Genomic DNA, 54,823 nt, shown 5'->3' with positions numbered 1-54,823 from the left:
TCGACTCCTCGATCCAGAACGTCCGCTATCACCTCGAGAACCTCGAGGACGCCGGACTCGTCGCGGTCGTCGACACCTGGTACTCCTCGCGGGGCAACGAGATGAGCGTCTACGCGACCACGGACGGGCCACTGATCGTCACCAGTGACAAGTCGCGGGCAGCAAAGCTCAAAGAGGCACTCTCGCGATTTATCGGCGGCATTGGCGCACTCGCGGGCGGCAGCTTGCTGGTGCAGTACGCGCTCACGCGCTGGCTCGGACCGACCGGCTCGACCGGCGGCGAGTCACGGCCCGAGGAACCGGCCGGTAACGGCACAGCGCCGGCGGAAACGACCGGGACGGGCGGCGCTGACAACGGCTCGAGCGGCGGGGGCGATATCGGCATCGCCACCGTCAACGAAAGCGATCAGGCCAGCAACGGCGACGCCGCGTCAGATATGGCGGCCGATACCGGGAACGAGGCCGTCCAGAACGCAAGCGATGGCGCTACCGACGCGGCGGATGTGGTGGTCGGGGCCGTGCCGCCCGGACTGCTCTTCTTTCTGGGTGGGCTCGTCGTCTTGCTCGCGGTCGTCCTCTACTGGTACTGGTACCGGCCGACCTACTGATACTGCCGGACAAACGACGTGACGCCGGTCCGACGTCGTGGCCGTCCCTACAGGTGACGGCCGCACGCATGCGACCGGCGTCGCCGTGACTGCTGCCCAGTAGTCTGAGAAGTGCGGTCTTCGAGGTCAACAGCTATTTGCCCCCCACGAACGAAATCATATATAAACCGGTCTCTGGACGCGATTCCCGCGTCACCGCCCCTCCCGGGGACAGATCTCCAATGGAAGACACGTCGAAATATCTCATCCACGCGGACGTCACGGCTGACGGGGTCGTCGAGCGCAGCGACGTCGTCGGCGCGATCTTCGGCCAGACCGAAGGCCTGCTTGGCGACGAACTCGACCTCCGCGATCTCCGGCAGTCCGGCAAAGTCGGCCGTATCGATGTCGAAATCGCAAGCACTCAAGGCCAGTCTCACGGCCAGGTGACGATCGCAACCAGCCTCGACAAAGTCGAAACCGCCACGCTCGCCGCCTCCCTCGAGACGATCACCCGCGTCGGTCCCTGCCGGGCCGACCTCGAGGTCCGTGAGATCGAGGACGTGCGCGCGGCGAAACGCAAGGAAGTCGTCGCCCGCGCGAAGGACCTCCTCCGGACAGGCTTCGACGACTCGATCATGTCCTCCGACGAGATCTTGGCGGAGGTCCGCCAACACGTTCGCGTCGAGGACATCACCGAGTACGAGGGCTTGCCCGCCGGCCCACGGGTCACCGATAGCGATGCCATCATCGTCGTCGAGGGCCGAGCCGACGTTCTCACGCTGCTGAAGTACGGCATCAAAAACGGTATCGCGGTCGAGGGGACCAGCGTCCCCGACGCGGTTGCCGAACTCACTCGCCACCGCACGGTCACGGCCTTCCTCGACGGCGACCGCGGCGGCGACCTCATCCTCGAGGAACTCGCCCAGGTCGGCGACATCGATTACGTCGCGTTCGCTCCCGCCGACAGCTCCGTCGAGGAACTCGATCACCACGAAGTGTTTGCTGCCCTCCGGAACAAGGTCCCCTACGAGACAGTCGCGGAACTCAACGAACCCCGCGAAGCCGTCGCCGCCACCGACGGCAGTACGACGCCGGCACCGCTGCCGTCCGACGACGCGACCACGTCACCGACGCCACCGACGGAACCCGACCGGACGGAGAGTTGTGACTCGACCGCCGAACCTGACGTAGCCATCGACGAGGACGACGCCGAGGCGACGGCGACGAGCCAGCCACAGCCGGACGCGCCCGACACCGAGACCGGCGCCCAGTCCACCGATGCGACCGCTGTCGACCCCGAGACCGACCACGCCCCCGAGACAGTCTACGGGCACGCGACCGAGGTCGTTCGGGCAACCACCGATCGCGTCCGGTTTCTCGATGTCGACACCGAGCCGATCGACGAAGCCGACGCGAGCGACGCCTACGGAGCGCTCGAGGCGCTCGAGCCGGTGCCGACGACGGTCGTCCTCGATGGGATCCTCGACCAGCGACTGCTCGACCTGGCGGCCGACCGCGGCGTCGACCGGATCATCGCTCGCTCGCTCGGGCAGTTCACTAAACGACCGACCGACGTGCGGATCCACGCGATCGACGACGTTGCCGAGCAGCACCCGGACGGGGAATGACAGCAGGGTTCACCGTTCGCCTGGTCCGAGCGGTTCATATGCTGTCGGTCCTGAGCGACCGATAATGACGCCCCCAGTATCTGCCGCACTCGCACTCCTCGGTGCCTGGGTCTGGATGATGTTCTGGGCGACAACAACCGACAACACAGCCGACACAGAGCCCGACGACTGGGTCGACCCCGTCGACGATCGATCCGAGCACTCGTCCGAGACGACAGCGTCGGACAACGCCTTCAACACTGCAGACGACTGAGACGGTCTGCTGTACCTGTGTACCGGTGGGCCCGCAGGACGGTCGCGGTCCCACCGGCAATGATTGAGAGAGATCCGTATGAGACGGATCGCCGTCCTGCGCTCTTGATTCTCACGGCTACGGGTTTTCTCCGCCCGGACACAACACGACCGTCGACGACGATGGGTGTTGTCGTTCCGTGCCTGCGCTCTCTCTGTCAGCCAAGGACGGCAAACGTAACCACCAGCAAGGCGCTGACGAGCGCACCCGACAACGTCGCGAGGAAGTTCACGCCCTGATTGCCAAGTACCGATCCTTCGAGCGTCGCACCGAGCAAACTATCGACGGTCATCCCGGCGATCCCCGCGGCGACGATGATCGCTGCGCCGACGATTCCCACTTCGGGGAAGAGCCCGGTGGCGATGGCGGCCACGACCGCTGCGCCGACGACGCCGGCGAGTTCACCCTGCCAGGTGACGCCGCCATCGGTACCGGGGTCGACCGGCTGCAGGGTGGTGATCAGTCGCGGCCGGTCGAAGACGCTCCCGATCTCGCTCGAGAGGGTGTCGCTCATCGCGGTGGCGATCGAGCCGGTAAAGGCGAACAGGTAGAGCTCGGGTTCGTGTGAGAGGAAGCCGGCGTCGCTGGCCGCGTAGCCGAGCACGGCGATGAGCGCGACCGCGGCGTTACCGAGGACGTTGCCGCTCCCGCGAGCACCGTTGTTGTCCTCGGCGACGCCGAGTGCCGTCTTCTCCTCGTAGCGGAACTTCGTCGAAAGACCGCCGATGGCAAAAAAGGAGACGAGGACGGCAAACCAACCGTAGCCGCCGAGGACGGTCGTCAACAAGACCAGCAAGACGCCGGTGAGCATCCCGGCGATGGAGGCCGTCTCGAGCGCGTAGGACGTGTATCCGAGCGCGACGGTGACCGCGAGCGCGATGAGGAGTTCTGTCGGGCCGATGGTCGGCTCGAGTTCCGCGAGAAGCCACAGCAAGAGTCCGACCGAGAGAACGACGATGGGGTCGTCGGAGCGCAACAGGACATCACGCAACAGCGCGGCGAGAAACGCGCCACTGGCTGCCAGAAAGACGAGCAGTGGGAGCGCCGAGACGACGGCGTCGCCCGCGAGCGAGCGGGTGACGGCTTGGCCGACGACGGCTGCCACGGCCGCCGTCAGACAGAACCCGACGACCCGAACGACGGCGGCGTCGGTTCGCAGCCTGACGAGTTGCTCGCCGAGGTTGCCGTAGCCGACGAGCAGGATCGTTCCGACGAAGACGGCGACCGGCATCGCTGCCGCGGTCGCCATGAGCCCGAGCGCGACCGCCGCGAGAACGAGCGTGATGAGGCCGTAGAGTCGCGAATCCTCGTAGTCACCCGGGTAGGCCAGCAGGTCGAACAGCGGGCCGTCGGTGATGACGTAGGCACCCAACAGGACGGCGCCGGCGATCGCAGCCCCGGCGCGCGGGCTGGCGAGCGGAACGGCAAGCGACAGCGTACAGAGGGCTGCGAACACGCCAGCTTGCCGAACGGGTGCCGTCACGATATCGGTCCCTTTCTGTGGCGATTACTTCAAGGTTCGTGAACCCGCTTCGGGTCGGTTTTCACCCGTCTGAGCACCGTATTCGTCCGATCAGTGCTGTCGGTCATCCCTCTACCGAAACCCGTAACCCGTATGACACCGGCCGCGAAAGCACGGGTGTGGGACTGTACGAACGGTATCTGGCCTTTCGAATCCGCCGCCACGGCGGCGACCCGCCCGATCACATCGCGCTCGTGATCACCGAGCGCGATCTGTTAGAGCGAGGTGCCTACGAGACACTCACCGATTTCTTCGACTGGACCGTCGAATACGCCTCGCAGGTGACCGTCTACGTCAGCGTCCTCGACGCGGCGGCGGTGCCGGCGCTGCAACGCGAACTCGAGCGGATCGACGCGCCGCGGCCAGTCGCGGTTCGCGGGCCCGACGACAAGGCACGTGCCGACGCACCGATCCGGATCGGGATCGGCCTCGGCGGGAAACACGAGTTCACCAGCGCCGTCCAGACCCTCGCCGAGCGCGTCGATGCAGGCGAATTAGATCCCGCGGAGATCGACGACGAGAACGTCGAAGATCATCTCGTGTTCCCCTCCGAGCCGGATCTGGTGATCAAGACCGGTGCGGAACGGCTCTCGGATTTCATGATCTGGCAATCCGTCTACTCGGAGCTGTACTTTACCGACGTCAACTGGCGGGACTTCCGCAAACGGGATTTCCTGCGGGCGGTTCGCGAATACTGTAATCGGTCGCGCCGGTTCGGTCGCTAATTCAGACGGACTCCTCCCAGTCAGTTCCGGCGCACCTGCGACCCGTCATGCGGGTGCGCGGGTACACAGTGGTAGCAGCCCGTCTCAGTCCGCGATCTGACTGCTCGAGTCGCCGGTCTCGAACTCGCCGGCGTCGGGCCGTTCGCTCGAGGGCAGCGAGTCGCGGAACCGGTCGACGATCGCGCGGGCGTCGGCGAGTTCCGGCTCGCTGACCGCGCCCAGCAGGGCCAGTGCGCGTCGGGCACGGGTGCGACGCCATGATTCCTGGCGGTGTTCGTAGGTCCGGATGCCGCGCAGGAAGTCCGTCTTGGAGAACTCCGGCCAGTAGGGCGTACAGAAGAAGACGGCGGCTTCGTTGCCGTTGGCGTGCCAGGGGAGGAAATTCGACGTGCGCTCGTCGCCGCCGGTCCGGATGATGAGGTCGACGTCGCGCACCGGCCGATCGTAGAGTCGCTGTTCGATGTCCTCGACCTCGATCTCCGCTGGCTCGAGTTCGCCCGCGTCGACGTCTTCGGCGACGCCGCGGACGGCCTCGAGCAACTCCGCGCGGCCGCCGTAGGCCAGCGCGATGTTGAGGACGAACTCGTCGTAGTCCTGGGTTCGCTCTTCGGCGTAGGCGACGGCCTCGCGGACCCGCTCGGGGAGCCGGTCGACGTCGCCGAGCGCTCGGATGTGGACCCCGTTGTCGTGGACGCGGTCTGCGTCGGCGAACTCGCGGAGTTTCGACTCGAGGAGGTCGAACAGCGCCTCTCGCTCGTCGCGCGGGCGCTCGAAGTTCTCCGTCGAGAACGCATACAGCGTCAACTCCTCGACGCCGATGTCCTGACACCACTCCAGCACGCGTTCGGTCGTCTCCGCGCCGGCGCGGTGTCCCTCGGGGGCGTCGCCGCCCTGCTTTCGAGCGTACCGTCGGTTCCCGTCCTGAATCACCGCGACGTGGGTCGGCGCGCCGGAGATCTCTCTTGAGAGTAACCGCTCGTAGGCCGCGTCGACGCGCTGACGGAGCCACCGCTTCATTACCCGGTTGAAGGTCACCGGTAACTATGTGTCTTGTGTGGGACTGGACGACAATGGGTAGCAGTTACGCGGGCCGACAGTTGGCCGTCGCGGCTCGGAACGCGGGAACCGTGACGGCTATCCGTCCAGCCTGAGTACGGCCGTCCAATGGCAGACGCAATCGACGACGACCTCTACCAGCGAACCAAGGCCTTGCTCGAGCCCGGTGAGATCGAACTCAACGGCGCGGTCGTCCACACCGACTACGACGGCCAGGAAGACGTCAAGATGATGCAGGCGACGATCGACGTCGGCGACATCATCGCCGAGCACGCGGGCCACGACCCGAAAGACTGCTATGTCTACTCGGGCAACGACGACACCGACTTCTCCTCGAACCAGCACCAGGGACTGACCTTAGAGGACGAGGAGTTCGTCTGGGAGTGCCAGCAACTGCTGCGCGAGGGCAGCTTCGACATCGTCATCTACTACGAGGCAAGCGCCGACCACGAGGCAATTCTCGAAGACATCCGCGAACTGGGCTTCGACGTGACCGGCGTCGAAGGCGAGTAGTCTCGGTCCAGACGATCGACGAGCTCGACTCGTCGACGATTCCTCACGCGATCACGAGTCGGTTCGGAGAGCCGGCTCCGAGTTGCTTATACTTCGGTAGTTCCGAGAATCACGTATGAATACGGACGTCGACCTCACGGAGCGCGAGCGGGCGGTCGTCAACGCCTTTCAGGGCGGGTTTCCCGTCGTGGAACAACCGTTCGAGCCTGCTGCGGCTACCATGCGCGAGAACGGGGTCGACATCGACGCGACGGGACTGCTCGAGACGATTCGCGACTTGGACGACCGCGGCGTCCTCTCGCGGTTCGGGCCGCTCGTCAACGCCCAGGAGATCGGCGGCGCGGCGACGCTGGTCGCCATGCACGCCCCTGAAGACCGATTCGACGAAATCGTCGACCAGGTCAACGACCACCGCGAGGTAGCCCACAACTACGAGCGCGAGCACCCCCACCTCAACGTCTGGTTCGTCGTCAGCGTCGCCGACGAGGACCGCGTCGAGGAGGTACTCGCCGAGATCGAAGCCGAGACGGGTCAGAAGACGTACAACCTGCCGAAGCAGCGCGAGTTCCGCGTCGAAGCCAAGTTCTACGTCGACGGCCCGCTCGACGGCGACGGCGACATCGCGGCCGCCGGGATCGACCTGTCCGAGCGCAGTCCCGACGTGACCCCAACCGACGACTCGACGCTGTCACCGGCCGAACGCGACCTCGTCCTCGAGATCCAAGGCGGCGTCCCGCTGACTGAGACGCCGTATGCGGACGTGGCTGACGTGATCGGCCAGGAGACTGACTGGGTGCTCGAGACGATCACACGATTCGAGCGCGAGGGGAAGATCCGACGGATCGGCGTCGTGCCGAACCACTACGCGCTGGGCTATACGGAAAACGGGATGACGGTCTGGAACGTCCCCGACGAAGTCGTCCCCGAGGTCGGCCCCGAGGTCGCCGCGTTGCCCTTCGTCACGCACTGCTATCGGCGGCCGCGCCACGAGGGCGTCTGGCCGTACAACTTCTTCGCGATGACCCATGGCCGCAGCAAGGACGAAAGCCAGCAGCGTATCGAACAGGTCCGCGAGACCATGAGCGAGTACTGGGACGTCTCCGAGGACGACTGGGACTCCCTGTTTTCGACACAGATCTTGAAGAAAACCGGGATTCGACTGGACGAACGCGCCGACGCGAACACCAGAGCGCAGTAACGCCCTGCGGTAGCAACGTTCCCTCCATGATTCCACTCTTGCACGATTTCACCGACACGACGGTGCTCGTCTTCGGCGGCGGCCACGTTGGCGCACGGAAAGCCCGGCGGTTCGACCGTGAAGCCCACGTGATCGTCGTCAGTCCGACCTTTGCCGACCGGGAGTTCGGCGGGGCCGAACTCGTGCGGGCCGCACCCGACCCGGACGAGATTCCGGGCTGGCTCGAGCGGACGACCCCTGCACTGGTCGTCGCCGCGACCGACGACGACGCGATCAACGACGCCGTCGCCGACGCAGCTCGCGAGCAGGGCATGCTCGTCAATCGTGCGGACCGGTCGGGAGATCGCGACCCCGGCAGCGTCGTCGTTCCCGCGACCGTCCGCGACGACCCCGTCGTCGTCTCGGTCGCGACCGGCGGGCAAGCACCCGCACTGAGCAAGTACCTGCGACAGGAACTCGAGCAAACCCTTTCGGGTGCCGGCGAGATGGCACAGGTCTGTGCGAGGGTGCGCGAGGAACTCAAATCGAGAGACGTGGCAGCCGATCGGCGGCGCGAGATCGTCACTGACCTGGTCAATTCCCCAGATGTTTGGACAGCTTTACGTACAGGTACTTCCAACAGTCCCCAAGTGATCGAGGACGTGCTCGCCGAGAATCTGTCTACTGGGGGTGATCGGTCGTGATCTCGACCGGCGTCGTCACCGCAGCGCGTGTCACACACCAGTGTGGGACCGTCGACCAGCTCGCCGCTGCTAGCCCTGAGAGCCAGACGACCGCCGTGACCGAGTTGTTGACCGTGCCCGATATCGAAGAAGCGTACGTCCTGTCGACGTGTAACCGCGTCGAGGCATACGTCGTCGGACCGGACCACGTCGTCGGCCGAGCCGCTCTCGCTGAGTTTTTCGCTGGCGTCGAGGACGACGCCGTCGTCACCACTGACCACAACGAGAGTCTGCGCCATCTCCTGCGTGTCGCTGCTGGCCTCGAGTCGGTGATTATCGGTGAAGATCAGATCATTGGCCAGGTTCGGACCGCCTACGAGGACGCCCGTGATGCCGGCGGAGTCGGCTCGATGCTCGAGGCCGCCGTCACAAAGGCGATTCACGTCGGCGAACGCGCTCGAACCGAGACCGCGATCAACGAGGGCGTCGTCTCGCTTGGCTCGGCTGCGACGCGACGGGCCGCCCAGGAGATCGATCTCGAGGGGGCGACCGCACTGGTCGTCGGTGCCGGCGAGATGGGACAACTCGCCGCCCGGAGTCTCGCAGCTGCCGGCGTCGACGAACTCGTCATCGCCAACCGCACCGTCTCGCGCGCAACACATCTCATCAACGACGTCGACGACGAGACCGACACCACCGTCGTCTCGCTCGAGGACCTAGAGCGGGTCGCAGCCCGCGCCGACGTCGTCGTCGCAGCGACCGGCAGCGACGAGCCAGTCGTTGAACCCCACCATCTCGAGGGACAGACGGACCCACAGGTGATCGTCGATCTCGGTCAGCCCCGGGACGTCGCACCGGAGACCGATTCGTTGCCCGCGGTGCAGGTGTTCGATCTGGACGACCTCGAGTCGATCACCGCCGAGACGCACGAGCAGCGAGCCGACGCCGCCGACGAGGTCGAGACGATGATCGACCACGAGTTCGAGTTGCTCATCGAACAGTACAAACGCGCTCGCGCGGACGAGGCCATCGCTGCCATGTACGAGTCCGCCGAACGGATCAAAGAGCGAGAGGTCGAGACGGCGCTCTCTCGGCTGGGCGGCGACGAGGTGTCCGCAGAGCAACGCGAGATCGTCGAGGCGATGGCCGACTCGCTGGTCAACCAGTTGCTCGCACCGCCGACCAAGAGCCTCCGCGAAGCAGCCGCAGAGGACGACTGGAGCACTATCCACACTGCCCTCCAGCTCTTTAATCCGGAGTTCGGTGCGAACGACGGCCCGATCGCACCACCCTCGATGGCAGCCACGGTAAACGGCGACACGAGCGTCAGCGCGACCGACGACGACTGATCCGACGCGGTATCCGCGCCGCTTGCGTCGAGTCAGCGAGAACGTACGATTCTGTCTTCGCTCCTCGAGCGCGCGGAGAAGAACGTGGTGTCACTCGGCAGCCGGGCGGACCCTGTCAGTCGGCAGTTTCACTGCCCGGCTGCCGGCGGCCGACGCGTTATCGCTGCGGCGCGCCGTACTCGACGTGAACCGTCGGGACGCTCGCGGAGTCGGGCGCCTGGTTGCCGTTCCAGTCGACGAGTCGGACGTTTGCCATCTCGCCGGAGAAGCGAAAGCGCTGGACGCCGACGTCGATCGAGCCCTCGGCGACGCCGCCCGAAACGACGGTCGCTTCAGCCGTTGGATCGGCCGCCAGCATCTCGAGGTCGCCGTCGACGGTGACTTCGTAATTCGAGGGGACGCCGCGGCCGACGATCGTCACGAGATTCGGCAGCTGTATCTCGGAATCGGTTCTGTTTTCTACCGGCGTATCGCGTGCCATGCTCCGATAACCCGGGCATCTCGTCATAAGCTTTCCTGTCGAGAAATTGGTAACAATATGTGAATACGAACCCGCGTTATATCAATGGAGGTCGTCGAACGACTGGACGCGATAGTCGCCGAGGACACATCGGCCACGGCGGTCGTGGCCGACCCGTTCGACGTGGATCGCGTCGAGGCCAGCGTTCCAGGCCGCGCCGACGTCGTTTGCACCGTCGCCCGCGAGCACCCCCCGATGGCCGTTATGGGCAACGCCGAGTTCGGTCATGACACGCTCGACGGGATCGGGATCGGGTTTCCAGCCCGTCTCCTCGGTACAGCACAGTTGCGCGTCGAACCAGTCACGAATCCCGACGTGATTCAACACGGGTTCACAAAGGAATTCCTGACAGTGAGTGACCAGTCCCACCGGTGCATCGAGGTCGGCGACGAACGCGGCGTCGTCGTGGAGGTAGGTCTGTTCGGCCCGCACGAGCGGGTCTTCCTCTTCGTGAAAGGCGTCCCAGAACTCGCGGGAGTCGACGCCCCACTCCTCGAGCTGGCGGTCCCGGGAACCGGTCAGCCCGTTCCAGAGGATGTCTGCCTCCCGGTCGGTGAACCGACGGCCCAGCCGGTCGCCGACTCGGTCGAACACCTCCCGCGTATACGACCACTCGACATCGACGAGGGTGCCATCGAGGTCGAGCAGCCAGAAGTCGTAGTCCGGTTCGGCGGCCATTCGGACACAACTGTACGGGGTTCTCGAGTAAATGCCTGTCGCTGGATCGCTCCACCCCATCGACCGCCGCGGCCGTTCCAATTATGCGCTGACGATCTGAGTGAAAGATTATGTCGAATTACCCAAAGTTATAACAAGGTAGTACATGTGGCTGATACCATGTCCGAGCGGAATGCCGGTTCCGGCAGCCACGATCGGGACACGGCTGCCGACGCCGACCGAATTGCGATGTCGATCGTCGCCGATGGGGGGACGCCGGATCTCGACCAGTTCCTGAGCGTCCTGCGCGACCGACGCCGGCGATGTGTGCTGTACTGTTTACTGGACGGCGACGTCCGGGAGAGAGGTGTCCTCGCACGACGCGTCGCCGCTCGACTGGATCGGGTGTCGCCGGCCGACGTGCCCGAGCGTCGATCCGACCAGGTCGAAGCCGCGCTCGCCCACGTCGACCTCCCGATGCTGGCGGCGGCCGACGTCATTTCGTACGATCACCGAACCGGTTCCTTTCAATTCGACGACCTTCCAGGTCCGCTCGAGGCGCTTATCGATGCGTGTGCGCCGTTCGACGAGTTCGCTCACATCGACGAGTTGAGCGACGACAGCGGAGCGGACACGCCCGCCCGCGATCGATAACGGCTACGCCGGCCGACGAGTCGATCGGCCCGAAGAGCACGCTAACCGGGAGCGCGTCTCGCCGACCCGTCGCCAGCGGGCGGCGTCGTGCAGGCTCAATCGAGCGAAGTCAGAGGTCAATACCGCCGTTGACGTCGATGACTTCGCCGGTGATATACCCCGCTTCTTCACTGGCGAGATAGCGGACGAGCCCGGCGATATCGCTCGCGTCAGCGAACCGGTCTAGCGGAATGTCCTTGCGGATCTCCCCTTGCACGTCGTCCGGGATGGCCTCGACCATCTCGGTCCGCGTGAAGCCGGGGGCGATACAGTTGGCGGTCGAACCCGACGGTGCCAACTCGAGTGCGAGCGAGCGAACGAAGCCGAAAAGGCCGCTTTTGGCCGCCGCGTAGTTTGCCTGCCCGACGTTGCCTTGTTTCCCGACCACGCTCGAGATGGCGATCAAACGACCATCGTCGGCGGCTTTGATGTCGTCGTAGAAAGCGTGCGTACAGTTGAACGCCCCGTTGAGCGAGACGTCGATCGCGCGGTGCCACTCTTCGGGAGTCATGTCGGAAAAGAGCCGGTCCTGCGTGATCCCTGCGTTGTTGACGAGGACATCGACCGAGCCGAGTTCGTCGTGGACGCCCTCGCGCATGACAGCGACGTCGTCACGGTCCGTCACGTCGGCCTGAATCGGGTACCCCGCTCCCTCGCCGTCGGTGGCTGAAATCGTCTCGGCGACCTCGTGGGCGGCCGCTTCCGACGAGCGATAGTTGACGACGACGGTCGCGCCGTAGCGTCCCAGTTCGCACGCGATGCTGCGCCCGATCCCCCGCGACGCGCCGGTCACCAGACACGTGCGGTCCGCAAGCGGCTGTCGGGACGGCAGTTCCAATCCGCTCGTTTCACCGATTGTTTGCGCTGTCATCGTGACCCCTCTAGCGTGGCTCGCTGTTCCGTTTGGCTACCGTGGGGCACTGCCTCCGACACATGCCGTTCGACGGCCGTGAGCCACTCGTCGACGGTATACGTTCGCTCGCCATCCGTCTGGTCGAGTTTCGTACACGGGACGACGCCCCGAAGTCCGTCTGCGTCGCCGTCACCGGCAGCGTCGGAGAGTGCAAGCGCCACCAGCGGAACCCGAAGCGATTCACACGGTTCGTCGATGCCAAGCAGTGATGGGGTGGTCTGTCGCCGACAGAACCCCGGCTCGAGCGAACAGCCGTGCGCTGTCGCCCACTCGTCGAACTCGTCGACGAGTTCCTGCCGCGTCGGCTGATCCGTGTCCCCGATCGTGTGTTCGGCTGGCCACTGAGTGACCTGCACGTCGTCGAGGATACCGATTTCCTCGAGCGTCCGTAGTCGTTCGACCAGCACCGTGATCCGCTTGGAAACGGCGGCCGGTACGCTCGAGCGAACGTAACAATCGACCCGGACGTTGCCCGCTAGGTCGGTCTCGAGACCCGGGATGTCGGCGGCGTTATCGGCAGACATAGCAATCTCCAGTGCGCCGGATGAGGTCTCGCGCGGCGAGCGACTCGAGGACGGCAAAGAGCGTGAGTTTCGACAGGTCGAGCATCTGCTGGAGATCGGTCGCTTTCGCCTCGTCGGTGACGAGAACCGAGAGATAGACGAGTTTCGCCTGTGGTGACGTAAGTTCGTCTGGAACCGCGAGTTCGCCTGCTGTTGCCAACTGGTGTTCGCTCGAAGACATCACCGAAGACGCCCACAAGTAATTATATAAAGATGAAGGGGAACATGTTATCATTCATCATTATTACTGTTAGTGTGGCATATTACCACCTAATATCTTTCATGAATCCGTGCGCGGAGATTTCGACGTAGACACCTCGTCGTTGCCCACCGTGCGACTGAAGTCGGTTTCGCGGGCGGTCGCGACTAGAACCTGATCCATGACGGTGTAATCGGCTGCAAACATATCTACTCACCTGAGTGTCACAGCGGGCAATAATTTCATATACCAGTTTCTGGTACTGGCGCATGGGTTGGGGGAGGGGAGCCACCAGCTCCATCACGATGATACGATCACGACAGTCGCGTTCCTCGTATCGAGCAGCCGACGCCGCCGAACCACTCTTCGACACGGACCGCTGGCGGACACGGGCTCCGAACCGATTCCACGCGAGGCGGAAAGGTGGGCGACCGTGAGCGACGACGACACCGTCTACGTCGCCGCCGGCTCCACTCGCTACCACGACTATCGCGAGTGTCAGGGCCTCTCGCATGCGCGGGAGGTCTATGAGCGACCGCACTCGAGCCTGCCCGAGGACTTCACACGCTGTAAGCTCTGTTCGGGCGCGTATCACCTCGGCTCGTCCGACCGGGCGATGGTGACGGCGAGTCGGCTCGAAGAGCTCGATCCCGAGGATGTGGGCTGATACGGGCGATTATCAGTCATTTTAGACCGTATAAGTCAGTCGAGTGGAACTCCCGACGTCCCCCTCACGTCGATTACTCGTCCGTCTCGGTTACTCGAACGCTCGAGCCGAGATATTTCGAGATGACTTCCGAGACGGTGTCGGCCTTGAACGGCTTGAGATCGGCCGCGATCTCGGCTTTCAGGGCGTCGAAATACTCCTGGTCGGTCTGTAGTTCCCGGAACTCGATCGCGTGGATGGTTCGTTCGGGGACGCCGAGCCACGTTGCAGCGAGGTGGCGAGCGTAGTCCTCGTCGCCGACCTCGCCGCGCCACAGCGTGTTCCGGAAGAAGAGCCAGCCGTCGGTGCCCGGCTCCGGCGCCTCGCGAAAGAGCGTGACCGTCGTCTCGGCGCTGCTCGGCTCTATGGAGACGTCGTCGTGGGCGGGCTCTATGCGAACCCGAACGCGGAAGGCGTAGCGGGCGTCCATCGAGAGCGGTGTGGTCGGTTTACTCGCTGTGCTCGGATTCGATCAGTTCCGCCATCCCGATGTCGTCGTCGGTGATGCCGCCTGCCTCGTGGGAGGTCAGCCGGATCTCGACGCCGGAGTAGCGGATGATCATCTCGGGGTGGTGAAACTGCGCTTCGGCGATTTCGCCGACCATCTGGGCGAAGTTGACGCCGCGAAGGTAGTCGTCGAACTCGTAGACCCGGACGATCTCGTCGCCCTCGCGCTCCCATGCCTCGGGGAGTTGCGCTTCGATTTCCTCGTCGGAAAGCAGATCAGCCATATGAGGGCGAACGCAAGCCACCCAAATAATGATTGTCCCGTGTTCTCATTCGGCCGTAGTCCCGCGGTTCGTGTCCGTTGCGGTCGGTCGGCGGCCGATCCACCATCAGTGACGGCGCGACTCCGTGCTGGCGGGCTGGAGTTCGGCATCGACCAGTGTCTCGTAGGCACGACGAAACCGCTCGGAAAGCGCCTGGTGTGAAATGTCTAGTTCGTCGGCCAGTTCCTCCATCGATACGCCGCGGGGAATCTCGAAGTAGCCGTGCTCGAGGGCGGCTTCAAGGGCCTCTTGCTGTTCGGGCGTCAGCCGCGTCTCGTGGCCGTCGGTGTCGGTTACATCAGTGATCCGCCGGAGGTCGGCGTTGATCCCGCGCTCGACCAGCCGCTCGTAGGTATCACAGAGCTGGTCGCGGGTGCGGTAGCGAACCGTCACCTGCCACCAGCCATCGGTCGCGCGTGCCTCGAGGAGCGAGCCGCCGTCTGCCAGCAGTTCGTTCCAGAGCCGGTTCGGTCCCGTTTCGTCGGTAAACGTCACGTCGTACAGCAGCCGCGAGTCGGTTTCGACGAGCAGTTCCGCGGTCTCGACGGACGGGTCGGCCGCGAACGCGGCACTGACCGTCTCGCGATCGACACCACTCACCCACAGTGATGGACGCGTCTTCGAGACCGACGACTCGAGTTCGAACGTCGCCGCCGGTGCGCGCTCGAACGTGGTCGCAAGCGCTGTCTCCGCCGCCGGAAGCCGGAGGTCAGCTATCGTCGACATCACACGTCGTACACCGCCATCGCGTAAAAACTGCTGTTACGGTGAGCCTGACTGTCGGGATCAGTGATAGTCCAGCGTTCGAGTCGGCAAGCGGGGTCGCTACCGACCGCGACGGTTACGAATTGACGAGGAGAAGCACCCGTCCACTGCTGCCCGTGATACTATCGGATGGCCGATTGTGACCCCCGTATGCGGTATCTGGAAATCACGGTCCCGGAGGGGAAACGACGGGCCGTCCTCGACATCCTCGAGGAAGAGGGGGTCGATTACGTCGTCAGCGACGAAACCAGCGGCCGGAAGTACACCGCAGTCGTTCGGTTTCCGGTCCCGACACAGGCTGTCGAACCGCTCCTCGACCGGCTCAAGCGAACCGGTGTCGGCGACGAGGCCCGTGTCGTCGTGATCGACGCCGAAACGGTCCTCTCGGAGGGGTTTGCGACGCTGCAGGAACGGTACAGCTACGGCGGACAGACCAGTGCGCGCACCTCGAGACAGGTCCTGCGGACGAAAGCCGACGAACTCACGCCCCCGTTTCCGATCTACGCCGCGATGCTGTTGATCAGTGCTGTCGTCGCGACCGCCGGTCTGCTGGTCGACTCGCCGGCGGTCGTGATCGGTGCGATGGTCATCGCGCCGCTGCTTGGCCCCGCGCTCGCGGCCAATATCGGCATCGTCACCGGCGATGCTCGGCTCACATCGACCGGCTTTCGTTACCAGCTCGTCGGCGTCGGGCTGGTAGTCACCGCCTCGATCGCGCTCGCAGTGCTCGCTCGACTGGCCGGCCTCGAGCCCGCGGGAGTCGACATCGTCGTCGCCACCGAACTCGAGGAGCGGGTCGCGCCGAACCTGTTTTCGCTGGCGGTCGCGCTGGGTGCCGGTATCGCCGGCATCCTGAGTCTCACGCGAGGATTCTCGGAGGCGATCGTCGGCGTCATGATCGCCGCAGCGCTCATTCCACCCTCCGCTGCGGTCGGGATCACGGTCGCCTGGGGGATGTCCGGCGCGGCGATCGGTGCTGCCCTCCTCGTGATCGTCAATCTCCTGTCGGTCAATCTGGCCGCCCTGGCGACGCTGTGGATCGCCGGCTATCGCCCCCAGGGACTGTTCGAGGTGTCGCCGACGCGAAGGCCGACCTACACCTACGCGGCGATCTTCGGGATCGGCTTGCTGGTGTTGGCCGTCCCACTTGCCAGCGTTACCCTGCTCGACTTTCATACGACCGAACTCGAGTCGGCCACTGAAGCGGAGGTCGAGGGCGTTCTCACGGACCCCCGATACGACGAGTTCGAGGTCGAAGACATCGTGATCGAACTCGACGGCAACTATCCGGTCCAATCGGTCGAGAGAGTCGTTGTCACGGTCTCGAGTCAGAGCGCCGGGCCGGAGCCGGGGCTCGCTGATCGCCTCTACAGGGAGATCAGCCCCCACACCGACGATCCGATCGTCGTCGAGGTTCAGTATGTCGTCGCTGAACAGCGGGGGCGCACCGAGCAGGGGGACACTGCCAACGGGCAAGAAACCGACGTTCAGGATGGTCCGCTTCTGGTTTCGCGTGGCATTTGAATACGGCCCGTCTCGAGGGTCGTGAGCCCGAGAGCGGGCGGCCCGCTCAGCGCCCGGGCAGCACCGTCTTGAGGTGGTCGAACGAGAGCAACGACGTTGGCCGGTCCATGTGGACACCGATCTCGCCCGACAGTGCGCCGAGGCCGAGCCGCTGGATCGGCTCGGGCAGCGAGTACGCACGCCGAATCCAGTGACCGAGTTGCTGTTCGCGTGCCAAGTCGTCGCGCCAGGCGCGTTCGTAGGCCGCGAGCGTGGTCGGCCGGTCGGGGTCGATCTCACGAGCGGCGTGGTCGGCACTGGTCATGCCGTAGAGAATGCCGCCGCCGGTGAAGGGCTTGGTCTGGGCGGCCGCGTCGCCGATGAGAAACGCTCGCCGGGTCGTCACCCGATCCGGTGGGCCGATCGGGATCGCGCCCGAACACCGATGGGAGACGTCGACCTCGTAGCCGTCGATCAGGTCCTCGAAGTGTTTGGTCACGTGGACGCCCGGCGGGGCCGCGAGGCCGTACTCGACGCCGGCCTCGCCGCGTGGAATGCGCCACGCGAAAAAGGTCGGCGGGGTCAGATGTACGTCGACGAAATCCTGGTGGTCGTCCTCGTCTGAAAAGGCGAGCACACCGTGAAGGAACTCGTCTGGTTGGGGGAGGCCGAGTTCGTCCCGAACCCTCGAGCGTGGCCCGTCACAGCCGGCGACCATCTTCGCCTCGAACTCGACGACGCCATCGGGCCCGTTCGCGACGACTGCGACGCGATCGTGGTGTTCGGTGACCTCGGTAACGGTGTGGTCCTCACGGACGTCCGCGCCCGCCTCGCGAGCCAGCTCGGCAAGATGGCGATCCAGCCCGACGCGGTCGATGACGTTCGAGGCGACCTCCTGTTTGTAAAACGGGTAGGCGTCGCTCCGGGGGCCACCGACGTGAAATCGCGCACCGTAGATTTCGTTTTGAAACAGCTCCTCGCGAGCTCTTTCCCCCGTGAACTGCCAGATATCAGTACTTACGTGGCCCGAACAGGCCAGTGGCTCGCCGATACGGCCCTTCTCGAGGGCGAGCACGTCGTAGCCGTCCTCGGCAGCCCGGCGGGCAAACCGCGAGCCCGGCGGCCCGACGCCAACGACGACGAAATCGTACATGTCCGCCACCTTTCCGGCGCAGCCTAAATAGCTTCTCGAGATGAGCGCGGCGCCGTGCGTCTCGGCTCACACCCGAACCCGGTGCGCCGTCCGGTAACAGCATACCCTTTATGCGACGGGTGTCTATCAGGACGTATGACCGATAGAGCGCCACAGGACGACGCTGCGGCGGCGTTCGCCAGTCGGGCCGAGGCGGCCCACGGCGAGTCGATCCGACAGCTCGTCGCGTTCGGGGACGCAGTCCGCGGCGACGACCGCGGCGTCCACACCGAGGTCGAGATACTGGTCGTGCTCGAGGCCGACGATCCGGAAACCGAACGCGCCCTCGAGGCGGAAGCCGAGACCGTCGGGATAGAGCACGGCGTCGTCATCTCGGTGTACGTGTTACCCGCCGACCGGGTCGACGCGAATGCGGACCACCCGCTCGTCCGGACAGCGCTCGAGGAAGGGCGAGCGTATGTGTAGGGCAGTAGCCACCATTCCGGCACCGCGTCGGTCTCGAGCGAGTCGTGGAGGGACGAGCGACCGATGCGGGTGACGCTGTTGGGAACCGGTGATACGACCGGGACGCCGACCGTCGGCTGTGACTGTGACACCTGCACGGCGGCACGAGAGCGCGGCCTCGAGCGTACGCGGTTCTCGGTCCACATCGAGAACGAGCGCGTCGACGAGTCGCTGCTGATCGATTTTAGCCCCGACTTTCGCTACCAGTTTCTCCGCGACGACGTGTCGTTGCCCGACGCCGCCGTCATCACGCACGTCCACTTCGATCACCTCGACGGACTTGGCAACGTCTTTCGCGTGCTCGACTCGCTCGATGTCTACGCGGCCGACGAGACCGATCCCAAAACCGGCAAGAGCGTCGCCGAGACAGTCGACGACGACTACCACTATCTCGATCCGCTGACCGTGGTCCCGACGACGCCGCTCGAGCCGGTCTCGGTCTGTGGGCTCGAGGTGACGCTGGTTCCAGTCGACCACCCGCCGTTGGTCTGTTACGGCCTCCGCGTCGAGGATCCCGTGACGGGGGCGACACTGTCGATCACAGGCGATACGAGCTACGATATTCCCGAGGCGTCCCGCGAGGTACTAGCCGATCCCGACCTGTTGCTGGCCGACGGGATCGTGCCCGCCGACCTCTGTGAGTACCATCCGATCGGCGGCCGCCACGAGGATGCGGCTGGGACGCCGCGAACGTTCGGAACGAAACACATGACGCGAGAGGGTGCCCTCGCAATGGCCGAGGAGCTGAACGCCGACCGCACGCGACTCGTCCACCTCGCACACTACTACCCCGCCGACGAAGCCTTCGAGGAGCCACTGGCGGTCGACGGCGAGGAGTACGTGCTGTGAGAACGGCCGGTCCGCCGCTGTGACTCACGGGCGGGGCCGTTACCCGAACTGATCGAGGCCGGCCTGTCGGCGACGGGTGCCGTCGGGGTCTGCCTCCCACGCCGTCTGTCGGTCGCGTTCGGCCTCGAGATCGACCGCGGGAGCCACAGTTTGCTCGTAGCCCGGACACGAGGGGCCACACTCCGTTGTGGCGTCGACCGCTCGGTCCGCCCACGCACAGTATGGCAGTGTCGCACCATCCGCATCGACCGGCTGGCATGCCTTACACGCAGGAAACTCGTACGTTCGCCAGCCCTTGCCGTAGGCGCGCTCGGCGAGCCGCCGGCGTGCTCGTGCCTTCGACTCAGGTGAGACGACCTCGATTTCGGTGCGACCCGGCTCGAACGCGAGGGGTTCGATCCCCGGCTCGTCGACTGGCAGTGACGCCGGCTCGCGGATCACCTCGATCTCGAGTCCCCTGCTCGCGTCGTCGCGATGAACCCGCCAGACGCCGACGTCGTCGGGGATCCGGTGCAGATGGGCGCGGGTCACGTAACTCTCGGTCGCGAGCACGATTTCGTCGGCCACGGCGAGGCTGACGTCCGTTCGCAGTTGCGACTCGAGATCGCCCGGCCGGCCCAGATCGGGCTTGTTCTCGATGCCAACGAGCCGGTCGTACCAGTCGGGATAGCGGGCGGTCTGGCGGACGTACTCGCGACTGGCGGCCGCGCTGGCGGTGTGATCACGTTCGAAGAAACCGGACTCGAGCGCGCGGTCGACGGCGCGGCGCGCACGGTCGGGATGGCAGTCGAAGGCGTCTTTCCAGTAGCGGGCCCGGCCGGTGCCGACCGCCGAGGCGACGGCCGCGTCAGGGATCGATTCGCTCGTGATCGCGACGCGCTCGTCGAACGCAGGGCCGGGCTCGACGCAGACGATATCGAGGATGCGGCCGCCGGGCGCGGCGACGCCCGCGCCGAGCTGGCGGGCGACGATTCCCTCCTGGCGTGACTCGAGGTGCGTACACAGCTCGAGTTCGAACGCGAACTCTGACACAGTTCCGATACGGGATGGCCGCGAAAAAGGTCGTCGGGGCCGCCGGCTCGAGAATGGCGCCTGTGAACTGGACTCGAGGCGCCACGAGCGGCGGAGTCGAAAGCATAGCTCGCAACCTTTATCAAGCGCACAGCGGAATCACTACCTAAGATTACTCATCGTCTTATGGTAGGAAATCGACAACCGGAGGTGAACATCGGGCTCGTCGGCCACGTCGACCACGGCAAGACGACGCTGGTGCAAGCCCTCAGCGGCTCGTGGACGGACCAGCACTCAGAGGAGATGAAACGCGGCATCTCCATTCGACTCGGCTACGCCGACGCCACGTTCCGTCACTGTGAGGGACTCGACGAACCCGAATGTTACACCGTCACGGAGGAGTGTCCGGACGGCTCGGAAAGCGAGCCGCTGCGGACCGTCTCGTTCGTCGACGCCCCGGGTCACGAGACCCTGATGGCGACGATGCTCTCGGGTGCCTCGCTGATGGACGGCGCGGTGCTGGTCGTCAGCGCCAACGAGCCCGTCCCCCAGCCCCAGACCGAAGAGCACCTGATGGCGCTCGATATCATCGGCATCGACAACATCGTCATCGCTCAGAACAAGGTCGACCTCGTCGACGCCGATACGGCTCGGAACAACTACGAACAGATCAAGGAGTTCGTCGCAGGCACGGTCGCCGAAGATGCCCCCATCGTCCCCGTCTCCGCGGGCCAGGAGGTCAACCTCGATCTGCTCATCCAGGCGATCGAAGAGGAGATCCCCACGCCGGATCGGGATCCCGACGCCGACCCACGGATGCACGTCGCCCGCAGTTTCGACATCAACAAACCCGGCACGACCGCACGGGACCTCTCTGGTGGCGTCCTCGGCGGCAGTCTCGTGCAGGGCGAACTTGAGGTCGGCGACGAGATCGAGATCCGCCCCGGCCGCGAGGTCGAGGAGGGCGGCCAGACCGAGTACGTCCCGATCGAGACGACGATCCGCTCGCTGCAGGCCGGCGGCGAAACGGTCGACACGGTCACGCCGGGCGGGCTGCTCGGCGTCGGAACCGGACTCGATCCCTCGCTCACCAAAGGTGACGCGCTGGCGGGCCGCATGGCCGGGCCGCCGGGCTCGCTCCCGCCGACGTGGGAGCAGTTCACTATGGAAGTCGACCTGCTCGAGCGGGTCGTCGGCGCGGAACAGGGCGAGACGGTCGACGAGATCAGCACCGGTGAACCGCTGATGATGACCGTCGGTACGGCGACGACCGTCGGCGCCGTCACCAGCGCCCGCGAAGGAGAGTGTGAGGTCAACCTCAAACGGCCCGTCGCCGCCGATCCCGGGACGAAAATCGCGATCAACCGCCGCATCGGCGCCCGCTGGCGGCTGATCGGACTGGGAACGCTGACGGACTGAGATGAGCGATCGGACGCAGGTCGCCCTCGATACGAGCGCGTTGATGATGCCGGTCGAACTCGACGTCCGGCTGTTCGACGAGCTCGAGCGGCTGCTTGACGCCTACGAGCCGATACTCCCACAGGCCGTCCTCGAGGAACTCCGTCGGCTCTCCGAGAAAGGGGGCCAGGAGGGAACGGCCGCGACTGTCGGCCACGACCTGGCGACCGAACGCTGTCTCGCCGTCGACACGGAAGCATCGTACGCGGACGACGCCTTGGTCGAACTCGCCCGCGAGGGCGTCGTCGACTACGTCGTCACGAACGACCGCCCGCTGCGCGACCGGGTGCTCGAAGCCGGCAGACCGGTAATTGCATTACGCGGGAGAAACAAGTTAGCGATCACTCAACCATAGATGTACAAACGGGTTAGATTGAAGGATACGGTAGAAGTACCGCCGGAAGAGCTCGGCGACGTCTCGCCGGGGTTGGTCAAGCGACTGCTCCAGGACAAACTCGAGGGACGGATGGACGAAGACGTCGGGAGCGTCGTCTCCGTCACCGAAGTCCACGACATCGGTGAGGGGGCAGTGCTCCCGAACCGGCCAGGTGTCTACTACGAGGCCGAATTCGATGCGGTGACGTTCGATCCGGAGATGCAGGAAGTCGTCGACGGCACCGTCGTCGAAGTCGTCGAGTTCGGTGCCTTCGTCGGCATCGGTCCCGTCGACGGGCTGCTCCACGTCTCCCAGATCAGCGACGAGTATCTGGCCTTCGACGGCGAGAATCAGCAGCTCTCCTCGAACGAGTCCGACCGGTCCCTCGGCGTCGACGACGCCGTCCGGGCCCGCATTGTCACCAAGAGCATCGACGAGCGCAACCCGCGCGACTCGAAGATCGGGCTCACCGCGAAACAGCCCGGCCTCGGCAAACACGAGTGGCTCGAAGAGGAGCGCAAGAAACGCGAAGCGACCGCAGGTGAATAACCATGGCATCGAACCGCCTCGTCTGTCGCGAGTGTCACCGGGTCAACGAACCGGACAACGAGACCTGCGACGCCTGTAACTCCTCCTCGCTGACCGAAGACTGGGCGGGCTATGTCATCATCGCCCACCCAGAGGAAAGCGAGATTGCGACGGAGATGCAGATCACCGAACCAGGTGCGTACGCGCTGAAAGTCCGCTAACAGTCGTGACTCGCGACGAGACAGCCGACGACACGCCCGCCGACGAGCAGTTGCTTGTATTGCCTGACGACCTCCGCCACGAACTCAAAGAGCCGCTGGGCCCGATCGAGACTGACGCCGAGCGACTGCTCGAGGCCGTCGACGGCCCCATCATCGCCGTCGGCGACGTCGTCACCTACCACCTCCTGGAAGCGGGCCGCCAGCCCGACGTGGCGCTCGTCGACGGGCGGACGAAACGCGAGGCCGTCGACGCGGAGATCCGCGAGGCGGTCACGGCCGGCGCGAGCCTCGAGGTGACCAACCCGCCGGCCGAACTCGCCGCGCCGGTCGTGCGGGCGCTTCGGCGCGCGCTCGCGGCGGACGAGCCGACGACGATTCTGGTTGACGGTGAGGAAGATCTAGTCGCGCTCCCCGCCATCGTCGCCGCGCCCGACGGTGCAAGCGTCGTCTACGGCCAGCCCGACGAGGGGATGGTCCACGTCGACGTGACCGACGACCACCGACAGGAGATGCGCGACCTGCTCGAGCGCTTCGAGGGTGATACCGAGCGGTTCTGGGCGTTGCTCGAGGACGCAGAATCGAACGGCGAGTAAGACGGCGGTTGCTGTCGGACAGCGGATTTCTATCGATTCGGTCGGACAGTGCAATTAATCCGCGTCGGAAAATACAGAACCCGCGAGCTACTGCTGGGCCGACCGCCCGTCAGTGATCGTGGCTGTGGTCGTGGTCGTGTGAGTGCCCACCGTCGCTGGCCGCGTCGCCGAGGTCGCCGCCACCGGCGACGAGCGCATCGTGGTCGCCGCCCATCATATCCATGTTCTTCAAGGTGTCGCGCTCCTCGAACTCCTCGACGGCGTCGAGGAGATCTTCCTGGGTCAGCGTCGTCCGGTCTTCGGTCAGTGCCTCGAGGACGGCTTCCCGAAGGACCATCCGGAGGTCGCTGCCGGTCAGTCCCTGCGTGACTTCAGCGATAAGTTGTGGATCGAACTCCTCGATATCCATCGTGCGGGTGATAACGTCGAGGATGTCCGCTCGCATGCCGCGGTCGGGTTTGGGGAAGTTGATGATCTCGTCGAAGCGCCGCCAGGCGGCGTCGTCGAGTTGGTCCGGATGGTTCGTCGCGCCGATGAGTAAGACGTCGTCCTCGATCAGCGAGATGTTGTCGATGCTTTTGAGCAGGGTGTTGACCGCACGTTTGAGTGCGGCGTGTTCGTCGCTGCGGCGAGTCTTGGCGACGAAGTCGAACTCGTCGATAAAGAGGATACACGGCGAGAGCCGTTTGGCGACCTCGAAGGTCTTGTCGACGTTTTTCGCCGTCTCGCCGAGATACTGCGAGGTGATCATCGAGAGTTTGACCTCGACGAACGGCAGGTCCATGTCTTGAGCCAGCGCCTGTGCGGTCGATGTCTTCCCGGTGCCTGGCGGCCCGACGAACAGCAGCTTCCCGATCTCGCGCAGCCCGATGTTCGCGAGATATTCGCGGTGTTCGATCGCCTTCGAGATCTTGTCGAGTTCGTTCTCCTGGTCTTTGGTGAGCACGAGGTCGTCGAGCGAGGTCTCGACCTCCTCTGGGGCGCGCACTTCGACAAGGTCGAGCATCTCCTCGTCGTCGTCCTCGTCGAAGTACTGGTTGAGCAACCCGTCGATCCAGACGCGGTCGGCCTGAATCGGTCGGTTGCGTTCGCGGGCCTCCTCGTGCGTGACGTCGAAGTCGTACTCGTCGTGGCGCTCGAAGTATTTTGCGAGCGTCGGGTTCTCGAGCAGGCGGTCCTCGTCGACGCGCTCGGCGAACCACTCCTCGGCCATCTCCTGTTGGGCGAGGGTGATCGTGCCGGAGAACTCGTCGCGTTCGGTGAACATCAGATCCGAGATGGCCTCCCACGGGCGGTCGACCCCGGTCCCCTCACGCGCAGTGGTGGTCGTTACTGACAGCGGACGACTGATCCCGGCGGGTTTGCGGTTGGTACCGCTGTTATCCCCGTCTCCGCTGTCGTCGTCGACGCCGCCGGTCCAGTATACGCGGCGGAACGACGGCGGGAGATCGTTCTCGTCTAGCGTCCGGTCGTCCGAATACACGCTCGTCGTGAGCAGGAACTCCACGACATCGAGCGCCGCATTACTCATTCGGTCATCGTACTCACTACACATTCTTAACAGCGTCGTCATGCGCCGCGTATGCGATGGCGTTTCACTCATAGACCCCAATCACGATGGCGGACCGCCCGGGAAAACGGCATAACCGTTTTCGTCCATCGGCTCACAGTCTTTTGTATGAACGTGTTGCTGGGTCTCGGCGGGAGCGACGAGTCGGTGAAGACGCTTCGGCGGACCATCGACCGCACACAAGAGGTCGGCGACGACCTGACCGTCGTTATCGTTGCCAAGCCCGAATCGAAACGCTCACAGGACGAAACGTACGAGTTGACGGTCGATCATCTCGAGGATGCAGGCCTCGAGAACGCCACCGTCGAGAAACTCGAGGGCGACCCCGGAAGCGCACTCGTCGATTATGCCGAGCAAGGCGAGTTCGACGAGCTGGTTATCGGCGGTGGAACCCTGAGCCCGATGGGGAAGATCCAGCTCGGGCCGATCACGGAGTTCGTCCTGCTCAATGCTCCGACGACAGTCAAGCTGGTGCGATAACAATGGTTGGATCGCGTCAGTACCCAGACGAGCCGTCTGGTCCGTTCCCCTCGCCGCCGACGACGGTCGAGGATCGGGACGGACGGCCGATCGAGATCCGCGCACCGGCGAAGTTCACCGCCGACGCGCTCGACGATGTCGTCGAGATGTACGTCGAATTCGACCCCGCTGACCGGGCACAGGGGATTCCGCCGACCGGTAAGGATCGCATCCGCAACTGGCTCGAGACGATCGCCGAGGACAGCGTTACCGTCGTCGCTTACCACGACGGCGACGCCATCGGCCACGCGATGCTCGTCCCCGACAGCGACGATCCGGACGCGATCGAAGCGAAAAGTGGCATCGAGTGGGAACTGGCGATCTTCGTCCTGCAGGCCTACCAGCAGGCCGGTATCGGGACGATCCTGCTCGAGAACCTGCTGGGTCACGCTACTGATCTCGGCATCAGACGCGTGTGGCTGACCGTCGAGCGCTGGAACAATCCGGCGATCGCCCTCTACGAACGGGTCGGCTTCGAGTCGACCGGGACCGAGAGCTTCGAACAGGAGATGGCGATCCTGCTTGACGACGACTGATACTGTCGGACAGAACGACGTGAAGCCGGCCGGAAATTCGCGACCGGCTTCGTCTTGACTGCTGTCCAGTAGTATGAGACGGACTCCTCTCAGCCAGTTCCGGCGCAGCCACTGACAGCCGTCCGTATGATGCCGGCTACACCGAGAGGACGGGCTGGCTCGCGTACGAGAGGACGTACTCGGCGGCATCTTCGAGGACCTCTACTTCGGCACCGGTCACGGGTTCTCTGGGGAGGACAATGAAGTCGGCGTCGATCGAATCGGCGGTGTCGAGGACGACGTTGCCGGGATGGCGCGTCTTCCGTAGTTTCGAGAAGCCGTCGTCGACGGAGGTCGCAAGCGACACGTCGGCGTCGGCGGCGAGCGCACGGGCGTCGTCGAAAAACCCCTGTGTCGTCTCGGCGATATCGTCTTCGTCGACGGTGCCGTTATCGAGCCCGTAGACGACGCCCCGTCCGAGAACGAACAGGGCGTGGACGGACGCATCGTAGCGGTCGGCGACGGCGATAGCGTATTCGACGGCGGTGGCTGACTCGTCGCTACCGTCGACCGGCGCGAGAACGGTGTCGACGGTAAACGGCTCGCTGGCATCCATACACGGCAGTGAGTGTTCCGTGGCAAAAAAGCCACCCCACGCCGTGCTCGCCGCTCGCTGTGCCTTCGCACGGCCGTCGCCCGTTACCCCTGCCCGAACGGGGACGTTTAAGCGACCGCGAACGTAAGTCGTCGGTATGTTCGATACGGTCGTGGTCGCTACTGACGGCTCCGACAGCGTCAAACGGGCCGTCGACATCGCACTCGATCTCGCAGACCGCTTCGAGGCCGACATTCACGCCCTGTCGGTCATCGATGCCAGCGAGGTCGACGCCTCGCCGGAGCAACTCCAAGACGAGTTCCGTACCGCCCTCGAGACGACCGCCGATGCCGCCCTCGGTACCGTCGAGGACCGCGCCGACCAGGAAGTGACGACCGCGATCCGCGAGGGCCGGCCCGCAGACGAGACCTGTGCGTACGCCCGTGAGATCGACGCCGACGTCATCGCGACTGGCACCCGCGGCCGCCACGGCGAGAACCGCCTGCTGCTTGGCAGCGTCGCCGAGCGCATCGTCCGGACGTCACCCGTCCCCGTGTTGACCGTGCGACAACTCGATCCCGAAGCCGACGGTGACGACGAGTCGACTGCCGACTCCTAAGACGGACTCCTGTCAGTGGGTGCCGGCCGCGACCGTCCTTCGGTCGGATCGGGAGGTCGCGACAGCAGACCGTCTCACCCGTTGGCACCCGAGACCGGCGGTTACTTCCCGACAGGAGACCCAGCAGCTATCATGTACGACGAACTCATTGAGAGCGGCGATCTGCCGCTCGCGCGCAAATCTGTGCTGCCGGGAACTGGCTTCTTCCTGCCCGACACGCTCGAGGAAGATCTCGAAGCACAGCAGACCGAAGCCGCCCTCGAGGGGGCTAACGTCGCGGTTATCGCGGACCCGGACGCGGACGGACTGGCCTGCGTTGCACTGCTTCGCGAAGCCTACGACGACGTTCAGAACGTCCCGGAACCGGACGACGATACCGAGGCCGACGACGATACCGACGAGGAGCCCCTCGAGGAGCCCGAGCCGACGCCACACACCGTCGCGCTCATTCCTGCGAGTCCCCACGACGTGGAGGACGCGCTGGCTCGCGTCGCCGAATACGGCGACGAGGGGATCGATATCTTCGTCTGCGATCTCGCACCCGATCGCTACAAGTACGTCGAGTCGGAACTCGATGCGGCCCTCGAGACCGCCGACAGCGTCGCGTGGTACGACCACCACCAGTGGGGCGACGACGTCGCACAGGCCGTTCTGGACGCCGGTGTCGAACTCGTCGTCGGTGACTCCGACGAGGAGTGCAGCGCCGACGTGGTGTATCGCTCGCTCGAGTACGACTTCGGGCCGATGTACGAGGAACTGGCGGCTGTCACCCGAGATCACGACCTCTGGCTGCGCGAGGACTCACGCAGCGACGATCTGGCGGACTACGCCTACTGGACCGATCCCGCCGAATACGTCGAGGTCGTCCGCGAGTACGGCGTCGACCTGCCCGACTGGGTCCAAGAGTACATCGCCGAACGCCGCGTCGAGAAGGAGGCACTAATCGAACAGGCGATCGGCCGGGCGGAACTGCGAGAGATCGGCGGCTACACGGTCGGGATCACCTACGGCCGCTGTTCACAGAACGAGGTCGCCGAAGCGATGCGCGAACAGGGTGCCGACGCCTCCGTGATCGTCAAACCCGCTGGCTCGGCCTCGATTCGGGGCACCGACGAGTTCGATCGGTGCCACGAAGTCGCAGGGAAGGTAAACGGCGGCGGCCACCCGAAGGCCGCGGGCTGTAAGCCCGACATCTACGACGATATGCTCGACTACGCGAATCACTGGACGACCCGCGGGGCCGTGACGAAACGGGTTATCCTCGACGCCTTCCGTGATGTCGTCGCAAAAGCGGACGACGATGAGGATGACGACGCTGAAACGAGCGACGACTGACTCGATCGTACCGCTATCAGTCAACGCGAAGTGAGGACGATTGACGGGCCACTGCGCGGTCACTGCCGCGACGCGAAATACCGCATCACCAGCTGCAGAACGTGGACGAAGACACCGGCGACGGCGATGTAGACGCCGATCGTCTGCAGGGCCACTGATGCGTTCCGTTGATCGCGTACCTTCCAAATTTCCCAACCCAGCCGGAGCAGGAAGCCGAGAAAAATGAGGACGAAGCCGGCGAGCAACGCCGGCGCGACGAACGTCCCGATCAGAATCGCGACGAGACCGCCGATAAACGCGTAGTTGGCGTACGATCCCCAGTGGTCGAACGTCTTCGGCCGTGCGTAGACGTAGGCTGCGATGAGAGCAGTGATGACGACCACGATAATCGCCGTCACGACGAGGATCGTCGGCTGGGACGCTCGAGGCGCGAATTGAAGCACACCGGCCCCGAAGACCCCGAACGCCAGTTGCAGGATCACCATCCCGACGAGCGCGATCTCCGTGTCACCGCCTTCGACACCCCGTTCGGCGACCAGCTGGCCGGCCATGATCGCCGCGCCGTAGGCGATCACGCCGACGATCGGGATCGAGAACAGGTAGTCGTTGACCGCCGCGAGCGGCGTCGCGACGAGGACGTACATCAGGAGGACGTTGATTGCCATCAGCGCGGTCGCACCGCCGATTACACGCGCCTCGCGGCTCGAGAGACCGAACCCGCGGCCGGTCTCGGACGGGGTTTCGGTCGCACTCATCGTGGGTCCTATGCTATACGGTACCAAAAGTTGTCGCCCGACAGCTGCCAGTCTCAACACCGGCGCTGTGATCGACTCACGATCCGACTGCGGCAATCGATCGCTATACTACCGGACAACAGTCAGTGAACACTCGATCGCGTCTCGACGGCTGTCGCCGTCGGCGACAGCGTCTTGAGTGTGATCGAGGTATGAACCGTTTTGTCCGGCAGTATTAGTCGTCTTCCTCCTCAGTCGCGTTCCACCGATCGGAAAACGCCGTCCCGCACGTACACTGTGCGTAGGCGTGGACCACGTCGCCGTCGGCGTAGATGCCGCCGACCGACTCGTTTTGTTCTTCGGCGAACGCGAAGACGTACTGGACCGCGTGCTCGCCGTCGGCGTCGGCATCGGCATCGGCGTCCGGACACTGCCCACCCGCGAGATCGGCGTCGATCTCTCCCTCGGTATTCATCGCGGACTTGGCGAACTCCATCGCGCCGGTGCCGGTCGCCGCTTGGAAGGCGTTGCGCCCCCGCTCGCCGTCGACGACGATCAGGGTCCCGTCGTCGACGCGCTCGCCGAACTGCTCGAGTCGGTCGTCGGAGACGTACGATTCCGCCAGAAAGAGCGCGACATCATCGGGCCGCTTGCCGGCCAGAAATTCCTCGCGTTGGTCACTCATGCCCGCTGGTTGGCACTCGAGGTGGAAAAAGGACGGTATTCGACTCGTCGCTCGTGACTCGAGCGCTGGATCGACGATTTGACCAGTCGCGACTACTGATCCTCGAGATCCTTCGCGATCTCGCTCAGACTGTCGCTTGGTGGCTCCCGAGCGTCGTAGTAGGCCGTTTCGCCGGGTGCGCGAAGGCCATAGAGGAACTCGGGTTCGACGACGTCGATCAGCACCGAGCCGCCTGCGGGAACGTCGTGGTCGTCGGTCCATGCAGTGAGTCGGTCGGTCGCGCCGCTCGGGTCGCGGGCGCTGTCCGGGGTCTCGTAGACGCCCGGAATGGCCAGGTCGTCGCCGGTCAACGCTCGCTCGACGTGTGCGAACAGTTCCTCGCCATCGAGGACGACTCGAACGACCTCGTCAGTCGGAAACGCATCGCGGTCGTCGGCCGGTACCACGAGTTTGACGCCGGTTGCCGTCTCCGTACACGTCGATCGGACCGTCTCTACTGCTGGATGATCGCTCGCAATTCGGTCAGCCATTGAAAACAAATCGAGTGAATCGACGCGAGTTACTCGTCGTCCTCGTCCTCGCCCTCGCCGAGGAGGTCGTCGACGTCGGCGCTACCGCGCTCGGTGATCGAGGCGTTGATCTGGGCGACGGCGTCGGAGACTTCGCGGCCACGGACCGTGATGCGGCGTCGCTCGCCGTCACGCTCTGGGTGATAGCCCGTCTGTCGACCGGTCATCAGCACTTCCTGCAGGTTCGGCCCGGCGACCTCGCTGTTGAGCGGACGGCCCGCCTCGTCGGAGCCGCCGGTGATCTCGAGCGTGTAGCCGTCGAGGCCGACCGCGCCACCGTCGACTTCGTCGCCGATCGACTTGCCGCTAAACCGGTTTGCGTCCTGGTCCTCTGCCTCGAGCTGATAGGCCATCCCCGAGTCGGGATCGCCGACAACGACAGTGAAACTTGCCATGCCCGACGGAAGACGGCCGTCGCTCAAAAGATCATCGATCGGAACCGGCCTTTTGCACTGCAGTCTGTTGCGCTGACGGCAGCGTAGCTGCCGCACAGCGCACCGTCCCTCGGCAAAATCTCGAGAGAGCAAAGCTCTCTCGGACCTCGCGGGAGCTTTGCTCCCGCTTAGGGTCGATCAAAAGCACTCCTCCCTCCCCTACGGGTCGGTCGTCGGCCCGCTCGTTCGCTTCACTCACTCGCGGTCGGTATCAGTGCAGTGCCTGCTCACCCCCCCGGTTAGACGGCTCTCGCAGTGCTCGAGCCATCCTCCCAGCCGATCGCCGCAGTTCGGTTCCACGCCAATTCCGCTCGAACAGTCAAGTACGTGGACTCCCTACGTCGACGTGTGTTCATCGATCCCGAGCGGCTCGAGGAGCGACTCCGCGAGGAGTTCGGCGGCACGGCCAGCCAGTCACGGGTCGTCGTTCGCCAGGCCGTCGATCTCGCCGATTCCGGGCAGTACGAGGCCGACATGGGCACGACGCTGACGACCGAGTTCGTCGTCGACGAGCTATCGGACGCCCCTGAGGGGACGCCGGCAGAGCGATGGAACTGGTGGCTCGGCTCGCTCGAGCTCGCGTATGGCGACTACGAGCGGTTCGGCATTCGAAAGTATCGGAAATAGGGCAACACCGATTGTCTTCCACGACGTAGGGCTGCACAATGAGTGAGCTGTCGCGACCGGTCTGGCCGGCGTATCCGCTTTCGGCGCTCGTCGCCGGTCTCGGCCACTGTTATCTCGGACGGTGGAAACGCGGCGGGATCTGGTTCGTCCTGTACGCACTCGCAGTCGCGTTCCTGAGCGCTCGATCGCTGTCGGGTGCACTCGATCTTGACGAACCGTTCGTCGTGACGGCACTGCAGTTCGACGCAGTGAGCTACGCCGACGTGGCCGTGCCGCTTGCCATCTTGCTCGTCTGTCTGCTCGACGTCTATCTCATCGGGTTGACCGAGCGAACCGCTGCCAGGACGGCCGGCGCGGACGACCTCCATTCGAATCGTTCCTGACAGCGCGGTCGTACGCGTTCGACTTTGAGAACGTCGCTACTGGGTGAATGTCACCGTCTGTGGCCCCGCATGGTTTTTGTCCACGTCCAACAAACCGTGCGTATGGGACGTCTCAGTTCCGTCCTGGTCACCGGATTCGGCGTGCTCCTCCTCGCGCTTCTCGTCCTGAGCGTCGTCGGAACGGTCGTTGGTATCGCGCTGTCGATCATCGCGGCTGTGTTCGCGATGATCGTGACAGGTGTCGTCCTCAGTGTCTTCGTACTGGCAGCCGTCGGCCTCTTCTCAGTGCTCAGTCACAACGCAGCCACCGACGCCGAGCGGCACCCGTCACATCGGTCCACCTCCCACACCGATCCCGAAGCCCGTCTTCGCGCCCGATACGTTGACGGCGAACTCGATGAGGGCGAATTCGAACGGGAACTCGAGCGCATCCTGGGTCCGGACCAGCGGCGGGATCGGCCGGGAATGGACCTCTCGTCCACACGCGATTCCGCGACCGACCGTCGGCTCCGGGATCGGTAGCGCCGGGTCTCGTTCTCGAGATGTGCCCAACGGACCCCTCGTGCAGAACCAACGGAGGCAAACCGGTCGAGACCCAACCCGGTCGGTAATGGACGTCCAGTTGTTGGGTGGCGCGCGAGAGATCGGTCGGAGCGCGATTTGCATCGACGACACACTCGTGCTCGATTTCGGGATGGATTCGGGGAACCCGCCGGCGTTTCCGATCGGCGATGTCGAGCCGGAGGCCGTCGTCGTCAGTCACGGCCACCTCGATCACGTCGGCTCCGTCCCGACGCTGCTGTCGGGCGATGCGCGGCCGTCGATTCACTGGACGCCGCCGACGTACGACCTCACGATGGTGCTGGCCCGCGACACGCTGAAGCTTCACGGCGGGAGCTACGACTGTCCGTTTACCGAGGCGGAACTCGCACGCGTCGCGGAAGTCTCACAGACCCACGGCTACCGTGACACCTTCGAAGCCGCGGGCTACGAGGTTACCTTCTTCGACGCCGGCCACGTGCCAGGTAGTGCTCACGTCCTCGTCGACGACGGTGATACCCGCCTGCTCTATACTGGTGACTTTCACACCGACGAACAGCGATTGCTCGCCGGGACCACCGCCCGGCCCGACGCCGATGTCGTCCTCTGTGAGAGCACCTACTCGGACGTGACGCGACCGCCACGCGAACAGATCGAACGCGAGTTCGCCGAGAGTCTGCGGACTACGATCTGGGAGGGTGGCACCGTCGTCGTCCCCGCCTTCGGCATCGGCCGCACCCAGGAGATACTGTGTCTCTGCGAGGAATACGATCTCGAGTGCTACGTCGACGGCATGGGCAAACGCGTCACGGAACTCTTCCTTCGAGACGAGAATCGCGACTTTCTGCGCGATCCCGACCTCCTGCGCCGGGCGAAAGGCAACGCCCGATTCGTGGACGGTCGCGACGGCCAGCGCCGGCGGATCGCCGAACAAAACACCGTGATCGTCACCACCAGCGGGATGCTCCACGGCGGACCCGCGATGACCTACGTGCCGGCGATCCGCTCGCATCCAACGAACAAGATCGCCATGACCGGCTATCAGGTCGAGGGAACGCCCGGTCGCGACCTGCTCGAGACCGGCAGCGCCGAACTCGACGGCCGCGTGATGCGGGTCAGCGCACAGGTCGAACAGTACGACTTCTCCGCGCACGCTGATCGCGCGGGGCTTCGATCGTTCCTCGGGTCCTACACCGACACGCCAATCCTGGTCAACCACGGCGATCGCTGCGAGGCGTTCGCCGAGGAACTGCGCGCGGACGGCTACGACGCGTCAGCGCCCGCCCTGGGCAAGCGACTCACAGTCTGATACGGTCTGCTGTCACTGTGTACCGGCGTATCCGCATGACGGGTTGTGGGTGCGCCGGCACCCACTGACAGGAGTCCGTATGAGTAGACAGCGCGATCCGACCCGTCCGTCGATCCGGCACGTTCAACGGTCAGGATTTTCCCTCGAGCCGTGGTCTTCGTCCGCGTGACTGACTCCGATCCGAACGGCGGCCCCGAAGCGGCCCCCGATCTCGACGACCTCGACCTGAGCGAGACCGAGCAAGCGTCGCTTCACGACCTCCAGTTGAGTATCGAGCACGTCCACCGAGCCTACGGGACGTTGCTCGAGTTTCACCACCAGCTCGGCCACGCGATGGACCGGCTTGGCGATGCCGAGGACCACCTTCGCGAAGCCGGCCACGAGGCGTGGGCGAACGAACTCCGCGACGACCATCTCCCGGCGGGCGCGATCAGCGACCAGTGGACGTTCGAACTCGTCGAGGAGTTCTCCGAGGAGTTTCTCGAGGACGTCGACGCCTTCGAACGCGAGGTCAGAGACAAACTGGCCGACGGCGTCGATCACGTCACCGAGCGCCGGCAGAAGCGCCGGTTGCGCGAGCGTGCCGAAGACGCCGATCACGACTGATCGCCGGTGCCCTTCGCATGGTTTAAGCCTGCGCTGCCTGCATGTCGACACAATGAGCGACGAGAGTCAGGAACTCGGGATCACCGAGTCGAAATCACACAAGCCCGGCGAGTGGTACGCCGAGGTCGTCCAGAAGGCGGGCCTCGCGGACTACGCGCCGATGGGAGGATTTATCGTCACGAAACCTCGCGGCTACGCCCTCTGGGAGGCCATTCAGGACGCGCTGGACGGTTGGTTCAAAGAGACCGGCGTCGACAACGTCTACTTCCCGATGTTCATCCCCGAGAGCTTCTTAGAGCGGGAAAAGGACATCGTCGAAGGCTTCGACCCTGAAGTCGCGTGGGTGACCCAGGGCGGTCACGACGAGCTCGAGGAACGCCTCGCCGTCCGACCCACCAGTGAATCGATCATCGCGCCATTCATGGCCGACTGGACCCGTAGCCACCGCGACCTGCCGATGCGGCTCAACCAGTGGTGTTCGGTCGTCCGCTGGGAGGCCACCGAGACCAAGCCCTTCTTCCGGACGAAGGAGTTCATGTGGCAGGAGGGTCACACCGCCCACGCCACCGACGAGGGTGCGTGGGAGGAGGTCTGGACCCGCCTGAGCCAGTACGAGAAGGTCTACGAGGACGTGCTCGCGATCCCGGTCCTGCGGGGCAAAAAGCCCGAACACGACAAGTTCCCCGGTGCGGACACCACGACGACCGTCGAGGCGCTGATGCCCGACGGCAAGTCCGTCCAGGGAGCGACCAGCCACAACCTTGGGCAGAGCTTCGCCGAGGCGTTCGACATTACGTTCGCCGACGAAAACGAAGACGAACAGACGGCGTACACAACCTCGTGGGGACTCTCCTGGCGCGCGCTCGGCGCGCTCATCATGACCCACTCCGACGATCAGGGGCTCGTGCTCCCGCCGACGGTCGCACCCACGCAAGTCGTCATCGTCCCGATCTGGCAGGAAGACACGAAAGACGACGTTCTCGAGTACTCCGAGGCAATCGCCGCCGACCTCGAGGAGGCTGGCTTCCGCGTCGAACTCGACGACCGCGACGAGCGCAATCCCGGCTTCAAGTTCAACGAACACGAACTCAACGGGGTTCCCCTGCGACTCGAGATCGGCCCCTACGAAGTCGACGACGAGGAGGTCACGCTGGTCCACCGGCCGGACAACGCGGAAGCCGTCGAGGATCGCGCCGAGATCGTCGACGCCGTCGACACCCATCTCGAGGAGATTTACGACAAGCTCTACGACGCGGCCGAAGAGAACTTGGAGGAGAACGTCCGCGAGGCCCACAGTCCGGAGGACATTCTCGGGACGATCGGCAAACACGGCGGCTACGTGAAGACGCCGTGGTGTGGCGACGAGGCCTGCGAGGAAGCGATCAAGGAGAAGATCGCCGCCGAGATCGTCATGCAGCCGCTGACCGACGAGGGCGGGACGACAGCCGGTGAGGTCCCCGAACCCGAGGTCGACGAGTGTGGCGTCTGTGGCGACCCCGCCGACGAGATCGCATACTTCGCGAAGTCGTACTGACCGTTTACCACCGTCGGGTATCCCGACTGCCGCGTTTTGAGTGGCCGCTCGTCGGTCTCCGAGATCGCGTCGAGGGGACAACAGTAACGTCAGCGTCCACCATCAATACTCGAGTCGACACCTATGAAATGTGTCACTCAGTGATAACTCCGGTTGAAATCACGGAAAGACGACCCTGATCGATCGTGTGCTTCGTTGTCATTCGGACCTAAGTCTTTAGCCCCATATTGCTTACCAGGGGCGCATGACTAGATTTGTGTGGTGTTCACTCTGGTGGGTGAACACTACGTGCCTCTGACACAGCGACCCCGCTGCCGGAAACATCGTTTTCCGGAGGGGGTTCGAACAGACAGTTCTCGCTTGACAGGTTTGACGGAGAGATCAGCGTGCCAACAGTCGTGGCCACGTCCGCTGAACGTAGCTCTTACACGTATGTCACATCTATAAGGTGGCTACAATCACCTTATATTGATTTATATGTGTATATAATACACTTAGTCATAATGGATTAGTCTCTTATAGCTGATCCCGCTACGGGAGTGTATGTCACAGCCACATCTCGCGCCATCGACTGAGCGTTCGCAGGGGCTCGCCGACCCCGTGGACGCGCGGTCGAACTGCGGCGTCGGCGTCGTCATGGACCTCGATGGAGACGGAGGTCACGACGTCGTCGCCGACGGCCTCGAGCTGCTTCGAAATCTCGAACATCGCGGGACGACCGGTGCAGAGAAAGACACCGGCGACGGGGCCGGCATCATGCTTCAGACGCCCGATTCGTTCTTCCGGGATGTTCTCGAGTCTGAGCTGCCGGACACCTACGCCGTCGGCTCGCTCTTTCTCCCACAGGACGAGACGGCCCGCGAGGCCCTCGTCTCGCTCGTTGAGGACACCTTCGATACCTACGACCTCTCGGTTCTCGAGTGGCGAGACGTCCCGACGAACAACGACGACCTCGGGAAGACGGCCGTCGACTCCGAACCGGACGTCTGGCAAGTCGTCGTCGCGCCCGACGATGACATCTCCGGTGACGACTTCGACCGCCGGCTCTACGTCGCCCGACGAGCCCTCGAGAACGAGGTCGAAACGGCCGATATCGAGAACAAAGAGCGCTTCTATGTCGTTTCTCTCGATTCGGATACCGTCGTCTACAAGGGACTGCTGAAAGGCGAACAGGTCCCCTCCTACTACCCCGACCTGACCGATGAGCGGATGGACTCGACGTTCGCCATGGTCCACGAGCGGTTCTCGACGAACACGCTCGGGGCGTGGCACCTCGCCCATCCCTACCGAAACATCATCCACAACGGCGAGTTCAACACCATTCAGGGCAACATCAACTGGATGCGCGCCCGCGAGACCGACCTCGAGAGCGAGGTCTTAGAGGATCTCGAGGCGGTCAAGCCGATCATCGACGACCCCGACCAGTCGGACACCGCGAGCGTCGACAACGCGCTCGAACTCCTGATGCAGGACGGCCGAGATCTCGAGCACGCGCTGCGGATGCTCGTCCCCGAGGCCTGGCGCGGCGACGAGTCGATGGACGACGACCGCAAGGACTGGTACGACTTCCACGCCTCGCTGGTCGAACCGTGGGACGGTCCCGCGCTCGTGGCGGCGACCGACGGCGAACGCGTCGGTGCCGTGCTCGATCGCAACGGGCTGCGACCCTGCCGGTACGACGTGACCACCGACAACCGCCTGATCATGGCCAGCGAGGCCGGCGCACTCGAGACCGATCCGTCGGAGATCGAAGAGCGCGGCCGCCTCCAGCCTGGGCAACTGTTCCTTGCCGATCCGAACGAGGGACGGGTCATCCCCGACGAGGAAGTCTTCGAGGACCTGACCGACGACCGCTACGGCGAGTGGGTCGCTCAGGAACAGGTCCATCTCGATGACATTCAGACCACGGACGATCACACGCCCCAAGAAGCCGTCGACGGCCTGCGTGACTACCAGGCCGCGTTCGGGTACACGCACGACGAACTCGAGAATCTCATCGAGCCGATGACGAAGAAGGGGAAAGACCCCGTCGGCTCGATGGGTGACGACACGCCGCTGTCGGTGCTTACCGAGTACAACCGACCGCTGTTCTCGTATTTCAAACAGCTGTTCGCACAGGTCACGAACCCGCCGCTGGACTACATCCGCGAGGAACTCGTCACCTCGATGGAGTCGCGGCTTGGCTTCCAGCGCAACCTCTTAGACGAGTCGCCCGACCACGCCCGCCAACTCGTCCTCGACTCGCCGATTCTCACGGACGCGGAACTCGCGTCGATCCGCGACTGTTCGGCCAACGGGATCACGGCGGCGACGATCGACATCACCTACGAACCCGACAGCGACGACCTTGGGGCTGATCTCGAGGCGGCGATCGAACGCGTCCGCGCGGACACCGTCGCGGCGATCGAGGGCGGCCACGACGTGATCGTCCTCTCGGATCGCAGCGTCGACGACGACCGGGTCGCGATCCCGAGCCTGCTGGCGACGGGTGCCGTCCACCACCACCTCGTGCGCAACGGCCTTCGCAACCACGTCGGCCTCGTCGTCGAGTCGGCCGACCCGCGCACCGTCCACCACTTCGCGACGCTGGTCGGCTACGGCGCCGGCGCGGTCAACCCGTACCTGGCCTACCAGACGATCGAGGACCTCACTGCCGGTCCCGACGGCGCAGACACCGAGGTCGCCATCGACGCCTACGTCGGTGCGGTCGAAGACGGCCTCCTGAAGATCATGGCCAAGATGGGGATCTCGACGGTCGAGAGCTACCAGGGCGCGCAGATCTTCGAGGCTGTCGGCCTCGACTCCGACCTCGTCGCGGAGTACTTCGAGGGCACCGAGAACCGCACCGAGGGGATCGGCCTCGCCGAAATCGAAGAAGACCTCCGCGAGCGACACGCGACCGCGTTCGACGACGGCGACGAATCCGACCTCGACCGCCACGGCGAGTTCGAACACCGTTCCGAGGGCATCCACCACCAGTGGAACCCACAGACGGTCGGCGCGCTCCAGCAGGCCGTCCGCTCGAACGACTACGAACGCTATCAGGATTTCGCCGACCAGATCAACGACCAACAACAGAACCTCCAGACCCTGCGCGGCCTGCTGGAGTTCGACTCCGACCGCGACCCGGTCCCGATCGAGGATGTCGAGCCGATCAAGGACATCGTCCAGCGGTTCTCGACCGCCGCGATGAGCCTCGGTTCGCTCTCGCCGGAGGCCCACGAGAACAACTCGATCGCGATGAACCGCATCGGCGGTAAGTCCAATTCGGGCGAGGGCGGCGAGCCGCCGGAACGCTTCGGCACCGAAAAAGAGTGCAACGTCAAGCAAGTGGCCTCGGGCCGGTTCGGGGTTACGTCGACGTACCTCTCGAGTGCCGACGAACTCCAGATCAAGATGGCCCAGGGCTCCAAGCCTGGTGAGGGCGGCCACCTCCCCGGCGAGAAAGTCAACGAGATGATCGCTCACGTCCGCAAGTCCACGCCCGGCGTGGGCCTGATCTCGCCGCCGCCGCTGCACGACATCTACTCGATCGAGGACCTCAAACAGTTGATCTTCGATCTCAAAGCGGCGAACGAAGAGGCAGACATCAACGTCAAGCTCGTCAGTGAGGCCGGCATCGGCACGGTCGCCGCCGGCGTCGCGAAGGCCAACGCCGACGTGGTCCACATCTCGGGCCACTCCGGCGGGACGGGTGCCTCGCCGCGCACCTCGATCAAAAACGCTGGCCTTCCGTGGGAACTCGGCCTCGCCGAAGCCAACCAGATGCTCTGTCAGACCGGGCTGCGCGACCGCATCCGTGTCTCGGCCGACGGCGGCATGAAAACCGGCCGCGACGTGGCCGTCGCCGCCCTGCTGGGTGCCGAAGAATACGTCTTCGGGACTGCCAGCCTCGTGACCTCGGGCTGTGTGATGGCCCGGCAGTGTCACAACAACACCTGCCCGGTCGGCGTCGCCACCCAGCGCGAAGACCTGCGCAAGCGCTTCCCCGGCGAGCCCGAACACGTCATCAACTACATGACGTTCATCGCGCAGGAACTGCGCGAGCTTATGGCTGACCTCGGCTTCGAGACGCTCGACGAGATGATCGGGCACGTCGACGTGCTCGCACAGCGCGACGACGTCGACCACCCGAAGGCCCGCAACGTCGACCTCTCGGCAGTGCTGGCCGACCCCGGTAGCGAGGTCCGCCGGAAGCTCCGCGAGCAGGACCACGAACTCGAGGACCAACTCGATCGCGACTTCATCGCGGCTGCGGCCGACGCGATCGAAAAGCAAGAGCCCGTCTCGCTCGAGGCCGACGTCACCAACGTCGACCGCACCGTCGGCGCGATGCTCTCGAACCGGATCACCGATCGCTACGGCGAACCCGGCCTTCCGGAAGATACGATCACCGTCGACATGGAAGGGACGGCCGGCCAGAGCTTCGGTGCGTTCCTCGCCAGCGGCGTCTCGATGCACCTCGACGGCAGCGCCAACGACTACGTCGGCAAGGGCCTCTCGGGTGGCAAACTGACGATCCGCACGCCCGAGACCGCCGCCTACGATCCGACGGAGAACGTCGCGATCGGCAACGTCGCGCTCTACGGCGCGACCGACGGTCAACTGTACGTCAACGGCGTCGCCGGCGAGCGCTTCGCGGTCCGCAACTCCGGCGCGAAGGCCGTCGTCGAAGGCGTCGGCGACCACGGCTGTGAGTACATGACCGGCGGTGTCGTCGCCGTCCTCGGCGATACCGGCACGAACTTCGCTGCCGGCATGTCCGGGGGCGTCGCCTACGTCTACGACCCCGACGACGAGTTCAAGACGAAGGCCAACACCGGCATGGTCTCGCTACACGACGACCTGGAGGAGCAAGACGAAGCGATGCTCCGACGGCTCGTCGAAAACCACGTCGCCTATACCGGCTCCGAGCGCGGGCAAGAGCTGCTCGCGAACTGGGAGCGCGCGCTCGAGGCCTTCGTGAAGGTCATGCCCGAAGCCTACGCGGAGGCGATCTCCGAGCAGGGATCGGACGACGTCCGCAACGAACTACCCGGCACGCCAGAGGCCGATCTCGCGACCGAGTCAGCCAGTTTCGCGGCGAGCGACGACTGATACGGACTGCTGTCAGTCAGTTCCGGCGCACCCGCGACCCGTCCTGCGGGTGCGCGGGTACATCGTTACAGTAGACCGGATGAGAGAAGTCGAATCGAGTTATCGGCCGAGCGTGTGGAACTCGTCGTTGGGTTGCATTTCTGCGAACATCGCCATCCGATTGCTGAGGTTGTAGAATGCGGTGACGGCTCCGATGTCCCAGATCGCTTCGTCGCTGAAGCCGGCCTCGCGCAGCGCCTCTAGATCCGCGGGTTCGACCTCCGTCGGGCGCTCGGTGAGTTTGACCGCGACGTCGAGCATCGTCCGGTGGGCCTCGCTGATGTCCGCTGTTCGGTAGTTCGCGATCAACTGATCTGCGAGCGTCGGGTCCTCGGCGTAGAGTCGCACGAGCGCGCCGTGAGCGACGTTACAGTAGTAACAGTGGTTGACGCCGGAGACGGCGACGACGATCATCTCGATCTCCTCGCGCGCTAAGGCGGTATCTTCGACGAGCGCGTCGTGATACTGGAAAAAGGCCCGGAAGTGCGAGGGTTTGTACGCGAACGCCGAGAACACGTTCGGGGTAAAGCCAGAGCGGTCGGTCTCCTCGGCGATCCGCTCCTGGAGGTCCTCGGGAAGGTCTTCGAACGTGGGGACGGGAAACCGCTCCATCGCGTCGTCGTTGAGTTGCGGATCGGTGCCAGTCTCTGAATCTGCATCGGTCATAGGCTCCAGTTTACACGCATCGGTAATAACTCGCGGGTCCGATTCTCACCGCACCTCGTCGATGACACCGCCTGCATCGATCGCCGCCTCGCATACGGTGTCGGCGTCCGGCGCGGCGAGTAGATGCCCTGCACACCCACAGTCCGAGGCCCCGAAGCCGTCGACCGGCGTTCCCGGCAACTGCGCGGCCAGTTCGCACTCTCGGTCGGCATCTGGGAAGATGATCGCGGTCTCGAGGGTCGTTTCAGGCCGGCCGAGCAGGTAGTCGATGTGCCAGTGGCGCGTGTCACGCTCGCCGGCAGCGAGGTCGCGGTGGCGCTCGACGCGACTGAAGCCGCCCGGGCCGAACGCGCTGCCGACGTAAGCGTACGTGCCGGCGTCGAACGTGTACTCGCCGAGCGCGCCAACCTCGAAACTCGTCGTTCGGGGGACGTCGATCACGAGGACGTACGTACCGCTCATACGCTGCGGTCGGGTTCGTGACGGCAAAAACGGGGGTGTTTTGATCGTGTCCCAGCGGATCGCTACCGTGGCCGATATCCAGCGCCGCGGTCCCGCTCGTCGCGATCGCGCTCGTCGTCGGTCCGCGGCTCGAGTTCGTGGACGTGCCGACGGGACGTCATGTCCTCGTCGTGGAGCTGCGGGTTACGGTCGCCACGCGAGCCTTGCTCCGTCCTCGAGCGGTCGGTCCGGTCGTCCCCCTCGGATCGCCGACCTCGCTGGCGATATTCGAGGTCGCTGCGGGACTGTTCCCGGTTCATACGGCCGCCGGACGTGGACTCGGAGCCTCCTCGCTCTCCTCGACGCTCGAACTGCTGGGTGTCCTGATAGTCCCGCCCTGATCGCCGGCTTTGCTCGCCGTTACCGCGGCTTCGCTGTCGCCCCGTCTGATGGCCCTCGCTTCGCTGATGGCGACCGTACTCCGGCTGGTCCTGGTGGCGCTGCCTGCGTTCCTCGTCGCCGCGCTGAGAGCGACGCTCGTATCGATCGCTACCTCGATGGGTGCGCCGCTCGCCCTCGCCCCGCTGGCTTCGTTGCTGCTCGAAGTCGTCGGGTTCGGGCCGGTCGTGCCGACCTCGCTGCTCGTCTCGGTGGCTGCGCCGTCCCTGCGTGCTGCGGCCGCGTTGACGTTGTTGACCGGACTGGGCCTGTCTCTCGGCCCGCTGACCGCGATACTCTCGCTGTCGGGCTTCGCCACCGTACTCGAGGTTCGCCTCGTCTATCGCGTCGGTTTCGAACCCGCTGTGCTGTTGCCGGCCGCCCTGTCGCTGCCGTCCGGACTGTCGGCCTCGCCGGTGGGGCTCCTGCCGGTACTCTTGAGACCGCTGTTGAGTGAACCGCTGTTCCGGTTCGCCCGGTTGACTGGGTTGCCGACCCCGCTGGCGCTGCCGTTCGTCCTGTCGCGGTCTCGGTCCGCTCTGTCTAGGCTCCTGTCCCTGCTGACGCTGTCGGCCGCCCTGTCGCTGCCGTTCGGATTGTCGGCCTCGTCGCTGGGGCTCCTGCTGGTAGTCCTGGGACTCTTGTTGGGTAAATCGCTGTCCCGGTTCGCCCGATCGGCTGGGTTCCTGTCCCTGCTGGCGCTGCCGTCCGCCCTGTTGGGTCCGTTCGTGGTGTCCCTCCGTTTGCTCGCGCTCGCGCCTGCGGTGGTCGGGACCCTGAGAGCCGACGTCACTACTGCCACCGCGGCTAAACGTGCCGTGGAGCCAGCCCCGGTCGTCGCCGTACTGACTTCGATCGGGGCCGCGGTCCTGCTCGTCGCCGTGACGCTGCTCGTGGCCGCGTCGTTCGACGTCGCTCGAGCGGTCGGTACCTCGCTCGTTTCTCCGTTGTCGGTCGCTGTCGTATCTGTCGTTCATGGATAGGCTGTGTGGCTTGTCGAGTGGCGATGCGCGGTCGATAATGGACTCGCCCAACCGCTACGCAAGTCACTGATGGCCGTGACGGTGCGGTGGGTGCTAGCTCGAACGCACCGATAAATCCTGAGCGCGCGCTCGCGTGTCGTCACCAGAGCGCCGTCGTTCCGACGTGCCTGGCTCACGTCACGTTGTCAGGGCCGATCCGGCTGTGACGGCTCGGCCCCGACCTCGTACCCCTGCTGTGTGCCCGGGCCTGTGTTCGGACTGGACGCGAACAGCCCACGAGCCGGTTCGTGATCGTACTGGATCCACTGGGGGAGAAACTGGGCGCCGATCAGCTTCCGGATAGCGAGCTGTTTATGCCGCGTGTTCGGTGCTCGCTGGTCCGTCAGTTGCAGATCGATGATCCCGTCGAACACGTACTCGGCCTCGGGGATGTCGTCCTCGTCGGCCCTCGAGGCGGCGGCGACGATCGGGACGAACCGCGCTTTACAGACCGTCGCTCGGATCTCCTCGACGAACTCGTGGACCTGCCGGTCCTGAAAGACCCGCTCGAGTTCGTCCAGCGAGTCGATCGTGACCAGCCCAGTCTCGCTCATCTCGAGGTCGTCGAGCGCGCCGGCGAGGCTGTGGGTCACCTCGCTGCGGTCGCTCGGGTCGCGTACCTCGACGATCGCGTCGCTTGCCGCCTCGCCGAGGAACGTCGGCCACTCGGTGCGCTGTGCGCTGAACCCGTCCCGGTCGCCGAGTCGGTGTGTATAACAGTCGATGATCCGCAACCGGTCGTTCTCGAGGGCCGGCAGGACGTTCCAGCCGTTCTGATAGAAGCGCTCGAGCGTCGCCGTCGGCGGGTTGGCAAGCGAAACGACGACGGCGGGCTCGCCGCGTTCGAGGGCACGCCAGACGAGTTCGATCCCGAGTTCAGCCCTGCGGGTCCCTTCGTCGCCCGAGAGCAGGAGAAACGAGTCAGCGGGGATGCCGTTGGGAACGAGCGAATCGATCGGTTCAATCCCCGTCACGACCCGTTTGTACGCCTGCGGGTCTGGCAGCGTCGTGTCGTTGGCCGCCTCACGGCAGGCGACCGAACAGTAGCGGCCGTCGTCGCTCGCGACGGGCTCACCCGGAATTGGATAGTGACAGTGCTCGCACTCGAGTGGATACTCGGCCGTACGCTCTGTCCAGCGTTGGTCAGACATATCGACGCGCTCTACTACGGAGGGATCAAAAGAACCCCACCCTGTAGGTCACTGTACTGAACGATCGACGGCCAGCGGACGTTTCGATTTCGTGCTCGAGACGCCTCAGCGCCACAGCATGTCGACGGCTCGCTCGATAAATCGCAGAAACGAGCCGGTCGGCGTTCCGGGCATGTAGACGGGAACGTCGGGGTCGTCGATCGGAACGCCGGTGATTGGGTCGCTGTCTTCGGGGCCGTTCATACAGCGGTTTTGAGCCGAAGCTATTTACGTATGACCAAATACAGATCGGGGATCGGAAACGAATGATTGGTATTACCTAACCCGGTCACGGTGCCGAGCATCGGCACTGTCGTGACGGGCGCTCGAGGTCGCGCGAGGTCGGCGGCCGCTGTGCTCCCGCGCGTTCGTTCGTCACGGCCATTCGAGCAACGCGACGAGGAAAAACACATGTCCCGGGGGTGTGTGGGAACCAGTATGTTCGAGAAGTCGACGTGGATTCGCCTCCCGCGAAACGTCGTCGTCGGCCACGGCGTTCGCAGCGAGGTCCTCGACGTGATCGATGACCTCCATCTACAGGGGCGACCGCTGTTCGTCACGAGTCCGACGCCTCGAGAGGTCGCCGCGGACCCGATCGCGGCCGACTTCGAGGCCGCTGGAATCGAGCCGGCGATGGTGACGATCGAGAAGGCGACGTTCGACGCCGTCGAGCGGGTGATCGATGTCGCCGAGGACGAGGACGTCTCCTATCTCGTCGGCATCGGCGGCGGCAAGGCCATCGACATCGCGAAACTGGCCAGCTATCACCTCAATATGGGTTTTTGCTCCGTACCGACCGCAGCGAGCCACGACGGGATCGTCAGCAATCGTGGCTCCGTCCCGAACGGTGACTCCCGCCACAGCGTTGCCGCCGAGCCGCCGCTTGCGGTCGTCGCCGACACCGGGATCCTCGCGGACGCGCCGTGGGAGCTGACGACCGCCGGCTGTGCCGACATCATCTCGAACTACACCGCGGTGATGGACTGGCGACTCGCCAACCGGCTGCAAGACGTCGAGTTCTCCGAGTATGCCGCCGCGCTCTCCGAGATGACCGCCGAAATCCTCGTGGGCAACGCCGATCTCATTCGGCCGGGGCTCGAGGAGTCGGCCTGGGTCGTCACCAAGGCGCTGATGTCCTCGGGCGTCGCGATGAGCATCGCCGGCTCCTCGCGACCAGCGAGCGGGGCCGAACACCTCTTTTCACACCAGCTCGATCGACTGGCACCCGGCGCAGCCCTCCACGGCCATCAGGTCGGCGTCGGCTCGATCATGACGGCCTACCTCCATCAGGGTGAGGACGGGCTCTGGCGGGACATTCGCGACGCGCTCGCGAGCATCGACGCGCCGACGACCGCCGCCGAACTCGGGATCGACGACGAGACGATCGTCGAGGCCCTGACGACCTGCCACGAGATCCGCGATCGCTATACGATCCTCGGCAACGGAATGAACGAGCAGGCGGCTCGAGACGTAGCACACAAAACGGGCGTTATCGACTAACGTCGACCGACGCTGCCGGGCGTCGGTAAGTCAGACGTGCTCGTCGAGGAAGTCGGCGATTTCCGAATAGGCCTCGATGCGATTTGCGAGCTTCGAGAAGCCATGACCTTCGTCGTCGAAGATCAGTTTTCGGACGGGCACGCCGTGTTCCCGAACCTCCTCGACGATCTGTTCGGCTTCGCCGACTGGGACGCGAGGGTCGTTCTCGCCGTGAAGGATGAACAGCGGCGCTTCGATCTGCTCGACGTTGTTGATCGGTGAGATTTCCTCGAGGAAGTCGCGGTCCTCGGCGAGCGAGCCGTATTCGGCCTCGCGGAGTTCGCGCCGCCAGTCGCCCGTGTTCTCGAGGAAGGTGACGAAGTTGGCGATACCGACAACGTCGATCCCGGCAGCCCAGAGGTCTGGATACTCGGTCAGCGCAGCCAGCACCATGAACCCGCCGTAGGAGCCGCCTTTGGCGGCGATCCGGTCGGGGTCGATCGCGGGATGGTCCTGCAACCACTCGACGCAGGCCTCGATGTCTGCGACCGAGTCCATTCGTTTCTCGACGTCGTCGAGCGCCGCGTAGTCGGCCCCATAGCCCGACGAGCCGCGCACGTTCGGCTCGAAGTAGGCGTAGCCCCGATCGAGGAAGTACTGTTTGACACTCGAGAAGGAAGGCCGGCGCTGGCTCTCGGGGCCGCCGTGGATGTCGACGATGACCGGCGTTTGGCCCTCCTCGTGGTCGTCGGGCAGGGTCAGGAAACCGGGCACCTCGAGGCTATCGAAGCTCTCGACGTGGACGAGGTCGGATTCGTCGAACGTCTCGCGGGGGATACCTGCGGTCGGGGCGCTCGTCCACCGGTCTGCCGCGCCGGTCTCAATATCGACGACGAAGACGTTCGTGTTGACCGTGTCTCCGGAGGTCGACAGCGCGAACCGTTCGGCGTCGGGATCGAAGCTCACGCCGCCGGCGACCCCGCCCGGCAGGTCTGGTTCGGGGAACGTTTTGTAGGCGGTGGGCTCGTCGGCGTCGAACTCGCCAGCAGTCAGTTCGGTGTAGCCCTCGACGTTGCGCGAGCAGACGAACCGGCCGGTCTCGTCGTCCAGCGCGATGCCGTCGACGTTCCAGCCGTCTCCGTCGATGACCGTCTCGAGGTCGCCGCTCGCGAGGTCGAGATAGGCCAGATACAGGGTGTCGGCGTCGCCGTCGTCAGTGACGAGGTAGATCCCCTCGCCGTCGGGGGCCCAGCTCGCGCTCTGATACCGGACGTCACCTTCGTGGGGCGTCAGGTGCTTGAGGTCGGGCTCGTCGGCCTCGAGATCGAGCACGTACAGGTCCTGATCGAAGTTAGAGTAGGCCTGCGAGACGAGCACTCGGGAATCGTCGGGGCTCCAGCCGGCGAGCGAGAGCCAGCCGTCGCCCTCGTAGACGAGCGTTGCGTCCTCCCCCGTTTCGTCGCGACCCTGCACGTAGACGTCGAAGACGGACTCGTCGCGGCGATTCGAGGTGAAGGCGAAGCGATCGCCGTCGTGGCTCCAGCCGCCCCAGCGGTGTTTAGCCTCTGGCATCGCCGTCAGATTCTCGATTTCGCCAGTCTCGGCGTCGAGCCTGAACAGCTGGGCGCGCTCGTTACCGCCCTCGTCCATCCCAAAGATCAACTCCGGCCGTTCGGGTGACCACGAGGCGAAGGTGACTCGTTCGTCGTAGAAGGTCCGCTGTTCGGGCCAGCCACGCGGTTCTGCGAGCGTCCAGACCTGCGAGGTCCCGGTCGTGTCCATCAGGAAAGAGAGTCGCTCGCCGTCGGGTCCGAACGAGGCCCCGTAGGCGCTGCGGATATTGAGGTATCGCTCGATATCGTAGGGTCCCATGCCAGAGGCGTACGGACGCGAGGGAGTAGTCGTTTCGGTCGATTCATACTGCCGGACAGAACGACGTGAAGCCCGTCGCATGTCTGCGTCCGTCACCTGCGGGGACGGCCGCGAATTCGCGACCGGCTTCGTATTGACTGCTGTTCAGTAGTATCAGCGACAGTCCGACGCGCCCGAGTAGGGACTGATTACACTCGATTCGGTGACGGCACTGGATTCGAGCGACGGAGTCCGAGTGCCCATGAGGTTGACTCCGGACTGGCGATGGCTGCACCTAACAAAACCGTCTCGCGTCGTCGGGCCGGTTAATGGCCGAGGAGTCCGACCCGTCATCGATCGCTGCGGTCCTTGTAACGACCGTACTCATCCTCTCGGTGTTCGGAGTGACTGTCGCGGTCGTCGGCCCGGAGCTGTTCGTGGCCGAATCGGACCCGGGGCCCGAGGCCGACGGCGAGACGGAACCGCTGGGGGGTGCAGGTGACGACGGCGAGGAGACAACTGCCAGCGACGCCGGAGACAGTGGCGACGCTGGGGGCGACGGGTCGGCAGCCGATTCGACCGCGGCGAGCGAGACCGGAAGCGGCGACGATGGGGCTGATGGCCGTGAGGATTCGACGGCGACTGTCGCCGAAACTGCGGCTGACGGTCCCGACGGGCGGGATATCGAGGATGATGACGACGCCGACGAGGACGGCCCCGAGACGGGGGCTGGTAGTGATGACGAAGAGAGCGACGACACGGTCTTCGAAGACGATGATGACGGCGAATCGGATGCCGTCGGTGAGGACGGAACCGCGGATGAGACGGATGCGGACGAAGATGAAACTGCGGGCGAGACGGCTGACGAGGACGATGAGGACTTCTTCTCGGAGATCGACTCCCTCTTCGAAGAGTCCGCGACTAGTGACGACGGCGACGAGTGACTGGTCGCACGGCCGACGGTCGATCCTCGAGCCGTCGAAGAGACTGAAAAAAGTGACTTTATAGCCCGGGGCTACGTGGCGGCCGAATATGCGACTCGCGTTCGTCTCGTTCGAAACGGTCCACCACCGCGACAGCGAGACGAACCAGCGGTTTCGGACGATTCTCGAACTCCTCGCAGCGGCGGGCCACGACGTCCACTGTTACTGTTCCGGGTTCTGGGCTGGCGACGAGCCAACCTACGAGCACGAGAACGTCACCTACCACGCGGTCTCGACTGGCCCGGAGGCCCGGAGTTCGTTTCTTGCGCGGCTGCCGTTCGTGCTCGCGGCTGCGAACCCGGACGTGATCCACGCCAGCGCACAGCCGCCGGGGCAGGTGCTCGCGGCGCGGGTGGGCGCAACGCTTGCGCGGACGCCGCTGGTCGTCGAGTGGTACGGCGACGACGGCATCCCGGAGACACGCTGGACGCGGCTTGCGGCTGGCCGACCCGATGGGATCATCACGCCGTCGGAACTCGTCTCGACGAGGACCCAAGAGATCGGTGCCGACGGTGACGCCGTCGGTATCGTCCCGAACCCGATCGACTGCGATCGGATTCAGGACGTCGAACCGGGCGCGGACGTCGACGTAATCTACGCGCGCCGCCTCGACGACGGGGCCAACCTCGAGAGCCTCCTGCTGGGGCTGGCCGAACTCCGAGATCGCGACTGGCAGGCGACCGTCATCGGCGACGGGCCCGACCGGGATCGTTACGAGCGCCTCGCGAGCGATCTCCGGATCGACGAACGAGTGACGTTTCGTGGCGACCTCGAGCTCGACGAGCGGATCGCGGCCTACCGCGGCGCACACGTCTTCGCACAGACGGCCGAACACTGCGTCTTCCCGACGGAAATGCTGTGGGCGCTCGCATCGGGCTGTGTCGGGATCGTCGAGTACCACGCGAACTCGAGTGCCCACGAACTCGTCGAGGGCTGGGAGCGGGGCTTTCGGACTACCAGCGAGGACGAACTGGCCGAGGCCATCCTCGCCGCGGGCGATCTCGAATGCCGCGAGTACGACGATCGGTTCGCCGACTACGACGGGTCGGCAGTGGCTGAGCAGTATCTCGAGCGGTACCGGACGTTGCAGGAGAAACACGGACTCCTGTAAGCTGTCAGTGACGTTTCCGACGGCCGAGCACTGATACGGTCTGCTGTCCCGATGTACTGGTGCACCCGCAGGATGGGTCGCGGGCCCACCAGCACTGACTGACAGGCGTCCGTATGACAGGGGTATCTATATGTCGATTCCAGAGAAAATTCGGCTATGGACGATACCTGTGAGTTCTGCCAGCTCGTTGCTGGCGAGCAGTCGGCACACGTCCTCTACGAGGACGAGCTGACGATCGCCTTTCTCGATCGGAACCCGGCCGTGACGGGGCACACACTCGTCGCACCGCGTGTCCACGAGGGCGAGGTCCTGACGAACGACCACCCGGGGTCGGCGGCCGTCTTCGAGACGATCCGGACCGTCGCACGCGCACTCGAGGCGGTCCTCGAGCCCGACGGGTTCAGCGTCTTTCATACCAGCGGCTCACTGGTCGGGACCGTCGATCACGCGCACATCCACCTCGTGCCACGATTTGCCGACGACGACGTGACGCTGTCGCTGTCGCGAACGGAACTCGATTCCGACGAGGCGGCGGCGCTGACAGCGCAGGTTCGTGCGCTCCTCTGAACACCGTGCGCGAATCAGGGACCGACCTCCGTCGGCTCGGTGACAAATGCGCCGACTTAGAGATCGAACTTCGCGGCCGCCGTTTCCATGTCCTTGTCGCCACGTCCCGAGAGGTTCACGAGGATGGTCTCGTGCTCGCCCGCTTCGGCGAGTTCGATCGCGCGGGCGATCGCGTGGCTGGACTCGAGTGCCGGAATGATGCCCTCGGTTTCGCTCAGTTCGCGGAACGCGGCCAGTGCTTCGTCGTCGGTGACGCCCGTGTACTCACAGCGGCCGACGGCACGGTACATGGCGTGTTCGGGGCCAGCACCGGGGTAGTCCAGTCCCGCCGAGACGGAGTGGACCTCGACGTCGTCCTCGATGACGCGCGTTTTCATCCCGTGGAGGACCTCGTCTTTCCCGTCCGCGAGCGGCGCAGCGTGTCGTGTCGAATCGGTCCCTTTCCCGCCACCTTCGGCACCGTAGAACGCGACCTCGTCGTCGTTACGGAAGGCATGAAAGAGGCCGATCGCGTTCGACCCGCCGCCGACACAGGCGACCGCGGCGTCGGGTAACTCGCCGGTGCGCTCGATGATCTGTTCGCGGGCTTCCTCGCCGATGACCGACTGGAAGTCCCGCACCATCCGCGGGAACGGGTCGGGGCCGACGACGCTGCCCACCAGATAGTGGGTGTCATCGACGTTTTCGGCGAAGTCCTCGAGCGCGGCGTCGACGGCGTCGGCCAGACCTGCGTTCCCGCGGGTGACCTCGTTGACCTCCGCGCCCATCAGGCGCATCCGGAAGACGTTCATCTCCTGGCGCTCGATGTCCTTTTTCCCCATGTAGATCTCCGTCTCGAGGTTGAGTAAGGCGCCGACCATCGCCGTCGCGGTGCCGTGCTGGCCGGCCCCGGTCTCGGCGATCAGGCGCTCGCGGCCTGCCTTTTTGGCGAGCAGGGCCTGTCCGAGCGCGTTGTTGACCTTGTGTGCGCCGCCATGGAGCAGGTCCTCGCGCTTGAGATAGATCTCGGCACCGTAGCGCTCGCTCAAGTTACGCGCGTAGTACAGCGGACTCGGGCGACCGGCGAACTCCTCGAGCAAGCCACGCAGTTCCGACTGGAACTCGTCGCTCGCGGCGACGTCGTCGTAGGCCGTCGCCAGTTGCTCGAGCGGTTCCTTGAGCGGTTCCGGAACGTATCGCCCACCGTACCCTTCGAACTCTCCGTTGGACATATGCCGGTCCATTGCGCGCTCACCGTCAAGTAAGTTCCGTGGCGTCGATGGCGGCGCTCGCGGTTCGAGCGCGGGTCTCGATCCGTCTCGTAGCTTATGGCAAATATTTCCTCGACCTTCGACAGCGCGGATGCACTAGAAACGCGGACGGGTCTAGAAGAGCACGAGCAGGAGTGCAAGCGAGAGACTGCTGGCGACGAGCAACGACAGCAGGACGACGAACGCAGGCATGACCCCAGTCCGGCGGAGTTCACCGAGTTGGATCTCCGTGCCGAGGCCGACGAACGCCAGTAGGAACAGCCAGTTGTACGCATGCTCGATCGAGGCCTGCTGGGCCGTCGAGAAGACACCGAGACTCGAGACCGCGGCGAGCGCGAGAAAGCCGACGACGAACTTCGGAAACTCCGCCCAGAGGGTTCGGACGGAGGGTGTGTCGCCGTCGCCGGACCGGGCGTAGTAGCTCGCGTACGCGAGGACGACGACGCCGATCAGGGCGTTGCGCGAGAGCTTCGTCATCGTCGCCCACTGGCCGGCAACCTCGGAATGGGCAAAGCCGACCGCGACGACCGGCCCCGTCGAGAACATGCTGACGCCGGCCCAGATCCCAAAAACCGTACTCGGCAGAGCAAGCAGATCACCGACGATCGGATAGACCGCGATCGTGATCGCATCGAACAGGAGCACTGTCGCCGCCGCATAGGCGACCTGTTCTTCGCGCGCGCTGACGGCACCGGCGACCGCGACGACTGCCGAGACGCCACAGATACTTGCTCCGGCTGCAAGCAGCGAGCCCAGCCGTTCGGCCAGCCCGAAGACGTTTCGCGCGAGCAGTTCCACGACGATGAGCGTGAGCGTGGCGACTGCGATCACGACGAGGAAGACACGGCCACCGACCTCGAGCACGGTCCCAACCGAGATCGACGCACCCATGAGGACGATTCCGGCACCGAGCCACAGCTTGTGTGTCGCAATCCCGGACTCGAGTCGCGCCGGCACACCGACGACGTTCGTCACGACGACGCCGAGTGCGATGGCGAGCAACAGGTTGTTGACGCCAAGTGACAGCGCGAGTCCCCGCGCTAGCAGTGCGCCAAGACAGAGGGCAAGCACGCCCGGCAGGAGACGACGGATGGCCATCTCGTCACCAGGGGATCTGCAACTCGAGCGCACTGACCAGTGCGACGATCGTCCCGCCGACGATAACGCTCTTCCAGTCACGTTCCAGCGCCGACCAGCGACCGGTCACGGTCTCGGCGGTCGGCCGCCATCCATCGATCGACATATATGCTGGTTCCGAACCTCGCCACAGTTAACGGTTGCCGAATCCGTCGGAGATATGAGAAAATATCTCCGCTACTGGTGGCGAACCCGCTGGCGAACACCGGGTGGCTGACCGCACACGTTCAGCGGTCGACGCTGCCCAACACGATATCGAGACTGCCGAGCGAGGCGACCAGGTCCGCGACATACTCGCCCTCGGACATCTCGGGCAGTGCCGAGAGGTTGTGGAAACACGGACTGCGGATCTTGAACCGCGCCGGCGAGTTCGTGCCGTCCGCACGGATGTAGATACCGAGTTCGCCCTTCGCGCTCTCGACGGCGCGGTAGGTTTCCGTGTCGGCGTCGGGTTTCAGCGTTCGCGGGACGTTGCTCTGGACGGTGCGTTCGTCTTCGGGCCACTCTACGAGCAGGTCGAGGCACTGCTCGATGATCTTCGCGGACTCCTCGACCTCGCGCAGGCGGACGAGCACGCGTGCGTGGTTATCACAGCCGCCCTCGGTGACGACGTTCCACTCGAGGTTCTCGTAGTAGCCGTAGGGATCGTCCCGGCGGATGTCGTAATCGATGCCCGACCCACGGGCAACGGGGCCGGTACAGCCGTAGTCCTTGGCGACTTCGGGCTCGAGAACCCCGGTGTCGAGCGTCCGGATCTGGAAGATTTCGTTGCCGGTCAGCAGGTCGTGGTACTCGTCGACCTTCGCGGGGAGTTCGTCGAGGAAGTCTCGACACTTCTCGATGAACTCCTCACGGGGTTCGGGAAGGTCCCAGCAGACACCACCCAGCCGGAAGTAGTAAAACATCATCCGCTGGCCGGTCAGATCTTCCAGGATGTCCTGGACGACCTCACGGTCGCGCATGCCGTACTGGAAGATGGCGGTGAAGTCGCCGTAGACGTCCAGCGCGAACGTCGAGACGGCAAGGAAGTGCCCGAGCATGCGGCCGAACTCGGTCGCCATCGTCCGCAGGACCTGCGCGTAGGCGGGCACCTCGATATCGGCCAGGTCCTCGATCGCGCGGGCGACCGCCCACTCGTTTGGGAGGTTCGCCGTGTAATCCCAGCGGTTCGAGTAGGGGATGATCTGATGACGATAGGTCCCCTGCTGGCACATCTGTTCCTCACAGCGGTGGAGATAGCCGATGTCAGGCACGACGTTCGCGACTGACTCGCCGTCTAGCACCGTCTCGAGGTGGAGCACGCCGTGAGTCGCGGGATGGTGGGGCCCGATGTTGAGCAACATCGTCTCCGACTCGGGGAGATGTCGGTCGTCCTGCAGTGGGTTCGCGTGTTCGGCATACCGGACGACCTGTGGCTTGTCCTGATCGTAGTCAAGCGCCAGCGGGTGGCCCTGCCACGAT

The 54,823-nt window shown here is 64.8% G+C and carries 62 protein-coding genes (2 of these 62 only partly in view); 34 read left to right on the top strand and 28 right to left on the bottom strand.

What is annotated here, in order from left to right:
* The 3 genes from E2L06_RS13785 to E2L06_RS13775 all read left to right on the top strand — a co-directional run.
* Positions 1 to 608: the 3' portion of a helix-turn-helix domain-containing protein gene (locus E2L06_RS13785; RefSeq protein WP_138782191.1), read on the top strand. 181 nt of this gene lie to the left of the window's left edge; 608 of the gene's 789 nt are visible here — the last part of the coding sequence; its start codon lies off the left edge, out of view; the stop codon is at positions 606 to 608.
* 221 nt (positions 609 to 829) lie between these two features.
* The gene (dnaG, locus tag E2L06_RS13780; protein WP_138782190.1) at positions 830 to 2,218 is read left to right on the top strand and encodes a DNA primase DnaG; all 1,389 of its coding nucleotides are present in this window, start codon (positions 830 to 832) and stop codon (positions 2,216 to 2,218) included.
* A 64-nt stretch (positions 2,219 to 2,282) separates the two neighbouring features.
* Positions 2,283 to 2,471 carry a hypothetical protein gene (locus tag E2L06_RS13775; RefSeq protein ID WP_138782189.1) on the top strand — a complete coding sequence of 63 codons (189 nt, stop codon included), beginning with the start codon at positions 2,283 to 2,285 and terminating at the stop codon, positions 2,469 to 2,471.
* A 196-nt stretch (positions 2,472 to 2,667) separates the two neighbouring features.
* Here the strand turns inward: E2L06_RS13775 and E2L06_RS13770 are convergent, their stop codons facing one another.
* Entirely contained in the window at positions 2,668 to 3,993 is a 1,326-nt protein-coding gene (locus E2L06_RS13770) for a DUF92 domain-containing protein (RefSeq protein WP_138782188.1), read from the bottom strand.
* 158 nt (positions 3,994 to 4,151) lie between these two features.
* On the opposite strand from E2L06_RS13770, the gene E2L06_RS13765 reads away from it, so the two are divergent.
* Positions 4,152 to 4,757, top strand: coding sequence for an undecaprenyl diphosphate synthase family protein (locus tag E2L06_RS13765; RefSeq protein ID WP_138782187.1), 606 nt, complete (start codon positions 4,152 to 4,154; stop codon positions 4,755 to 4,757).
* 84 nt (positions 4,758 to 4,841) lie between these two features.
* On the opposite strand, the gene uppS is transcribed toward E2L06_RS13765, so the two are convergent.
* Positions 4,842 to 5,774 (bottom strand): polyprenyl diphosphate synthase, encoded by a 933-nt coding sequence (uppS, locus tag E2L06_RS13760; protein WP_138782186.1) that lies wholly within the window; start codon positions 5,772 to 5,774, stop codon positions 4,842 to 4,844.
* 147 nt (positions 5,775 to 5,921) lie between these two features.
* Between uppS and E2L06_RS13755 the strand changes: the two genes are divergently transcribed.
* The 4 genes from E2L06_RS13755 to hemA all read left to right on the top strand — a co-directional run bounded on the left by E2L06_RS13755 (position 5,922) and on the right by hemA (position 9,535).
* Entirely contained in the window at positions 5,922 to 6,326 is a 405-nt protein-coding gene (locus E2L06_RS13755) for a DUF5778 family protein (protein ID WP_138782185.1), read from the top strand.
* A gap of 115 nt (positions 6,327 to 6,441) precedes the next feature.
* A complete protein-coding gene (locus tag E2L06_RS13750) occupies positions 6,442 to 7,524 on the top strand; it encodes an Lrp/AsnC family transcriptional regulator (RefSeq protein ID WP_138782184.1) in 1,083 nt (360 codons plus the stop codon).
* A 26-nt stretch (positions 7,525 to 7,550) separates the two neighbouring features.
* A complete protein-coding gene (locus E2L06_RS13745) occupies positions 7,551 to 8,207 on the top strand; it encodes a bifunctional precorrin-2 dehydrogenase/sirohydrochlorin ferrochelatase (RefSeq protein ID WP_138782183.1) in 657 nt (218 codons plus the stop codon).
* Complete coding sequence (hemA, locus tag E2L06_RS13740; RefSeq protein ID WP_138782561.1) at positions 8,207 to 9,535, top strand: glutamyl-tRNA reductase; 1,329 nt, start codon at positions 8,207 to 8,209, stop codon at positions 9,533 to 9,535. Before E2L06_RS13745 ends, hemA begins: the two co-directional genes overlap by 1 nt.
* Before the next feature lie 157 nt (positions 9,536 to 9,692).
* Here hemA and E2L06_RS13735 read toward each other — a convergent pair whose 3' ends face one another.
* Positions 9,693 to 10,016, bottom strand: coding sequence for a hypothetical protein (locus tag E2L06_RS13735; RefSeq protein WP_138782182.1), 324 nt, complete (start codon positions 10,014 to 10,016; stop codon positions 9,693 to 9,695).
* A gap of 81 nt (positions 10,017 to 10,097) precedes the next feature.
* Positions 10,098 to 10,733 (bottom strand): HAD family hydrolase, encoded by a 636-nt coding sequence (locus tag E2L06_RS13730; RefSeq protein WP_138782181.1) that lies wholly within the window; start codon positions 10,731 to 10,733, stop codon positions 10,098 to 10,100.
* A gap of 159 nt (positions 10,734 to 10,892) precedes the next feature.
* On the opposite strand from E2L06_RS13730, the gene E2L06_RS13725 reads away from it, so the two are divergent.
* Positions 10,893 to 11,366 (top strand): hypothetical protein, encoded by a 474-nt coding sequence (locus tag E2L06_RS13725; RefSeq protein WP_138782180.1) that lies wholly within the window; start codon positions 10,893 to 10,895, stop codon positions 11,364 to 11,366.
* Between the two features lie 109 nt (positions 11,367 to 11,475).
* Here the strand turns inward: E2L06_RS13725 and E2L06_RS13720 are convergent, their stop codons facing one another.
* Genes E2L06_RS13720 through E2L06_RS13710 form a run of 3 tightly spaced genes read right to left on the bottom strand, consistent with a single transcriptional unit; the run spans position 11,476 to position 13,062 of the window.
* Positions 11,476 to 12,276, bottom strand: a complete 801-nt coding sequence (locus E2L06_RS13720; protein WP_138782179.1) for a beta-ketoacyl-ACP reductase — start codon at positions 12,274 to 12,276, stop codon at positions 11,476 to 11,478.
* On the bottom strand, positions 12,273 to 12,842 hold the full coding sequence (locus E2L06_RS13715; RefSeq protein ID WP_138782178.1) for an HTH domain-containing protein: 570 nt from the start codon (positions 12,840 to 12,842) through the stop codon (positions 12,273 to 12,275). Before E2L06_RS13715 ends, E2L06_RS13720 begins: the two co-directional genes overlap by 4 nt.
* On the bottom strand, positions 12,829 to 13,062 hold the full coding sequence (locus E2L06_RS13710) for a MarR family transcriptional regulator (protein ID WP_138782177.1): 234 nt from the start codon (positions 13,060 to 13,062) through the stop codon (positions 12,829 to 12,831). Before E2L06_RS13710 ends, E2L06_RS13715 begins: the two co-directional genes overlap by 14 nt.
* A gap of 451 nt (positions 13,063 to 13,513) precedes the next feature.
* Between E2L06_RS13710 and E2L06_RS13705 the strand changes: the two genes are divergently transcribed.
* Positions 13,514 to 13,747: a hypothetical protein gene (locus E2L06_RS13705; protein ID WP_138782176.1), complete on the top strand. Its 234-nt coding sequence runs from the start codon at positions 13,514 to 13,516 to the stop codon at positions 13,745 to 13,747.
* 73 nt (positions 13,748 to 13,820) lie between these two features.
* On the opposite strand, the gene lwrS is transcribed toward E2L06_RS13705, so the two are convergent.
* From lwrS to E2L06_RS13690, 3 genes are all read right to left on the bottom strand, one after another.
* Positions 13,821 to 14,216, bottom strand: a complete 396-nt coding sequence (gene lwrS / locus E2L06_RS13700) for an LWR-salt protein (RefSeq protein ID WP_138782175.1) — start codon at positions 14,214 to 14,216, stop codon at positions 13,821 to 13,823.
* Positions 14,217 to 14,235: 19 nt separating this feature from the next.
* A complete protein-coding gene (locus E2L06_RS13695; RefSeq protein ID WP_138782174.1) occupies positions 14,236 to 14,517 on the bottom strand; it encodes a 4a-hydroxytetrahydrobiopterin dehydratase in 282 nt (93 codons plus the stop codon).
* A gap of 105 nt (positions 14,518 to 14,622) precedes the next feature.
* On the bottom strand, positions 14,623 to 15,282 hold the full coding sequence (locus tag E2L06_RS13690) for a helix-turn-helix domain-containing protein (protein ID WP_138782173.1): 660 nt from the start codon (positions 15,280 to 15,282) through the stop codon (positions 14,623 to 14,625).
* Between the two features lie 189 nt (positions 15,283 to 15,471).
* Between E2L06_RS13690 and E2L06_RS13685 the strand changes: the two genes are divergently transcribed.
* Positions 15,472 to 16,845: a TIGR00341 family protein gene (locus tag E2L06_RS13685; RefSeq protein ID WP_138782172.1), complete on the top strand. Its 1,374-nt coding sequence runs from the start codon at positions 15,472 to 15,474 to the stop codon at positions 16,843 to 16,845.
* Positions 16,846 to 16,891: 46 nt separating this feature from the next.
* Here E2L06_RS13685 and E2L06_RS13680 read toward each other — a convergent pair whose 3' ends face one another.
* Positions 16,892 to 17,977, bottom strand: a complete 1,086-nt coding sequence (locus tag E2L06_RS13680) for a geranylgeranyl reductase family protein (RefSeq protein ID WP_138782171.1) — start codon at positions 17,975 to 17,977, stop codon at positions 16,892 to 16,894.
* Between the two features lie 135 nt (positions 17,978 to 18,112).
* Here E2L06_RS13680 and E2L06_RS13675 point away from each other — a divergent pair, with 135 nt between their 5' ends.
* Both E2L06_RS13675 and E2L06_RS13670 read left to right on the top strand, forming a co-directional pair.
* The gene (locus E2L06_RS13675) at positions 18,113 to 18,442 is read left to right on the top strand and encodes a hypothetical protein (RefSeq protein WP_138782170.1); all 330 of its coding nucleotides are present in this window, start codon (positions 18,113 to 18,115) and stop codon (positions 18,440 to 18,442) included.
* 63 nt (positions 18,443 to 18,505) lie between these two features.
* Positions 18,506 to 19,330: an MBL fold metallo-hydrolase gene (locus E2L06_RS13670; RefSeq protein WP_138782169.1), complete on the top strand. Its 825-nt coding sequence runs from the start codon at positions 18,506 to 18,508 to the stop codon at positions 19,328 to 19,330.
* 39 nt (positions 19,331 to 19,369) lie between these two features.
* On the opposite strand, the gene E2L06_RS13665 is transcribed toward E2L06_RS13670, so the two are convergent.
* Positions 19,370 to 20,362 (bottom strand): DUF5787 family protein, encoded by a 993-nt coding sequence (locus tag E2L06_RS13665; RefSeq protein ID WP_138782168.1) that lies wholly within the window; start codon positions 20,360 to 20,362, stop codon positions 19,370 to 19,372.
* A 165-nt stretch (positions 20,363 to 20,527) separates the two neighbouring features.
* On the opposite strand from E2L06_RS13665, the gene E2L06_RS13660 reads away from it, so the two are divergent.
* Genes E2L06_RS13660 through E2L06_RS13640 form a run of 5 tightly spaced genes read left to right on the top strand, consistent with a single transcriptional unit; the run spans position 20,528 to position 23,517 of the window.
* Complete coding sequence (locus E2L06_RS13660) at positions 20,528 to 21,760, top strand: translation initiation factor IF-2 subunit gamma (RefSeq protein WP_138782167.1); 1,233 nt, start codon at positions 20,528 to 20,530, stop codon at positions 21,758 to 21,760.
* Position 21,761: 1 nt separating this feature from the next.
* On the top strand, positions 21,762 to 22,154 hold the full coding sequence (locus E2L06_RS13655) for a PIN domain-containing protein (RefSeq protein WP_138782166.1): 393 nt from the start codon (positions 21,762 to 21,764) through the stop codon (positions 22,152 to 22,154).
* Positions 22,155 to 22,724: a DNA-directed RNA polymerase gene (locus tag E2L06_RS13650; protein ID WP_138782165.1), complete on the top strand. Its 570-nt coding sequence runs from the start codon at positions 22,155 to 22,157 to the stop codon at positions 22,722 to 22,724.
* 2 nt (positions 22,725 to 22,726) lie between these two features.
* Positions 22,727 to 22,924, top strand: a complete 198-nt coding sequence (gene spt4 / locus E2L06_RS13645; protein WP_138782164.1) for a transcription elongation factor subunit Spt4 — start codon at positions 22,727 to 22,729, stop codon at positions 22,922 to 22,924.
* A 5-nt stretch (positions 22,925 to 22,929) separates the two neighbouring features.
* Positions 22,930 to 23,517 (top strand): GTP-dependent dephospho-CoA kinase family protein, encoded by a 588-nt coding sequence (locus tag E2L06_RS13640; protein WP_138782163.1) that lies wholly within the window; start codon positions 22,930 to 22,932, stop codon positions 23,515 to 23,517.
* Between the two features lie 109 nt (positions 23,518 to 23,626).
* Here E2L06_RS13640 and E2L06_RS13635 read toward each other — a convergent pair whose 3' ends face one another.
* Positions 23,627 to 25,048 carry an ATP-binding protein gene (locus tag E2L06_RS13635; RefSeq protein ID WP_138782162.1) on the bottom strand — a complete coding sequence of 474 codons (1,422 nt, stop codon included), beginning with the start codon at positions 25,046 to 25,048 and terminating at the stop codon, positions 23,627 to 23,629.
* Between the two features lie 147 nt (positions 25,049 to 25,195).
* Between E2L06_RS13635 and E2L06_RS13630 the strand changes: the two genes are divergently transcribed.
* Both E2L06_RS13630 and E2L06_RS13625 read left to right on the top strand, forming a co-directional pair.
* Positions 25,196 to 25,567 (top strand): universal stress protein, encoded by a 372-nt coding sequence (locus E2L06_RS13630; protein WP_138782161.1) that lies wholly within the window; start codon positions 25,196 to 25,198, stop codon positions 25,565 to 25,567.
* 2 nt (positions 25,568 to 25,569) lie between these two features.
* Entirely contained in the window at positions 25,570 to 26,142 is a 573-nt protein-coding gene (locus E2L06_RS13625; RefSeq protein WP_138782160.1) for a GNAT family N-acetyltransferase, read from the top strand.
* Positions 26,143 to 26,278: 136 nt separating this feature from the next.
* Here the strand turns inward: E2L06_RS13625 and E2L06_RS13620 are convergent, their stop codons facing one another.
* Positions 26,279 to 26,737: a universal stress protein gene (locus E2L06_RS13620; protein WP_138782159.1), complete on the bottom strand. Its 459-nt coding sequence runs from the start codon at positions 26,735 to 26,737 to the stop codon at positions 26,279 to 26,281.
* 136 nt (positions 26,738 to 26,873) lie between these two features.
* Here E2L06_RS13620 and E2L06_RS13615 point away from each other — a divergent pair, with 136 nt between their 5' ends.
* Entirely contained in the window at positions 26,874 to 27,335 is a 462-nt protein-coding gene (locus tag E2L06_RS13615; RefSeq protein WP_138782158.1) for a universal stress protein, read from the top strand.
* Positions 27,336 to 27,467: 132 nt separating this feature from the next.
* Complete coding sequence (locus E2L06_RS13610; protein WP_138782157.1) at positions 27,468 to 28,670, top strand: DHH family phosphoesterase; 1,203 nt, start codon at positions 27,468 to 27,470, stop codon at positions 28,668 to 28,670.
* A 59-nt stretch (positions 28,671 to 28,729) separates the two neighbouring features.
* Here E2L06_RS13610 and E2L06_RS13605 read toward each other — a convergent pair whose 3' ends face one another.
* From E2L06_RS13605 to E2L06_RS13590, 4 genes are all read right to left on the bottom strand, one after another.
* Positions 28,730 to 29,425, bottom strand: a complete 696-nt coding sequence (locus tag E2L06_RS13605; protein ID WP_138782156.1) for a hypothetical protein — start codon at positions 29,423 to 29,425, stop codon at positions 28,730 to 28,732.
* 214 nt (positions 29,426 to 29,639) lie between these two features.
* The gene (locus tag E2L06_RS13600; protein ID WP_138782155.1) at positions 29,640 to 30,089 is read right to left on the bottom strand and encodes a DUF5807 family protein; all 450 of its coding nucleotides are present in this window, start codon (positions 30,087 to 30,089) and stop codon (positions 29,640 to 29,642) included.
* A 92-nt stretch (positions 30,090 to 30,181) separates the two neighbouring features.
* Complete coding sequence (locus E2L06_RS13595; protein ID WP_138782154.1) at positions 30,182 to 30,619, bottom strand: hypothetical protein; 438 nt, start codon at positions 30,617 to 30,619, stop codon at positions 30,182 to 30,184.
* Between the two features lie 29 nt (positions 30,620 to 30,648).
* Positions 30,649 to 31,053, bottom strand: coding sequence for a 30S ribosomal protein S6e (locus E2L06_RS13590; protein WP_138782153.1), 405 nt, complete (start codon positions 31,051 to 31,053; stop codon positions 30,649 to 30,651).
* 387 nt (positions 31,054 to 31,440) lie between these two features.
* Between E2L06_RS13590 and E2L06_RS13585 the strand changes: the two genes are divergently transcribed.
* The 7 genes from E2L06_RS13585 to gltB all read left to right on the top strand — a co-directional run bounded on the left by E2L06_RS13585 (position 31,441) and on the right by gltB (position 41,188).
* A complete protein-coding gene (locus E2L06_RS13585) occupies positions 31,441 to 31,719 on the top strand; it encodes a hypothetical protein (protein WP_138782152.1) in 279 nt (92 codons plus the stop codon).
* Positions 31,720 to 31,757: 38 nt separating this feature from the next.
* Positions 31,758 to 32,102, top strand: coding sequence for a hypothetical protein (locus E2L06_RS13580; RefSeq protein ID WP_138782151.1), 345 nt, complete (start codon positions 31,758 to 31,760; stop codon positions 32,100 to 32,102).
* 102 nt (positions 32,103 to 32,204) lie between these two features.
* On the top strand, positions 32,205 to 32,624 hold the full coding sequence (locus tag E2L06_RS13575) for an SHOCT domain-containing protein (RefSeq protein WP_138782150.1): 420 nt from the start codon (positions 32,205 to 32,207) through the stop codon (positions 32,622 to 32,624).
* Positions 32,625 to 32,712: 88 nt separating this feature from the next.
* A complete protein-coding gene (locus E2L06_RS13570; protein ID WP_138782149.1) occupies positions 32,713 to 33,951 on the top strand; it encodes an MBL fold metallo-hydrolase in 1,239 nt (412 codons plus the stop codon).
* Between the two features lie 165 nt (positions 33,952 to 34,116).
* Positions 34,117 to 34,557 (top strand): hypothetical protein, encoded by a 441-nt coding sequence (locus tag E2L06_RS13565; RefSeq protein WP_138782148.1) that lies wholly within the window; start codon positions 34,117 to 34,119, stop codon positions 34,555 to 34,557.
* A gap of 52 nt (positions 34,558 to 34,609) precedes the next feature.
* Entirely contained in the window at positions 34,610 to 36,091 is a 1,482-nt protein-coding gene (gene proS / locus E2L06_RS13560) for a proline--tRNA ligase (RefSeq protein WP_138782147.1), read from the top strand.
* 543 nt (positions 36,092 to 36,634) lie between these two features.
* Complete coding sequence (gltB, locus tag E2L06_RS13555) at positions 36,635 to 41,188, top strand: glutamate synthase large subunit (protein WP_138782146.1); 4,554 nt, start codon at positions 36,635 to 36,637, stop codon at positions 41,186 to 41,188.
* A 99-nt stretch (positions 41,189 to 41,287) separates the two neighbouring features.
* On the opposite strand, the gene E2L06_RS13550 is transcribed toward gltB, so the two are convergent.
* From E2L06_RS13550 to E2L06_RS13540, 3 genes are all read right to left on the bottom strand, one after another.
* Positions 41,288 to 41,893, bottom strand: a complete 606-nt coding sequence (locus E2L06_RS13550) for a peroxidase-related enzyme (protein ID WP_138782145.1) — start codon at positions 41,891 to 41,893, stop codon at positions 41,288 to 41,290.
* A 45-nt stretch (positions 41,894 to 41,938) separates the two neighbouring features.
* The gene (locus tag E2L06_RS13545) at positions 41,939 to 42,355 is read right to left on the bottom strand and encodes a DUF123 domain-containing protein (protein ID WP_138782144.1); all 417 of its coding nucleotides are present in this window, start codon (positions 42,353 to 42,355) and stop codon (positions 41,939 to 41,941) included.
* 62 nt (positions 42,356 to 42,417) lie between these two features.
* Positions 42,418 to 42,654: a hypothetical protein gene (locus E2L06_RS13540; protein WP_212750776.1), complete on the bottom strand. Its 237-nt coding sequence runs from the start codon at positions 42,652 to 42,654 to the stop codon at positions 42,418 to 42,420.
* A 129-nt stretch (positions 42,655 to 42,783) separates the two neighbouring features.
* Between E2L06_RS13540 and E2L06_RS21950 the strand changes: the two genes are divergently transcribed.
* Positions 42,784 to 43,755, top strand: coding sequence for a hypothetical protein (locus tag E2L06_RS21950; protein ID WP_171052279.1), 972 nt, complete (start codon positions 42,784 to 42,786; stop codon positions 43,753 to 43,755).
* Between the two features lie 185 nt (positions 43,756 to 43,940).
* Here the strand turns inward: E2L06_RS21950 and E2L06_RS13535 are convergent, their stop codons facing one another.
* Both E2L06_RS13535 and E2L06_RS21945 read right to left on the bottom strand, forming a co-directional pair.
* Entirely contained in the window at positions 43,941 to 44,945 is a 1,005-nt protein-coding gene (locus E2L06_RS13535; protein ID WP_138782143.1) for an ATPase domain-containing protein, read from the bottom strand.
* A 105-nt stretch (positions 44,946 to 45,050) separates the two neighbouring features.
* Positions 45,051 to 45,188, bottom strand: coding sequence for a hypothetical protein (locus E2L06_RS21945; protein ID WP_171052371.1), 138 nt, complete (start codon positions 45,186 to 45,188; stop codon positions 45,051 to 45,053).
* Positions 45,189 to 45,422: 234 nt separating this feature from the next.
* Here E2L06_RS21945 and E2L06_RS13530 point away from each other — a divergent pair, with 234 nt between their 5' ends.
* Complete coding sequence (locus tag E2L06_RS13530; RefSeq protein WP_138782142.1) at positions 45,423 to 46,484, top strand: NAD(P)-dependent glycerol-1-phosphate dehydrogenase; 1,062 nt, start codon at positions 45,423 to 45,425, stop codon at positions 46,482 to 46,484.
* Between the two features lie 30 nt (positions 46,485 to 46,514).
* Here E2L06_RS13530 and E2L06_RS13525 read toward each other — a convergent pair whose 3' ends face one another.
* On the bottom strand, positions 46,515 to 48,335 hold the full coding sequence (locus E2L06_RS13525; RefSeq protein ID WP_138782141.1) for a S9 family peptidase: 1,821 nt from the start codon (positions 48,333 to 48,335) through the stop codon (positions 46,515 to 46,517).
* Between the two features lie 308 nt (positions 48,336 to 48,643).
* On the opposite strand from E2L06_RS13525, the gene E2L06_RS13520 reads away from it, so the two are divergent.
* The 3 genes from E2L06_RS13520 to E2L06_RS13510 all read left to right on the top strand — a co-directional run bounded on the left by E2L06_RS13520 (position 48,644) and on the right by E2L06_RS13510 (position 50,975).
* Positions 48,644 to 49,258, top strand: a complete 615-nt coding sequence (locus tag E2L06_RS13520) for a hypothetical protein (RefSeq protein WP_138782140.1) — start codon at positions 48,644 to 48,646, stop codon at positions 49,256 to 49,258.
* 88 nt (positions 49,259 to 49,346) lie between these two features.
* The gene (locus E2L06_RS13515; RefSeq protein ID WP_138782139.1) at positions 49,347 to 50,408 is read left to right on the top strand and encodes a glycosyltransferase family 4 protein; all 1,062 of its coding nucleotides are present in this window, start codon (positions 49,347 to 49,349) and stop codon (positions 50,406 to 50,408) included.
* 156 nt (positions 50,409 to 50,564) lie between these two features.
* Positions 50,565 to 50,975: an HIT family protein gene (locus E2L06_RS13510; RefSeq protein WP_138782138.1), complete on the top strand. Its 411-nt coding sequence runs from the start codon at positions 50,565 to 50,567 to the stop codon at positions 50,973 to 50,975.
* Positions 50,976 to 51,031: 56 nt separating this feature from the next.
* Here E2L06_RS13510 and trpB read toward each other — a convergent pair whose 3' ends face one another.
* The 4 genes from trpB to E2L06_RS13495 all read right to left on the bottom strand — a co-directional run.
* Entirely contained in the window at positions 51,032 to 52,186 is a 1,155-nt protein-coding gene (gene trpB, locus E2L06_RS13505) for a tryptophan synthase subunit beta (protein ID WP_138782137.1), read from the bottom strand.
* Between the two features lie 153 nt (positions 52,187 to 52,339).
* Positions 52,340 to 53,323: a YeiH family protein gene (locus E2L06_RS13500; RefSeq protein WP_138782136.1), complete on the bottom strand. Its 984-nt coding sequence runs from the start codon at positions 53,321 to 53,323 to the stop codon at positions 52,340 to 52,342.
* A gap of 4 nt (positions 53,324 to 53,327) precedes the next feature.
* A complete protein-coding gene (locus E2L06_RS21940) occupies positions 53,328 to 53,468 on the bottom strand; it encodes a hypothetical protein (protein WP_171052370.1) in 141 nt (46 codons plus the stop codon).
* A gap of 121 nt (positions 53,469 to 53,589) precedes the next feature.
* On the bottom strand, positions 53,590 to 54,823 hold the 3' portion of the coding sequence (locus tag E2L06_RS13495; RefSeq protein ID WP_138782135.1) for an NADH-quinone oxidoreductase subunit D. 458 nt of this gene lie beyond the right edge of the window; the window shows 1,234 of its 1,692 coding nt (coding positions 459–1,692); the start codon falls outside the window, past its right edge; the stop codon is at positions 53,590 to 53,592.

It is taken from the genome of Haloterrigena sp. H1 (assembly GCF_005938085.1).
Classification (GTDB): domain Archaea; phylum Halobacteriota; class Halobacteria; order Halobacteriales; family Natrialbaceae; genus Natrinema.
Note: the sequence above shows the minus strand (reverse complement) of the source record. Positions and strands in the feature narration are given on the sequence as shown.

Coding starts and splice junctions, on each gene's coding strand:
- dnaG (WP_138782190.1), top strand. CDS start 830: ATGGAAGACACGTCGAAATATCTCATCCACGCGGACGTCACGGCTGAC.
- E2L06_RS13775 (WP_138782189.1), top strand. CDS start 2,283: ATGACGCCCCCAGTATCTGCCGCACTCGCACTCCTCGGTGCCTGGGTC.
- uppS (WP_138782186.1), bottom strand. CDS start 5,774: ATGAAGCGGTGGCTCCGTCAGCGCGTCGACGCGGCCTACGAGCGGTTA.
- E2L06_RS13755 (WP_138782185.1), top strand. CDS start 5,922: ATGGCAGACGCAATCGACGACGACCTCTACCAGCGAACCAAGGCCTTG.
- E2L06_RS13750 (WP_138782184.1), top strand. CDS start 6,442: ATGAATACGGACGTCGACCTCACGGAGCGCGAGCGGGCGGTCGTCAAC.
- E2L06_RS13745 (WP_138782183.1), top strand. CDS start 7,551: ATGATTCCACTCTTGCACGATTTCACCGACACGACGGTGCTCGTCTTC.
- E2L06_RS13735 (WP_138782182.1), bottom strand. CDS start 10,016: ATGGCACGCGATACGCCGGTAGAAAACAGAACCGATTCCGAGATACAG.
- E2L06_RS13730 (WP_138782181.1), bottom strand. CDS start 10,733: ATGGCCGCCGAACCGGACTACGACTTCTGGCTGCTCGACCTCGATGGC.
- E2L06_RS13725 (WP_138782180.1), top strand. CDS start 10,893: ATGTCCGAGCGGAATGCCGGTTCCGGCAGCCACGATCGGGACACGGCT.
- E2L06_RS13720 (WP_138782179.1), bottom strand. CDS start 12,276: ATGACAGCGCAAACAATCGGTGAAACGAGCGGATTGGAACTGCCGTCC.
- E2L06_RS13715 (WP_138782178.1), bottom strand. CDS start 12,842: ATGTCTGCCGATAACGCCGCCGACATCCCGGGTCTCGAGACCGACCTA.
- E2L06_RS13710 (WP_138782177.1), bottom strand. CDS start 13,062: ATGTCTTCGAGCGAACACCAGTTGGCAACAGCAGGCGAACTCGCGGTT.
- lwrS (WP_138782175.1), bottom strand. CDS start 14,216: ATGGACGCCCGCTACGCCTTCCGCGTTCGGGTTCGCATAGAGCCCGCC.
- E2L06_RS13695 (WP_138782174.1), bottom strand. CDS start 14,517: ATGGCTGATCTGCTTTCCGACGAGGAAATCGAAGCGCAACTCCCCGAG.
- E2L06_RS13690 (WP_138782173.1), bottom strand. CDS start 15,282: ATGTCGACGATAGCTGACCTCCGGCTTCCGGCGGCGGAGACAGCGCTT.
- E2L06_RS13685 (WP_138782172.1), top strand. CDS start 15,472: ATGCGGTATCTGGAAATCACGGTCCCGGAGGGGAAACGACGGGCCGTC.
- E2L06_RS13680 (WP_138782171.1), bottom strand. CDS start 17,977: ATGTACGATTTCGTCGTCGTTGGCGTCGGGCCGCCGGGCTCGCGGTTT.
- E2L06_RS13675 (WP_138782170.1), top strand. CDS start 18,113: ATGACCGATAGAGCGCCACAGGACGACGCTGCGGCGGCGTTCGCCAGT.
- E2L06_RS13670 (WP_138782169.1), top strand. CDS start 18,506: ATGCGGGTGACGCTGTTGGGAACCGGTGATACGACCGGGACGCCGACC.
- E2L06_RS13660 (WP_138782167.1), top strand. CDS start 20,528: ATGGTAGGAAATCGACAACCGGAGGTGAACATCGGGCTCGTCGGCCAC.
- E2L06_RS13655 (WP_138782166.1), top strand. CDS start 21,762: ATGAGCGATCGGACGCAGGTCGCCCTCGATACGAGCGCGTTGATGATG.
- E2L06_RS13650 (WP_138782165.1), top strand. CDS start 22,155: ATGTACAAACGGGTTAGATTGAAGGATACGGTAGAAGTACCGCCGGAA.
- spt4 (WP_138782164.1), top strand. CDS start 22,727: ATGGCATCGAACCGCCTCGTCTGTCGCGAGTGTCACCGGGTCAACGAA.
- E2L06_RS13635 (WP_138782162.1), bottom strand. CDS start 25,048: ATGAGTAATGCGGCGCTCGATGTCGTGGAGTTCCTGCTCACGACGAGC.
- E2L06_RS13630 (WP_138782161.1), top strand. CDS start 25,196: ATGAACGTGTTGCTGGGTCTCGGCGGGAGCGACGAGTCGGTGAAGACG.
- E2L06_RS13625 (WP_138782160.1), top strand. CDS start 25,570: ATGGTTGGATCGCGTCAGTACCCAGACGAGCCGTCTGGTCCGTTCCCC.
- E2L06_RS13620 (WP_138782159.1), bottom strand. CDS start 26,737: ATGGATGCCAGCGAGCCGTTTACCGTCGACACCGTTCTCGCGCCGGTC.
- E2L06_RS13615 (WP_138782158.1), top strand. CDS start 26,874: ATGTTCGATACGGTCGTGGTCGCTACTGACGGCTCCGACAGCGTCAAA.
- E2L06_RS13610 (WP_138782157.1), top strand. CDS start 27,468: ATGTACGACGAACTCATTGAGAGCGGCGATCTGCCGCTCGCGCGCAAA.
- E2L06_RS13605 (WP_138782156.1), bottom strand. CDS start 29,425: ATGAGTGCGACCGAAACCCCGTCCGAGACCGGCCGCGGGTTCGGTCTC.
- E2L06_RS13600 (WP_138782155.1), bottom strand. CDS start 30,089: ATGAGTGACCAACGCGAGGAATTTCTGGCCGGCAAGCGGCCCGATGAT.
- E2L06_RS13595 (WP_138782154.1), bottom strand. CDS start 30,619: ATGGCTGACCGAATTGCGAGCGATCATCCAGCAGTAGAGACGGTCCGA.
- E2L06_RS13590 (WP_138782153.1), bottom strand. CDS start 31,053: ATGGCAAGTTTCACTGTCGTTGTCGGCGATCCCGACTCGGGGATGGCC.
- E2L06_RS13580 (WP_138782151.1), top strand. CDS start 31,758: ATGAGTGAGCTGTCGCGACCGGTCTGGCCGGCGTATCCGCTTTCGGCG.
- E2L06_RS13575 (WP_138782150.1), top strand. CDS start 32,205: ATGGGACGTCTCAGTTCCGTCCTGGTCACCGGATTCGGCGTGCTCCTC.
- E2L06_RS13570 (WP_138782149.1), top strand. CDS start 32,713: ATGGACGTCCAGTTGTTGGGTGGCGCGCGAGAGATCGGTCGGAGCGCG.
- proS (WP_138782147.1), top strand. CDS start 34,610: ATGAGCGACGAGAGTCAGGAACTCGGGATCACCGAGTCGAAATCACAC.
- gltB (WP_138782146.1), top strand. CDS start 36,635: ATGTCACAGCCACATCTCGCGCCATCGACTGAGCGTTCGCAGGGGCTC.
- E2L06_RS13550 (WP_138782145.1), bottom strand. CDS start 41,893: ATGACCGATGCAGATTCAGAGACTGGCACCGATCCGCAACTCAACGAC.
- E2L06_RS13545 (WP_138782144.1), bottom strand. CDS start 42,355: ATGAGCGGTACGTACGTCCTCGTGATCGACGTCCCCCGAACGACGAGT.
- E2L06_RS13540 (WP_212750776.1), bottom strand. CDS start 42,654: ATGAACCGGGAACAGTCCCGCAGCGACCTCGAATATCGCCAGCGAGGT.
- E2L06_RS21950 (WP_171052279.1), top strand. CDS start 42,784: ATGGCCCTCGCTTCGCTGATGGCGACCGTACTCCGGCTGGTCCTGGTG.
- E2L06_RS13535 (WP_138782143.1), bottom strand. CDS start 44,945: ATGTCTGACCAACGCTGGACAGAGCGTACGGCCGAGTATCCACTCGAG.
- E2L06_RS21945 (WP_171052371.1), bottom strand. CDS start 45,188: ATGAACGGCCCCGAAGACAGCGACCCAATCACCGGCGTTCCGATCGAC.
- E2L06_RS13530 (WP_138782142.1), top strand. CDS start 45,423: ATGTTCGAGAAGTCGACGTGGATTCGCCTCCCGCGAAACGTCGTCGTC.
- E2L06_RS13525 (WP_138782141.1), bottom strand. CDS start 48,335: ATGGGACCCTACGATATCGAGCGATACCTCAATATCCGCAGCGCCTAC.
- E2L06_RS13520 (WP_138782140.1), top strand. CDS start 48,644: ATGGCCGAGGAGTCCGACCCGTCATCGATCGCTGCGGTCCTTGTAACG.
- E2L06_RS13515 (WP_138782139.1), top strand. CDS start 49,347: ATGCGACTCGCGTTCGTCTCGTTCGAAACGGTCCACCACCGCGACAGC.
- E2L06_RS13510 (WP_138782138.1), top strand. CDS start 50,565: ATGGACGATACCTGTGAGTTCTGCCAGCTCGTTGCTGGCGAGCAGTCG.
- trpB (WP_138782137.1), bottom strand. CDS start 52,186: ATGTCCAACGGAGAGTTCGAAGGGTACGGTGGGCGATACGTTCCGGAA.
- E2L06_RS13500 (WP_138782136.1), bottom strand. CDS start 53,323: ATGGCCATCCGTCGTCTCCTGCCGGGCGTGCTTGCCCTCTGTCTTGGC.
- E2L06_RS21940 (WP_171052370.1), bottom strand. CDS start 53,468: ATGTCGATCGATGGATGGCGGCCGACCGCCGAGACCGTGACCGGTCGC.